Annotated in this window: 57 protein-coding genes and 1 pseudogene (2 of these 58 only partly in view); 25 read left to right on the top strand and 33 right to left on the bottom strand. The window is 61.9% G+C overall.

From position 1 onward, the window contains the following. The 5 genes from ACYCCG_RS03945 to ACYCCG_RS03925 form a co-directional block, all read right to left on the bottom strand. Positions 1–1,892, bottom strand: partial view of a GGDEF domain-containing protein gene (locus ACYCCG_RS03945; protein WP_459669486.1) — the 5' portion only. Its footprint begins 46 nt before the window's first position; only the first 1,892 of its 1,938 coding nucleotides appear in the window; its start codon is at positions 1,890–1,892; its stop codon lies off the left edge, out of view. 27 nt (positions 1,893–1,919) lie between these two features. Then, a complete protein-coding gene (locus ACYCCG_RS03940; RefSeq protein WP_103443600.1) occupies positions 1,920–2,774 on the bottom strand; it encodes an endonuclease/exonuclease/phosphatase family protein in 855 nt (284 codons plus the stop codon). 12 nt (positions 2,775–2,786) lie between these two features. After that, a complete protein-coding gene (gene dsbA, locus ACYCCG_RS03935; protein ID WP_020191156.1) occupies positions 2,787–3,419 on the bottom strand; it encodes a thiol:disulfide interchange protein DsbA in 633 nt (210 codons plus the stop codon). 151 nt (positions 3,420–3,570) lie between these two features. Continuing rightward, on the bottom strand, positions 3,571–4,188 hold the full coding sequence (locus ACYCCG_RS03930; protein ID WP_176683016.1) for a c-type cytochrome: 618 nt from the start codon (positions 4,186–4,188) through the stop codon (positions 3,571–3,573). 31 nt (positions 4,189–4,219) lie between these two features. Further along, the gene (locus ACYCCG_RS03925) at positions 4,220–4,522 is read right to left on the bottom strand and encodes a c-type cytochrome (protein ID WP_209968914.1); all 303 of its coding nucleotides are present in this window, start codon (positions 4,520–4,522) and stop codon (positions 4,220–4,222) included. Positions 4,523–4,723: 201 nt separating this feature from the next. Between ACYCCG_RS03925 and yihA the strand changes: the two genes are divergently transcribed. Then, positions 4,724–5,356, top strand: coding sequence for a ribosome biogenesis GTP-binding protein YihA/YsxC (gene yihA, locus ACYCCG_RS03920; protein WP_003252993.1), 633 nt, complete (start codon positions 4,724–4,726; stop codon positions 5,354–5,356). 545 nt (positions 5,357–5,901) lie between these two features. Here yihA and polA read toward each other — a convergent pair. Further along, complete coding sequence (gene polA / locus ACYCCG_RS03915; protein WP_176683015.1) at positions 5,902–8,649, bottom strand: DNA polymerase I; 2,748 nt, start codon at positions 8,647–8,649, stop codon at positions 5,902–5,904. 75 nt (positions 8,650–8,724) lie between these two features. On the opposite strand from polA, the gene ACYCCG_RS03910 reads away from it, so the two are divergent. Then, positions 8,725–9,012, top strand: coding sequence for a DUF2782 domain-containing protein (locus ACYCCG_RS03910; RefSeq protein WP_176683014.1), 288 nt, complete (start codon positions 8,725–8,727; stop codon positions 9,010–9,012). 69 nt (positions 9,013–9,081) lie between these two features. Further along, positions 9,082–10,032: a homoserine kinase gene (locus ACYCCG_RS03905; RefSeq protein ID WP_176683013.1), complete on the top strand. Its 951-nt coding sequence runs from the start codon at positions 9,082–9,084 to the stop codon at positions 10,030–10,032. A gap of 111 nt (positions 10,033–10,143) precedes the next feature. Here ACYCCG_RS03905 and ACYCCG_RS03900 read toward each other — a convergent pair whose 3' ends face one another. After that, on the bottom strand, positions 10,144–11,052 hold the full coding sequence (locus ACYCCG_RS03900) for a zinc ABC transporter substrate-binding protein (protein WP_209968923.1): 909 nt from the start codon (positions 11,050–11,052) through the stop codon (positions 10,144–10,146). A gap of 66 nt (positions 11,053–11,118) precedes the next feature. On the opposite strand from ACYCCG_RS03900, the gene zur reads away from it, so the two are divergent. The 4 genes from zur (at position 11,119) to ACYCCG_RS03880 (ending at position 13,983) form a co-directional block, all read left to right on the top strand. Then, a complete protein-coding gene (gene zur / locus ACYCCG_RS03895; protein WP_176683011.1) occupies positions 11,119–11,604 on the top strand; it encodes a zinc uptake transcriptional repressor Zur in 486 nt (161 codons plus the stop codon). Next, positions 11,601–12,374, top strand: coding sequence for a zinc ABC transporter ATP-binding protein ZnuC (gene znuC / locus ACYCCG_RS03890; protein WP_003253004.1), 774 nt, complete (start codon positions 11,601–11,603; stop codon positions 12,372–12,374). Before zur ends, znuC begins: the two co-directional genes overlap by 4 nt. Next, complete coding sequence (znuB, locus tag ACYCCG_RS03885; RefSeq protein ID WP_176683010.1) at positions 12,367–13,149, top strand: zinc ABC transporter permease subunit ZnuB; 783 nt, start codon at positions 12,367–12,369, stop codon at positions 13,147–13,149. The genes znuC and znuB overlap by 8 nt, the downstream gene beginning before the upstream one ends. Before the next feature lie 126 nt (positions 13,150–13,275). Continuing rightward, a complete protein-coding gene (locus ACYCCG_RS03880; RefSeq protein ID WP_209968930.1) occupies positions 13,276–13,983 on the top strand; it encodes a PA5502 family lipoprotein in 708 nt (235 codons plus the stop codon). A 60-nt stretch (positions 13,984–14,043) separates the two neighbouring features. Here the strand turns inward: ACYCCG_RS03880 and katE are convergent, their stop codons facing one another. Then, positions 14,044–16,179, bottom strand: coding sequence for a catalase HPII (gene katE / locus ACYCCG_RS03875; protein WP_459669481.1), 2,136 nt, complete (start codon positions 16,177–16,179; stop codon positions 14,044–14,046). 227 nt (positions 16,180–16,406) lie between these two features. On the opposite strand from katE, the gene ACYCCG_RS03870 reads away from it, so the two are divergent. From ACYCCG_RS03870 to ACYCCG_RS03860, 3 genes are all read left to right on the top strand, one after another. Then, positions 16,407–17,414 (top strand): methionine ABC transporter ATP-binding protein, encoded by a 1,008-nt coding sequence (locus ACYCCG_RS03870; RefSeq protein WP_209968937.1) that lies wholly within the window; start codon positions 16,407–16,409, stop codon positions 17,412–17,414. Next, complete coding sequence (locus tag ACYCCG_RS03865; protein WP_021784592.1) at positions 17,414–18,085, top strand: methionine ABC transporter permease; 672 nt, start codon at positions 17,414–17,416, stop codon at positions 18,083–18,085. The genes ACYCCG_RS03870 and ACYCCG_RS03865 overlap by 1 nt, the downstream gene beginning before the upstream one ends. Positions 18,086–18,149: 64 nt before the next feature. Then, positions 18,150–18,920, top strand: coding sequence for a MetQ/NlpA family ABC transporter substrate-binding protein (locus ACYCCG_RS03860; RefSeq protein ID WP_010951512.1), 771 nt, complete (start codon positions 18,150–18,152; stop codon positions 18,918–18,920). 93 nt (positions 18,921–19,013) lie between these two features. Here ACYCCG_RS03860 and ACYCCG_RS03855 read toward each other — a convergent pair whose 3' ends face one another. From ACYCCG_RS03855 to ACYCCG_RS03835, 5 genes are read right to left on the bottom strand one after another with little or no spacing between them, the layout of a single operon-like run. Continuing rightward, complete coding sequence (locus ACYCCG_RS03855) at positions 19,014–19,646, bottom strand: SCO family protein (protein WP_459669477.1); 633 nt, start codon at positions 19,644–19,646, stop codon at positions 19,014–19,016. Then, positions 19,643–20,536 carry a heme o synthase gene (gene cyoE, locus ACYCCG_RS03850; protein ID WP_459669476.1) on the bottom strand — a complete coding sequence of 298 codons (894 nt, stop codon included), beginning with the start codon at positions 20,534–20,536 and terminating at the stop codon, positions 19,643–19,645. Before cyoE ends, ACYCCG_RS03855 begins: the two co-directional genes overlap by 4 nt. After that, positions 20,521–21,600 (bottom strand): COX15/CtaA family protein, encoded by a 1,080-nt coding sequence (locus ACYCCG_RS03845; RefSeq protein ID WP_459669474.1) that lies wholly within the window; start codon positions 21,598–21,600, stop codon positions 20,521–20,523. The genes cyoE and ACYCCG_RS03845 overlap by 16 nt, the downstream gene beginning before the upstream one ends. A 9-nt stretch (positions 21,601–21,609) precedes the next feature. Beyond that, a complete protein-coding gene (locus ACYCCG_RS03840) occupies positions 21,610–22,191 on the bottom strand; it encodes a hypothetical protein (RefSeq protein WP_209968950.1) in 582 nt (193 codons plus the stop codon). Next, positions 22,160–22,897, bottom strand: a complete 738-nt coding sequence (locus ACYCCG_RS03835; protein ID WP_209969946.1) for an SURF1 family protein — start codon at positions 22,895–22,897, stop codon at positions 22,160–22,162. The genes ACYCCG_RS03840 and ACYCCG_RS03835 overlap by 32 nt, the downstream gene beginning before the upstream one ends. Before the next feature lie 51 nt (positions 22,898–22,948). On the opposite strand from ACYCCG_RS03835, the gene ACYCCG_RS03830 reads away from it, so the two are divergent. Then, positions 22,949–23,152, top strand: coding sequence for a twin transmembrane helix small protein (locus tag ACYCCG_RS03830; protein ID WP_176683003.1), 204 nt, complete (start codon positions 22,949–22,951; stop codon positions 23,150–23,152). A gap of 32 nt (positions 23,153–23,184) precedes the next feature. Here ACYCCG_RS03830 and ACYCCG_RS03825 read toward each other — a convergent pair whose 3' ends face one another. From ACYCCG_RS03825 to coxB, 4 genes are read right to left on the bottom strand one after another with little or no spacing between them, the layout of a single operon-like run. Then, positions 23,185–24,072: a cytochrome c oxidase subunit 3 gene (locus ACYCCG_RS03825; protein ID WP_176683002.1), complete on the bottom strand. Its 888-nt coding sequence runs from the start codon at positions 24,070–24,072 to the stop codon at positions 23,185–23,187. A 16-nt stretch (positions 24,073–24,088) separates the two neighbouring features. Beyond that, complete coding sequence (locus ACYCCG_RS03820; protein WP_176683001.1) at positions 24,089–24,655, bottom strand: cytochrome c oxidase assembly protein; 567 nt, start codon at positions 24,653–24,655, stop codon at positions 24,089–24,091. Between the two features lie 9 nt (positions 24,656–24,664). Next, complete coding sequence (gene ctaD / locus ACYCCG_RS03815) at positions 24,665–26,254, bottom strand: cytochrome c oxidase subunit I (RefSeq protein WP_014589242.1); 1,590 nt, start codon at positions 26,252–26,254, stop codon at positions 24,665–24,667. A gap of 43 nt (positions 26,255–26,297) precedes the next feature. Next, positions 26,298–27,425, bottom strand: a complete 1,128-nt coding sequence (coxB, locus tag ACYCCG_RS03810; protein WP_339442803.1) for a cytochrome c oxidase subunit II — start codon at positions 27,423–27,425, stop codon at positions 26,298–26,300. Positions 27,426–27,794: 369 nt separating this feature from the next. Between coxB and ACYCCG_RS03805 the strand changes: the two genes are divergently transcribed. After that, positions 27,795–28,436 carry a hypothetical protein gene (locus ACYCCG_RS03805; protein ID WP_176682999.1) on the top strand — a complete coding sequence of 214 codons (642 nt, stop codon included), beginning with the start codon at positions 27,795–27,797 and terminating at the stop codon, positions 28,434–28,436. A 281-nt stretch (positions 28,437–28,717) separates the two neighbouring features. Here ACYCCG_RS03805 and ACYCCG_RS03800 read toward each other — a convergent pair whose 3' ends face one another. From ACYCCG_RS03800 to prlC, 6 genes and pseudogenes are all read right to left on the bottom strand, one after another. Then, positions 28,718–30,250, bottom strand: coding sequence for a SulP family inorganic anion transporter (locus ACYCCG_RS03800; protein WP_209968956.1), 1,533 nt, complete (start codon positions 30,248–30,250; stop codon positions 28,718–28,720). 191 nt (positions 30,251–30,441) lie between these two features. Beyond that, positions 30,442–31,161 carry a carbonic anhydrase gene (locus ACYCCG_RS03795; protein WP_003253046.1) on the bottom strand — a complete coding sequence of 240 codons (720 nt, stop codon included), beginning with the start codon at positions 31,159–31,161 and terminating at the stop codon, positions 30,442–30,444. 302 nt (positions 31,162–31,463) lie between these two features. Further along, the gene (locus ACYCCG_RS03790) at positions 31,464–32,522 is read right to left on the bottom strand and encodes a PA0069 family radical SAM protein (RefSeq protein ID WP_176682997.1); all 1,059 of its coding nucleotides are present in this window, start codon (positions 32,520–32,522) and stop codon (positions 31,464–31,466) included. Between the two features lie 3 nt (positions 32,523–32,525). Further along, positions 32,526–34,586: pseudogene (locus tag ACYCCG_RS03785) on the bottom strand (M3 family metallopeptidase). A gap of 123 nt (positions 34,587–34,709) precedes the next feature. Then, the gene (locus ACYCCG_RS03780) at positions 34,710–34,991 is read right to left on the bottom strand and encodes a YheV family putative zinc ribbon protein (protein ID WP_252461743.1); all 282 of its coding nucleotides are present in this window, start codon (positions 34,989–34,991) and stop codon (positions 34,710–34,712) included. After that, complete coding sequence (prlC, locus tag ACYCCG_RS03775; protein ID WP_459669467.1) at positions 34,988–37,075, bottom strand: oligopeptidase A; 2,088 nt, start codon at positions 37,073–37,075, stop codon at positions 34,988–34,990. Before prlC ends, ACYCCG_RS03780 begins: the two co-directional genes overlap by 4 nt. A gap of 66 nt (positions 37,076–37,141) precedes the next feature. Here prlC and ACYCCG_RS03770 point away from each other — a divergent pair, with 66 nt between their 5' ends. Together ACYCCG_RS03770 and ACYCCG_RS03765 are read left to right on the top strand one after the other, a co-directional pair. After that, positions 37,142–37,690: a gamma carbonic anhydrase family protein gene (locus ACYCCG_RS03770; RefSeq protein WP_176682994.1), complete on the top strand. Its 549-nt coding sequence runs from the start codon at positions 37,142–37,144 to the stop codon at positions 37,688–37,690. 117 nt (positions 37,691–37,807) lie between these two features. Continuing rightward, on the top strand, positions 37,808–38,458 hold the full coding sequence (locus tag ACYCCG_RS03765; RefSeq protein WP_209968966.1) for an HAD family hydrolase: 651 nt from the start codon (positions 37,808–37,810) through the stop codon (positions 38,456–38,458). 109 nt (positions 38,459–38,567) lie between these two features. Here the strand turns inward: ACYCCG_RS03765 and ACYCCG_RS03760 are convergent, their stop codons facing one another. Beyond that, entirely contained in the window at positions 38,568–39,641 is a 1,074-nt protein-coding gene (locus ACYCCG_RS03760; RefSeq protein ID WP_209968970.1) for an aminopeptidase, read from the bottom strand. Between the two features lie 85 nt (positions 39,642–39,726). Between ACYCCG_RS03760 and ACYCCG_RS03755 the strand changes: the two genes are divergently transcribed. Both ACYCCG_RS03755 and ACYCCG_RS03750 read left to right on the top strand, forming a co-directional pair. After that, entirely contained in the window at positions 39,727–40,140 is a 414-nt protein-coding gene (locus ACYCCG_RS03755; protein WP_209968974.1) for a PA0061/PA0062 family lipoprotein, read from the top strand. 55 nt (positions 40,141–40,195) lie between these two features. Next, positions 40,196–40,609 carry a PA0061/PA0062 family lipoprotein gene (locus ACYCCG_RS03750; protein WP_176682990.1) on the top strand — a complete coding sequence of 138 codons (414 nt, stop codon included), beginning with the start codon at positions 40,196–40,198 and terminating at the stop codon, positions 40,607–40,609. A 35-nt stretch (positions 40,610–40,644) separates the two neighbouring features. Here ACYCCG_RS03750 and ACYCCG_RS03745 read toward each other — a convergent pair whose 3' ends face one another. Then, positions 40,645–40,878: a DUF1161 domain-containing protein gene (locus ACYCCG_RS03745; RefSeq protein ID WP_209968977.1), complete on the bottom strand. Its 234-nt coding sequence runs from the start codon at positions 40,876–40,878 to the stop codon at positions 40,645–40,647. A 75-nt stretch (positions 40,879–40,953) separates the two neighbouring features. Next, a complete protein-coding gene (locus ACYCCG_RS03740; protein WP_003253070.1) occupies positions 40,954–41,379 on the bottom strand; it encodes an OsmC family protein in 426 nt (141 codons plus the stop codon). A 152-nt stretch (positions 41,380–41,531) separates the two neighbouring features. On the opposite strand from ACYCCG_RS03740, the gene ACYCCG_RS03735 reads away from it, so the two are divergent. Beyond that, complete coding sequence (locus ACYCCG_RS03735; protein ID WP_176682987.1) at positions 41,532–42,536, top strand: LLM class flavin-dependent oxidoreductase; 1,005 nt, start codon at positions 41,532–41,534, stop codon at positions 42,534–42,536. A 101-nt stretch (positions 42,537–42,637) separates the two neighbouring features. Here the strand turns inward: ACYCCG_RS03735 and ACYCCG_RS03730 are convergent, their stop codons facing one another. Further along, complete coding sequence (locus ACYCCG_RS03730; RefSeq protein WP_020191565.1) at positions 42,638–42,859, bottom strand: DUF1161 domain-containing protein; 222 nt, start codon at positions 42,857–42,859, stop codon at positions 42,638–42,640. Between the two features lie 101 nt (positions 42,860–42,960). Beyond that, a complete protein-coding gene (locus tag ACYCCG_RS03725; RefSeq protein WP_012269893.1) occupies positions 42,961–43,176 on the bottom strand; it encodes a dodecin in 216 nt (71 codons plus the stop codon). A 150-nt stretch (positions 43,177–43,326) separates the two neighbouring features. Here ACYCCG_RS03725 and ACYCCG_RS03720 point away from each other — a divergent pair, with 150 nt between their 5' ends. Further along, positions 43,327–43,650 carry an ElaB/YgaM/YqjD family protein gene (locus ACYCCG_RS03720; RefSeq protein WP_459669463.1) on the top strand — a complete coding sequence of 108 codons (324 nt, stop codon included), beginning with the start codon at positions 43,327–43,329 and terminating at the stop codon, positions 43,648–43,650. Here the strand turns inward: ACYCCG_RS03720 and ACYCCG_RS03715 are convergent. After that, entirely contained in the window at positions 43,647–44,543 is an 897-nt protein-coding gene (locus ACYCCG_RS03715) for a LysR family transcriptional regulator (protein WP_176682986.1), read from the bottom strand. The genes ACYCCG_RS03720 and ACYCCG_RS03715 overlap by 4 nt on opposite strands. 110 nt (positions 44,544–44,653) lie before the next feature. On the opposite strand from ACYCCG_RS03715, the gene trpB reads away from it, so the two are divergent. After that, positions 44,654–45,871, top strand: a complete 1,218-nt coding sequence (trpB, locus tag ACYCCG_RS03710; protein WP_010951489.1) for a tryptophan synthase subunit beta — start codon at positions 44,654–44,656, stop codon at positions 45,869–45,871. After that, on the top strand, positions 45,868–46,677 hold the full coding sequence (gene trpA, locus ACYCCG_RS03705; RefSeq protein WP_176682985.1) for a tryptophan synthase subunit alpha: 810 nt from the start codon (positions 45,868–45,870) through the stop codon (positions 46,675–46,677). The genes trpB and trpA overlap by 4 nt, the downstream gene beginning before the upstream one ends. Before the next feature lie 120 nt (positions 46,678–46,797). Here trpA and ACYCCG_RS03700 read toward each other — a convergent pair whose 3' ends face one another. After that, positions 46,798–47,130 (bottom strand): DOPA 4,5-dioxygenase family protein, encoded by a 333-nt coding sequence (locus ACYCCG_RS03700; RefSeq protein ID WP_003253084.1) that lies wholly within the window; start codon positions 47,128–47,130, stop codon positions 46,798–46,800. 52 nt (positions 47,131–47,182) lie between these two features. Here ACYCCG_RS03700 and ACYCCG_RS03695 point away from each other — a divergent pair, with 52 nt between their 5' ends. Next, a complete protein-coding gene (locus tag ACYCCG_RS03695; protein WP_209968986.1) occupies positions 47,183–47,737 on the top strand; it encodes an NAD(P)H-binding protein in 555 nt (184 codons plus the stop codon). A gap of 21 nt (positions 47,738–47,758) precedes the next feature. On the opposite strand, the gene ACYCCG_RS03690 is transcribed toward ACYCCG_RS03695, so the two are convergent. Continuing rightward, a complete protein-coding gene (locus tag ACYCCG_RS03690) occupies positions 47,759–48,658 on the bottom strand; it encodes a choline sulfate utilization transcriptional regulator (protein ID WP_459669460.1) in 900 nt (299 codons plus the stop codon). A 108-nt stretch (positions 48,659–48,766) separates the two neighbouring features. Between ACYCCG_RS03690 and betC the strand changes: the two genes are divergently transcribed. From betC to ACYCCG_RS03675, 3 genes are all read left to right on the top strand, one after another. After that, positions 48,767–50,284 carry a choline-sulfatase gene (betC, locus tag ACYCCG_RS03685; protein WP_459669459.1) on the top strand — a complete coding sequence of 506 codons (1,518 nt, stop codon included), beginning with the start codon at positions 48,767–48,769 and terminating at the stop codon, positions 50,282–50,284. A 14-nt stretch (positions 50,285–50,298) separates the two neighbouring features. After that, positions 50,299–51,222, top strand: coding sequence for a choline ABC transporter substrate-binding protein (choX, locus tag ACYCCG_RS03680; protein ID WP_209968995.1), 924 nt, complete (start codon positions 50,299–50,301; stop codon positions 51,220–51,222). 144 nt (positions 51,223–51,366) lie between these two features. Beyond that, entirely contained in the window at positions 51,367–52,932 is a 1,566-nt protein-coding gene (locus tag ACYCCG_RS03675) for a SulP family inorganic anion transporter (protein WP_459669456.1), read from the top strand. 129 nt (positions 52,933–53,061) lie between these two features. Here the strand turns inward: ACYCCG_RS03675 and aroE are convergent, their stop codons facing one another. Continuing rightward, positions 53,062–53,886, bottom strand: coding sequence for a shikimate dehydrogenase (gene aroE / locus ACYCCG_RS03670; RefSeq protein ID WP_003253098.1), 825 nt, complete (start codon positions 53,884–53,886; stop codon positions 53,062–53,064). Between the two features lie 25 nt (positions 53,887–53,911). Then, positions 53,912–54,823, bottom strand: coding sequence for an oxygen-dependent coproporphyrinogen oxidase (gene hemF / locus ACYCCG_RS03665; protein WP_176682979.1), 912 nt, complete (start codon positions 54,821–54,823; stop codon positions 53,912–53,914). Between the two features lie 134 nt (positions 54,824–54,957). On the opposite strand from hemF, the gene ACYCCG_RS03660 reads away from it, so the two are divergent. Further along, positions 54,958–55,405 carry the beginning of an NADPH:quinone reductase gene (locus ACYCCG_RS03660; protein WP_459669453.1) on the top strand. 530 nt of this gene lie beyond the right edge of the window, so 448 of the gene's 978 nt are visible here — the first part of the coding sequence; it begins with the start codon at positions 54,958–54,960; the stop codon falls past the right edge of the window.

The following is a 55,405-nucleotide window of genomic DNA, read 5'->3' as shown; positions in this document are numbered from 1 at the left end:
AGCGCTGCATCGGCTCGCTTGAGCACCTGGTTACTGCGTTCGCCGGAACGGAATGCGCCCAGGCCGATGGAGGTGGTGATCACCACCCGCTCACCCTTGAAGTGGAATGGGCAGGCTTCGACTGTGGCGCGCAACACCTCGGCCATTTGCGCGGCGACTGCCGGCGTGGTCTGCGGCAGCAGCAGGACGAATTCCTCGCCGCCAAACCGGGCGATGAAATCACGACCCCGCAGGCGCTTGCGCAACTGGTCGGCAACGATCTTGAGGACCTTGTCCCCAGCCAGATGCCCATAGTTGTCGTTGATGCGCTTGAAATGGTCCAGGTCAAGAATCGCCATCGCCAGGTGGCCGCCGTTTTCTTGCCAGTCGAGCATTTCGCGTTCGACCCGCTCGCTCCAGGCCGCACGGTTGGGCAGGCCGGTGAGCGGGTCCAGCAGGGCTTTCTGGCGCTGCTCTTCCAAGTGCTCGCGATAGCCAAGCGCCTCATGCTCCATGCTCGCCACCCGCTCCGACAAGCCTTGCAGGCGACCGGCCAATTCCTGCTCGCGGCGATCACGCTCGTGCTTGTGCTCGTCCATGGTCACCAGCAAGCCTTCCAGGCGGTTTTCCAGAATGTGCTTGAGGCTGTCTACATCAGCGGCACCTTGCACGCTGCTCTGCAGGCCGTCGACGTGCTCACGCAATTGGCTATCCAGCTCCCGGGCAGCGGTGCTGTTGTCAGCATGGCCGGCGCTGGCCTCGTGCAGATGGCTCTGGAAACCTTCCAGGCGTTCGTTGAGCTGCTGCAGGTAGGTTTCGAATTCGTGCTGGCCGCTGTCGGTGATTGCCAGCATGAGTACTGCCAAGTCATCCAGCACCGGGATCAGCTCATACCAGTTCAATCCGCGGGCAACCCGCTCGCGCATTTCCCGCGCCTGGGCCTTGTGTCGCTCGGGCAGGCTGAGGTCATCGAGCAGACCGATCAGGGTCTGCTCGATGTGCGCGGCAACCTGGCTGTATGGCGGCTCCACTGCGTAGGGCAGTGCATAGGGGCCGTCTTCACCAAAGGTTTCTTCAAGAGTTTGTAAGGGTTCTGCCTCAGCCAACGGCTCGCTGGCGGCAACTGCAGCATCCACCACTGGGGCCTTATCCTGTGGCAAAGGGGCTGGCGGTATTTCGGCCGTTTCGATCAGCGCCGGGCCAAATGCCTCCAGCTCAAGCTCGGGCGCTTCGGCTACCTCGGCAGCCAGAGCAGCAGGGGCCGGCAGCGGTTGTAGCGCATCGACGTCATCGGGCCGCAAGGGCTCGGTACTGCCGGCTGTATGGGGCACAATCTCGGCAGCAGGCAACGCTACCGGCGCAAGCGCTGCTCCTGCCTGTGCATCTTCCTCGCGGCTTCCGAACAACCGCTGCAGAAAACCTGGTCGGGCTTCTTCACCCGGCTTGCCAAGGGCCGACAGCGCGCGCCCCTGCAGGCCGCTCAACTCGCTCAACAGCGGCGGTAGCTCGCGTGACTGGGCAACCCCACCGTCAAGCTTCTTCGCCAGCTTTTTCAATGACCGCGAGATATCGCTGGGTAGCGGGAGGCCTTGCAGTTGGCCAACCAGTGCGGTCAGCGCATCGCTGACCTGATTCATGCGGGTCTCGCGACGCTGTTCGGAGTCCAGTACCGCTTTCTCAAGGCGCGGAATCAAGCCGGCGAGGCCGGCGTCCATGTTGCGGCTGCGAATGACGTCGCGCATTTCTTTCATGCACTCGTCTACCACCTTGTCGCTGCCTTCAGCAGCCAGGGTGCTGCGCACCAGGCCGCGACGCAGCAGGTCAAGACGGGCATCCCAACGGCGTTCGAGCTTTTCTTGCTGCTCGATGCTTTTAAGGTATTTTTCTTTCCAGCGCTCAGCGTCTTCAGTCATGCCCAGGTCCGCAAACGGTGATGGCAATTAGCTCAAAACCGGCAGCGTATCCACAGTCAATGCATCAGGCAATCGAATCTCGACAGCAACGGGAAGGTGGTCCGAAATTGGCTGCGCCAGCACCTCTACACGCTCCAGCGTGAGGCTTGAGCTGAGCAGAATATGATCAAGACAACGCTGCGGTCGCCAGCTGGGGAAAGTGGCCTCGACTTGTGGGGCGACCAGGCCCAGGTCGCGCAGCGGCGAGTGCTCGAGCAGATCGGTGGCGTGGGTGTTCATGTCGCCCATTAGCACCTGGTGACGGTAACCGCCAATCAGCTCGCGGATATAACCCAACTGCAGGGCGCGTGTCTTGGCCCCCAATGCCAGGTGCATCATCACCACTATCAGTGCATCGTCGCCTTCGCCAAACCGCACCAGGATCGCACCACGCCCGGCCGGGCCAGGCAACGGATGGTCTTCGAGCAGTTGCGGCTTCAGGCGGCTGAGCACGCCGTTGCTGTGCTGGGCAAAACGCCCAAGGTTGCGGTTTAGCTGCTGGTACCAATAGGGGAAGGCCCCCAAGTGGGCCAGGTGTTCGACCTGGTTGACGTAGCCCGAGCGCAGGCTGCCACCATCGGCCTCCTGCAAGGCCACCAGATCAAAGTCGCCCAGCAGCCTGCCGATTTTCTGCAGGTTGCCGGCACGCCCGTTATGCGGCAGCAGGTGCTGCCAGCTACGCGTCAGGTAATGGCGGTAGCGCTCGGTGCTTATACCCACCTGGATGTTGAAACTGAGCAGCCGCAGACGGCCATCCTCAGGCAGGCCCGGGGCCTGCAGGTGATGTTCGTTGACCTGCGGCTCGTGCAGGCCAATGCCACGCGTAGCTCTGAAGCGGGGCATGGGTTATGCCGCCTACTTGGCGGCGCGCTCCTTGTCGATCAACTGGTCGGCGACATTCAGCACGCCTTCCGGTCCGCCGGCAGTACCCAGGTCGAAGCGGTACTTACCGTTGACGACCAGGCTCGGTACGCCAGTGATTTCATACTTCTTCGCCAGTTCCTTGGCCTGTTTGACCTGGCCCTTGATGGCGAACGAGTCGAAGGTGGCGAGGAACTTGTCCTTGTCCACGCCTTGAGTGGCGAGGAAGTCGGCCATGTCGTTCTTGTCGGTCAGGCGTTTGTGCTGGTTCTGAATGGCATCGAACACCGCAGCATGCACCTTGTGCTCGACGCCCATGGCTTCTAGGGTCAGGAACATCTGGCCGTGTGCATCCCACGGGCCACCGAACATGGCCGGTACGCGCTTGAAGTTGACGTCCTTGGGCAGCTTTTCAGCCCAAGGATTGATGGTCGGCTCGAAGTGGTAGCAGTGCGGGCAGCCGTACCAGAACAGCTCGACGACTTCGATCTTGCCGGGCACGGAAACCGGAACAGGGTTGCTCAGCTCGATGTATTCCTTGCCAGCAACAGGCTCGGCGGCCTGAACGGCAGTCATACCGAATACGCTGGCGGCGACCAGCGCAGCGCTGAGAATCAGTTTACGCATGCTTTACTCCTGAGCAGTCATGGGTCGCCACGACGCGACCTGTACTGAGACAGGCCGGGAAGGGCTCGAGTTCTGTAGTGTAACGGCTGCGGACGGAAAAAAGGGCAGCCCGGCCGCCCTTTCATCATTGGCCTACAACATTAACCGAAGGTTAATGCAGGCCCTGGATGTAGCTGGCCAACGCTTCGATGTCGTGGTTGCTCAGCTTGCCAGCGATGGTGCGCATGGTCATGGCATCGCCATCGTTGGTGCGGTTGCCTTCGCGGAAGTCAGTGAGCTGCTTGGCCACGTACTGCGAGTGCTGCCCGCTCAGGTGCGGGAAGCCGGCCAGGGCGATGCCCGCGCCGTTAGGCGAGTGACAGCCAGTGCAGGCTGGCATGCCCTTCTCCAGGTCGCCGCCGTTGAACAGCGCACGGCCGCGCTCGACCAGCTTGGGATCGGCGGCACCCACGCTGCCTTTCTGGCTGGAGAAGTAGGCGGCGATATCGGCCAGATCCTGGTCGCTGAATGCGGTCAGCATGCCGGTCATTTCCAGCACGGTACGCTTGCCCGACTTGATATCGTGCAGTTGTTTTTCGAGATAGCGCTGGCCTTGGCCAGCCAGTTTCGGGAAGTTCGGTGCCAGGCTGTTACCGTCGGGATTGTGGCAGGCGCCACAGACGGCGGTCTTGGCCTGGCCAGCGGCGGCATCGCCTTTGATAGGTTGCGCAGCAGTGGCCGCACCAGCGACACCCAAGGTCAACAGCAGACTCACGACTAGTTTGTTCATCAGCTAATCCAACACGGCTAAGGGTGAAATGTTATGTATCGGGACTGCCGCTCATCCAAAGGATGACCAAACGGTAGTCCTCGGCACTGCAGTCCATGCACAATCCACGCGGCGGCATAGCCTTGAAACCCTGGGTCACGTGCTTCACCAGTACATCCATGCCTTGCGCCAGCCTTGGCTCCCAAGCTGCCCGGTCACCCCGTCTGGGTGCCTGTGGCAACTGCCCGGTGTGACAGCCCGCACACGTGCGGTTGTACAACACCTCGGGATCCTGTGTAGCCTGTGCGCTGAAAAACGGCAGGAACATACCGACAGCAAGCAGCCATTTCGCCATGCGGAACGACCTTCAGGGTTGGGGGCCGCGCTGCGTTCTGTTGCGCGAGCTATTGTTCGACACCCCATGCCCGTTCTCCTTCGCTGGGAGAATGAGCACACAAAAACTGGGGCATTATATACTTCCGCCATCCAAACGGAAACGACACCGCTTGCCAGGCTTGGCTCTACAAAGTCAGGCAACACCCACATCGGATATCCCATGCAAGTCAAGAACCCCATCCTCGGCCTCTGCCAGAAAGCCAAATTCGCCCTCAGCGCAGCCAAGGTCGAACAATGCCCGGACGACCAGGGTTACGAGGTGGCTTTTGCCGGCCGTTCCAACGCCGGCAAATCCAGCGCCCTCAATACCCTGACTCATGCCAGCCTGGCGCGTACCTCGAAAACTCCCGGGCGCACCCAGCTGTTGAATTTCTTCAGTCTGGACGATGAACGGCGTTTGGTCGACCTGCCGGGCTATGGTTATGCAAAAGTCCCGATTCCGCTCAAGCAGCACTGGCAGAAACACTTGGAAGCCTACCTGGGCAGCCGTGAGTGCCTGCGTGGCGTGATCCTGATGATGGACGTGCGTCACCCGATGACCGACTTCGACAAGATGATGCTCGACTGGGCCAAGGCCAGCAGCATGCCGATGCACATCCTGCTGACCAAGGCCGACAAGCTGACCCACGGCGCGGGCAAGAACACACTGCTGAAAGTGCAGTCGGAAATCCGCAAGGGCTGGGGGGATGGCGTTACTATCCAGCTGTTCTCGGCACCCAAGCGCCTGGGCGTGGAAGACGCCTACCGAGTGCTGGCGGACTGGATGGAACTGGAAGACAAGCCGGTCATTTGATGCTTTGCGCCTGAACCGTAGGAGCGGGTTTACCCGCGAAAGGGCCGGGCCTGCTCTCCACCTGCCGTTCATCGTTGCCGCCACTACCGTATTCGCGGGTAAACCCGCTCCTACACCTGATCGGGGTTGGACACGCTTTGGTGAGTGGGCGCAGGCCCTTGTAGGAGCGGGTTTACCCGTGAATGCAGCGGTGAATTCGACATCGCATTCGCGGGTAAACCCGCTCCTACAAGGGCTCAGTACAAGCCATCCAGCAAATTCCGGGCAAAAAAAACCCCGGACTTCGTATGGGGAGGGGGAAGTTCGGGGTCCAAGTCCGGACCGCTAGGGCGGGGTCCAGATATCTGCCAACACTTAACACAACATAGGAGCATCGAAGGGCTTCACCAGCCATTCAGTTACTCTGAGTTCCGCTTCACCGGTTTAGTTCCGAAGCCCATAAAACTATTTGCGATAGTTTCATGAAACTTAAGCATCCACGGCACTGAGCAGTGCCAGGATCCGCGTCACTACGCCGCAGATCCTACACAGTTTTACCTGCTCAATCAGTGAGCTTCGTCCCAATTCGCACCAACGCCTGCTTCGACAAGCAGCGGCACATCCAGCTGGGCGGCCTGACTCATGTGCTGGCGAATTTCATCTCTCACCTGCTGCACCAGGTCCTCGCGTACCTCAAGCACCAGTTCGTCGTGCACCTGCAGGATCACCCGGGCATCCAGCCCGCTCTCGCTCAACCAGTTATCCACTTTGACCATGGCCCGCTTGATGATGTCGGCAGCAGTACCCTGCATCGGCGCGTTGATCGCCGTGCGCTCGGCGCCCTTGCGCAGGGCAGGGTTCTTGGCATTGATGTCAGGCAGGTACAGCCGGCGGCCAAACAGGGTTTCGACAAAGCCTTGTTCGGCCGCCTGGGCACGAGTGCGCTCCATATAGGCCAGCACGCCGGGGTAACGGGCAAAATAGCGGTCGATGTAGTCCTGCGACTGCTTGCGGTCGACGCCGATCTGCTTGGCCAGGCCAAAGGCACTCATGCCGTAGATCAGGCCGAAGTTGATAGCCTTGGCACTGCGGCGCTGGTCGGTAGTGACGTCTTCCAGGGCCACACCGAACACTTCGGCTGCCGTGGCGCGGTGCACGTCCAAGTCGTTGCGGAAGGCATGCAGCAAGCCTTCGTCCTTGGCCAGATGGGCCATGATGCGCAGCTCGATCTGTGAATAGTCTGCCGCCAGCAGCTTGTAACCCGGGCTGGCGACGAAGGCCTGGCGGATACGCCGGCCTTCAGCGGTGCGGATCGGGATGTTCTGCAGGTTCGGGTCGCTCGACGACAACCGGCCGGTGGCCGCCACGGCCTGCTGGTAGGAGGTATGGATACGCCCGGTGCGCGGGTTGATCTGCCCCGGTAACTTGTCGGTATAGGTGCTCTTGAGCTTGCTCAGGCTGCGGTACTGCATCAGCACCTCTGGCAGCGGATAACCTTGCTCGGCCAGTTCGTCGAGCACTGCTTCGGCGGTGGATGGCTGGCCCTTGGCAGTCTTGCTCAGCACCGGCATGCCCAGCTTGTCGTAAAGGATCGCGCCCAGCTGCTTGGGCGAGCCGAGGTTGAACGCCTCACCGGCGAGCTCGTAGGCACGCAGCTCAAGCTCAGCCATCTTAACGCCCAGCTCACCGCTCTGTACTTTCAACAGCTCGGCATCGACCAGTGCACCCTGGCGCTCGATCCTGGCCAGCACCGGCACCAGCGGCATCTCGATATCCATCAGCACCGGTTGCACGCTCGGCGTTTGTGCCAGGCGGGCCTGCAATGCGTGGTGCAGGCGCAGGGTGATATCGGCGTCTTCGGCGGCGTAGGGGCCGGCCTTGTCCAGGTTGATCTGGTTGAAGGTAAGCTGCTTGGCACCCTTACCGGCGATGTCCTCGAAGGCAATCGTGGTGTGGTCGAGGTACTTCTGCGCCAGGCTGTCCATGTCATGACGGGTGGCGGTGGAGTTCAGCACGTACGACTCGAGCATGGTGTCGTAGGCCACACCGCGCATCTCGATGGCGGGGGAGCCATTGGCGAGGATGTTGATGTCGTACTTGGCGTTCTGCCCGACCTTGGCCTTGGCCGGGTCCTCCAGCAGTGGTTTCAGCGCCAGCAGCACGGCCTCGCGGTCCAGCTGGACCGGCGCGCCTTCGTAATCGTGGGCCAGCGGCACATAGGCCGCTTCATGCGGCTCGACTGCGAAGGACAGGCCGACCAACTGCGCCTGCTGGGCGTCCAGGCCGGTGGTCTCGGTGTCGAAGGCAAACAGCGGTGCCTGGCGCAGCTTCTCCAGCCAGGCGTCGAAACGGGCCTGGTCGAGAATGGTTTCGTATTTGGGCTCGACCTTGGCCGCAGGCTCCACGGCCGGGGCAACATCGTCACCGGCCTTGGCCGCATCGCGCTGCACTTCGGCGACCCAGCTCTTGAACTCCATCTCGGTGTACAACGCCAGCAGCGCCTCGCGGTCAGGTTCACCGCACACCAGCGCCTCGACCTCCACATCCAGCGGCACGTCAACCTTGATGGTGGCCAGTTCGTAGGACAGGAATGCCGCGTCGCGGTGCTCCTCCAGCTTGGCCGGCAAGGTCTTGGCGCCGCGAATGGCCAGCGCTGGCACTTTGTCCAGGTTGGCGTAAAGGTCGCTGAGACCGCCGCCGATGCCGGTCAACAGCCCCACCGCCGTTTTTTCGCCCACGCCCGGCACGCCGGGGATGTTGTCGACCTTGTCACCCATCAGGGCCAGGAAGTCGATAATGTGTTCCGGGCCGACGCCGAATTTCTCGTGCACGCCAGCCACGTCCAGCACGCTTCCGGTCATGGTGTTGACCAAGGTAATGTGCCCGTCCACCAATTGCGCCATGTCCTTGTCGCCGGTCGAGATGATCACCGGGCGACCCAGGGCGGCGCTGCTGCGCGCCAGGGTGCCGATCACGTCGTCAGCCTCGACACCCTCCACGCACAGCAGCGGGTAGCCCAGTGCCTTGACGCTGGCGTGCAGCGGCTCGATCTGTACCCGCAGGTCGTCCGGCATACTGGGGCGGTTGGCCTTGTACTCGGCGAACATGGCATCGCGGAAGGTGCCGCCCTTGGCGTCGAACACCACGGCGAACAGGCTGTCGGGGTATTGCTTGCGCAAGCTCTTGAGCATGTTCAGCACACCCTTCACCGCACCGGTCGGCATGCCCTTGGACGTGGTCAGCGGTGGCAGCGCGTGGAAGGCGCGATAAAGGTAGGAGGAACCGTCCACCAGGACGAGGGGCGCTTGGCTCATGAGCAGAATCAACCTTTTCGACGGGTCCGGCGCTAGAATAGCCAGAATCATTGACGACAAAGGGACTAGGTTATCATGCGCACACTCAATCGCCTGTTACTGCTCGGCCTGTTGGCAACCACGCCTGTCGTCACCCTGGCAGCGGACGACGCCCCCTCGGCCGATCCCGAGGTGACCATTCGCACGGAAGGCGATAGAACCATCCAGGAATACCGGCAGAACGGCTTCCTGTATGCGATCAAGATCACGCCGAAAAACGGCAAGCCTTATTTTCTGGTACGCGCCGATGGCACTGATGCCAATTTCATTCGATCCGACCAGCCGGACATGCTGATTCCGTCCTGGAAGATCTTCGAGTGGTAAGCTGACGCGCACCGTTCACATCAACCCGGCACTTCCCGGCGGAAGTGCCCGTATGGGCAATTTTTCATCATGTCAGTCTTCACCCCCGTGACCCGGCCTGAGCTGGAAACCTTTCTGGCGCCGTACGAGCTGGGCCGTCTGCTCGACTTCCAGGGCATTGCCGCCGGTACCGAGAACAGCAATTTCTTCGTCAGCCTCGAACAGGGGGAGTTCGTCCTGACGCTGATCGAGCGTGGGCCCAGCGAGGACATGCCGTTCTTCATCGAGCTGCTCGACACCCTGCACGCCGCCGACATGCCGGTGCCCTATGCCATTCGTGACCGCGACGGCAACGGCCTGCGCGAGCTGTGCGGCAAGCCGGCATTGCTGCAGCCCAGGCTGTCGGGCAAGCACATCAAGGCCCCCAACAACCAGCACTGCGCCCAGGTCGGCGAGCTACTGGCACACATTCACCTGGCCACCCGCGAGCACATCATCGAGCGCCGCACCGACCGCGGTCTGGACTGGATGCTGGCCTCGGGTGCCGAGCTACTGCCACGCCTGACTGCAGAGCAAGCCGCATTGCTGCAGCCGGCGCTGGACGAAATCAGCGCACACAAGGCGCAGATTCTGGCCTTGCCGCGGGCCAACCTGCATGCCGACCTGTTCCGCGACAATGTGATGTTCGAAGGCACCCACCTGACCGGTGTGATCGACTTCTACAATGCCTGCTCCGGGCCGATGCTGTATGACATCGCCATCACCGTGAACGACTGGTGCCTGGATGAGCAGGGGGCAGTAGATGCACCACGCGCCCAGGCGCTGCTGGCAGCCTATGCGGCGCTGCGGCCGTTCACTGCAGCCGAAGCCGAGCTGTGGCCGGAAATGTTGCGGGTAGGCTGCGTGCGTTTCTGGCTGTCGCGCCTGATTGCGGCCGAGTCGTTTGCCGGAATGGATGTGATGATCCACGATCCGAGCGAGTTCGAAGTACGTCTGGCGCAACGCCAGCAGGTGGCTTTGCACCTGCCGTTCGCGCTGTAGACCGCGTCTGCTTCTTCGCGGGTGAACCCGCTCCTACAGGGATAGCGACAGCCTTGAGGGCTGTGCAGTACCTGTGGAAGCGGGTTCACCCGCGAAGGAGCCGGTACAGGCTTACAACTGTTCCAGGCAGCCTGCCAGGTCACCGCCCAGCTTCTCGAGCAAGCGCTCATACCCTTTGCCATCTACCGGATCGGTGCCACCCAAGGCATCCAGCTCGGCCAGGCGCACAGGCAACCCGGCAGTCAGGGTCTCGGCCAGGCGCGGCCGCAGTGGCGGCTCGCTGAACACACAGGTCTTGCCCACTTCCTGAAGACGCTGGCGCATGGCCGCCACATGTTGCGCCCCGGGCTGCACCTCGGATGCCACGCTGAACACGCCCGCGTGCTTCAAGCCATACTCAGCCTCAAAATAATCGAAGGCTTCGTGGAAGACGAAGTACGGCTTGCCGGCAATACCGGCCACCCGAGCCTTGATACGCTCATCCAACGCATCCAGGCGTTCATCGAAGGCCTTCAGGTTGCTCTGATAGCGAGCCGCATTGGCCGGATCGACCTTGGCCAGGTCAGCCGCCATTTTTGCTGCGATTACTCGCGCATTGACCGACGATAGCCACAAGTGTGCATCAAGACTGCCCGGGCGGTGGTCATGGTCGTGGTCGCTGTGGTCTTCTTCCTCATGGGAATGGCTATCCTCGCCAAAGTGGCGCAACTTCATGCCCGGCAGCGCCTGAACAGCCACTGTGGCCTTGCTGCGGCTTCCCAGCACACGCGGAAGGAAGTTCTCCATGTCCGGGCCGATCCAGTACAGCAGGTCGGCATCGCCAACCCGCCGCACGTCAGAGGGGCGCAGCGCATAATGGTGGGGTGAAGCTCCGGGCGGCAGCAGCACGTCAGGGCTGCCAAGACCATCCTGCACGGCAGCGGCAATCTGCTGCAGGGGCTTGATACTGGTGAGCACACGCACGTCGGCCTGCGCGGAGAATGCGATGAAAGCGACAAACAGAACCAGGAATCGGGACACGGTGAATACTCGAGTCGTCAGAAACAGGTAACATAATAACGTCTCTGTCCAGAACCGTCGCTGCCCATGTCCATCACACCGCTGGCCAACCGTCCTCACGACCACTCCCATTGCGTACACAGCGCACTGGCTGAAGCCGACGCCTTGTGCACCCGCCAGGGCCTGCGCCTGACCGCCCTGCGCCGCCGTGTGCTGGAGCTGGTGTGGCAAAGCCACAAGCCGCTGGGCGCCTACGACATCCTCGCGGTGCTCAGTGAGCAGGACGGCCGCCGCGCCGCGCCGCCCACGGTGTACCGCGCGCTGGACTTCCTTCTGGAAAACGGCCTGGTGCATCGCATCGCGTCGCTCAACGCCTTCATCGGCTGCAGCCACCCCGAGCACGTGCACCAAGGCCAGTTTCTGATCTGTCGGGCCTGCCATGTGGCCATCGAGCTTGAGCAGAGCAGCATCAGCGAGGCGATCATCAACAGCGCCAAAGGCGTGGGTTTCACGGTCGAGACCCAGACCGTGGAAGTGGTCGGCCTGTGCGGTAGCTGCCGGAGCACGGCATGAGCGACGCCCTGATTCGCCTGGAGCAGGTCGGCGTCACCTTTGGCGGCGAGGCGGTGCTCGACAGCATCGACCTGTCGGTCGCCCCAGGCCAGATCGTCACCCTGATTGGCCCTAACGGGGCGGGCAAGACTACCCTGGTGCGCGCCGTACTTGGCCTGCTCAAGCCACATCGTGGCAAGGTATGGCGCAAGCCCAAGCTGCGCATTGGCTACATGCCGCAGAAGATTCAGGTTGATGCCACGCTGCCGTTGTCGGTGCTGCGCTTCCTGCGCCTGGTGCCCGGTGTAGACCGCGCGGCAGCCTTGTCGGCGCTGCAGGAAGTGGGTGCCGAGCAAGTCATCGACAGCCCGATCCAGACTATTTCCGGCGGCGAAATGCAACGCGTGCTGCTGGCCCGCGCCCTGCTGCGCGAACCCCAGTTGCTGGTGCTCGACGAACCGGTACAAGGAGTAGACGTAGTCGGCCAGACCGAGCTTTACAACCTCATCACCCGCCTGCGTGACCGCCACGGCTGCGGCGTGCTGATGGTGTCCCACGACCTGCATCTGGTCATGAGCGCTACCGACCAGGTGGTGTGCCTGAACCGCCACGTGTGCTGCTCGGGCCACCCTGAGCAAGTCAGCGGTGATCCGGCATTCGTCGAGCTGTTCGGCAAGACAGCACCGAGCCTGGCCATCTACCACCATCATCACGACCACAGCCACGACCTGCATGGCTCGGTAGTCGCCCCTGGCACCCATGTTCACGGAGAGCACTGCAAGCATGGCTGACTTTCTTCTCTACGCCTTGCTTGCCGGCTTGTCCCTGGCACTGGTTGCAGGCCCACTGGGCTCCTTCGTGGTATGGCGGCGCATGGCCTATTTTGGCGACACCCTGTCTCATGCCGCGCTGCTCGGTGTGGCCCTGGGCTTTGCCCTGGACGTCAGCCCGGCACTGGCAGTAACCGTGGGCTGCCTGTTGCTGGCGATTCTGCTGGTGACATTGCAGCAACGCCAGCCGCTGGCCTCCGACACCCTCCTGGGCATCCTGGCCCCCAGCACCTTGTCGCTGGGCCTGGTGGTGCTGAGCTTCATGCACGATGTGCGCATCGACCTGATGGCTTACCTGTTCGGCGATCTGCTGGCCATCAGCCCCACCGACCTGGCCTGGATCCTCGGCGGCAGTGCACTGGTCCTGCTGCTGCTCGCTGCGCTGTGGCGGCCGCTGCTGGCGGTTACCGTGCACGAAGAACTGGCCATGGTCGAAGGCCTGCCCGTGGCCGGGCTGCGCATGGCGCTGATGCTGCTGATCGCAGTGGTGATTGCGGTAGCCATGAAAATCGTTGGCGTTTTGCTGATCACCTCACTGCTGATCATCCCTGCGGCTGCGGCACAGCGGCACGCCCGCTCACCAGAGCAGATGGCCTTGGGTGCCAGCCTGCTGGGCGTCTCTGCGGTCTGCGGCGGCCTGGCCATGTCCTGGTTCAAGGACACCCCCGCCGGGCCGTCGATCGTGGTCTGCGCCGCGGTGCTATTCTTGCTGAGCCTGGCCCTGCCAAAACGCTGAAAAGCAGGGCGTGTGCAGGCACGCCTTGCAACCTTTGGCCGGTAAAGGGTCTGTAAGGCCTATTTTCGAGCGTGCGCACCTGGGTGTAGACTTGCTCGCTTTTTGCGCAAATAGAGAGTCGCAGGAATGAAGCCGTTCGCCTCCCGTTATCTGCTTGTTGCCGCGTTTTCCCTGATCCTGGCTGCCTGCTCCAATGCGCCGGTCGACCAGGCCACCGCACCTGCCCAAGCAGATGCCTGGCAGCAGTTGCAACAGAACATCGCCAGCAACGAGCTGGCTACCGCCGAAGACCAGCTTGCAGCACTGCAGGCCCAGTCGCCGGATGATGCACGCCTGGAGCAATACCAGCGCCAACTGGCCGAAGCCTACCTGCAACGCAGCCAGATCGTCCTGCAGAAGGGCGATGTGAACGCGGCAGCTACTGCGCTGGCCCGTGCCCGGGCACTGATGCCGCAGGCGCCAGCAGTGACCGGCGGGGACGCCGTGACCCAGGCCCGCAAGGCCGAGCTGGAAAAGGCCGAGGCTGCGCTGAAGGCCGCCGAAGCCAAGCCCAAGGCACGCATCATCGACCCGACAGCGTCGAGCACCGTGGTGGCCTTGAAGACCACCGACAGCCGCGGGCTGCGCCGCCAACTGGACGACATTGCCGCGGATGTGGTGAATTACCAGTGTGAGGTGGTATTCCAGGTGCCGCGCACCGAGGATGCACCTTGGCTGAAGACCTTGCTGGAAAAACGCGTGCGCAAGATCGACGATGGGTTCGAGCTGAAGCAGAAGCATGAAATCCAGCGCTCGTTGCCGGCACAGGTGGTACTGGTCCCGCATCGGCAGTAAAAGCTTCGCGGGTAAATCCGCTCCTACAGCAGGAGCGGGTTTACCCGCGAAAAGGTCTTATCAGGCAGGAACAGCTTCAGCAGCCGCCTCCCGTTCCCACACCCGGTGACCTTCTACCGCTTTGACAAAGGCATCCACTGCCTTCTGCTCATCCCCAAGCAACAGCCCCTTGTCCTCCTTGAGCCCCAACGATTTCACCAATTCCTTGGTCAGCACCAGCGCCTTCAGGTGCTTGTAACCCTCCAGCAAGAAATGCTTGGCCAATCCGCTAACCGCCAGCGCATCCGTAGAAGCCTTGCCCGCAGGCACGACAATCCCGTCGAACATGATCGAAGGCATCCCCTCCATCGACGCCGCTACTGGCAATTGCTTGCCATCCGCCGCCTTCACCGGCGCCGAGGTAGGCCCCAGCAGCATTGGCCGGGCACTTTGCGCTTCCAGGGCCTTGACCAGTTTGTCCACGCTGCCAGCGTCCACGCCATCTGCCACCAGCACGGCAATCTTGCGCCCCTTGATACCCACTGAACCTGGGTGGTTCATCTGGCTCAACGCAGGCGATTGCGCCAGCTGGCTACCCTTCACCTGCACCGTACCCGCTTTCGGCGCAGGGAGGCCCAGGTTGGCCGCAACCGCCGCCGCCAGCTTCAAGTCGATGTTGGCAAGAATTTCATTCACTTCCCGGGCACGGATATGTTCACGCTCCACTTTGCCCAACTCGAAGCTGTAAGCCTTGATGATGTGCTGTTGCTCGGTCGGGCTCATGCTCTGGAAGAACAGCCGCGCCTGCGAGAAGTGATCGCCGAACGACTCACTGCGCTGGCGAATCTTGTGCGCATCGATACGCTCCTGATAGCTCTCGAAGCCGCCGTCTTGCGCCGCAGGCGGGGTTTCCTTCGGCCAGCCGCCGTCAATCGAGTTGGGCTCGTAGGAAGCCCGGCCCTTGTGCACGACGTGCTGGTGCAGCGCATCACGCTGGTTGTTGTGGTTCGGCGATACCGGCCGGTTGATCGGTATCTGGTGGAAGTTCGGCCCACCCAGGCGGCTGATCTGGGTATCGGTGTACGAGAACAGTCGGCCCTGCAGCAGCGGGTCGTTGGTAAAGTCGATACCCGGTACGATATGGCCGGGACAGAACGCAACCTGTTCGACTTCGGCAAAGAAATTGTCCGGGTTGCGGTTGAGCACCATCTTGCCCAGCGGCGTGACGGGTACCAGTTCCTCGGGGATGATCTTGGTCGGGTCCAACAGGTCGAAGTCGAATTTGTGTTCGTCAGCCTCAGGCACAATCTGCACGCCCAGTTCCCATTCCGGGTAGTCGCCGGTTTCGATGGCTTCCCATAGGTCACGGCGCTGGAAGTCGGTGTCCTTGCCCGCCAGTTTCTGGGCTTCGTCCCACAGCAGGGAATGCACGCCCTGACTTGGCTTCCAATGAAACTTGACGAAGCTGGCCACGCCCTCGGCATTGATCAGGCGGAAAGTATGCACGCCAAAGCCTTCCATCATTCGAAGGCTGCGCGGGATGGCGCGGTCAGACATTGCCCACATGACCATATGAGCCGACTCCGGCACCAGCGAGACGAAATCCCAGAAGGTGTCATGAGCTGAACCACCGGTAGGTATCTCGTTGTGTGGCTCTGGCTTGACCGCGTGGACAAAATCGGGGAACTTGATGGCATCCTGGATGAAAAACACAGGCATGTTGTTGCCAACCAAGTCGAAATTGCCTTCATCTGTATAGAACTTGACGGCAAAGCCACGCACATCTCGCACCGTATCGCCAGAACCGCGTGGGCCCTGAACCGTCGAGAAGCGGACAAAAACCGGGGTGATCTTTTCCGGATCTTGCAGGAAGCCGGCCTTGGTCAGCTCGGCGTGATTGCCATAGCTCTGGAAGAACCCGTGTGCCCCGGTACCGCGGGCGTGCACGATGCGCTCGGGGATTCGCTCATGGTCAAAGTGGGTGATCTTCTCGCGCATGATGAAGTCTTCAAGCAGCGACGGCCCGCGATCACCCGCCTTGAGGGAGTTCTGGTTGTCAGCAATGCGCACGCCTTGGTTGGTGCGCAGCGCATGCCCGGTCGCATCGCTGCGGTCGGCCTCCAGGCTCTGCAGCTTGGCATTGGTATTGGCCCGGTCGGGGGTCTGGGTGCCGGCGGCCTCGCTGTGCTTGGGCGCATCCGTTTTCTTGCTGGGCATGATCGGCTCTCCTCATCAGTCTTAAGGCGTGCCCGTTCAGGGCTTGTGCAAGTAGTGACTGGAGGGCGTTGCCGAGCGTTCAATCAGGATTACCGGTTGTCGCGATATGCCCGATGGATTGGTGCATGACGAAATAAATGCTAAGAACAGCTATGGGAAAAGGCTAAAATGCGCGACCCCAGCTAACCGCTGACCCAAATTTCAATGCGCCCCACAAGGTTCGCTACGTGATCGAGTTCCAACAGGTACATAAAACCTACCGCGTTGCCGGTAGGGAAATCCCCGCACTGAATCCGACCAGCCTGACCATCGAAGATGGCCAGGTGTTCGGCCTGATCGGCCATTCCGGCGCCGGCAAAAGCACCATGCTGCGCCTGATCAACCGCCTGGAGGAACCCTCCGGCGGCACGATCATCGTCGACGGCGAAGACGTCACCGCGTTCAACGCCAGCCAGTTGCGCGGCTTCCGCCAGCAGGTCGGGATGATTTTCCAGCACTTCAACCTGCTGGCCTCCAAGACCGTCGCCGACAACGTCGCCCTGCCGCTGGCCCTGGCCGGGGAGCTGTCGCGCAGCGAAATCGACAAGCGCGTCACCGAGCTACTGGCTCGCGTTGGCCTGTCGGAGCACGCCAAGAAGTACCCGGCACAGCTGTCCGGTGGCCAGAAGCAGCGCGTCGGTATCGCCCGCGCCCTGTCGACCAACCCGAAGATCCTGCTATGCGACGAGGCCACCAGTGCCCTCGACCCGCAAACCACGGCCTCAGTTCTGCAACTGCTGGCCGAGATCAACCGTGAACTGAAGCTGACCATCGTGCTGATCACCCACGAGATGGACGTGATCCGCCGTGTCTGCGACTGCGTGGCAGTGATGGACGCCGGTAAGATCGTCGAGCAAGGCTCGGTGGCCGAGGTGTTCCTGCACCCGCAGCACCCCACCACCAAGCGCTTCGTCCAGGAAGACGAGCAGGTCGACGAAGGCGAGCAGCGCGACGACTTTGCCCACGTTCCAGGCCGCATCGTACGCCTGACCTTCCAGGGCGACGCCACCTACGCGCCGCTGCTGGGCACCGTAGCCCGCGAAACCGGTGTCGACTACAGCATCCTCGCCGGGCGTATCGACCGCATCAAGGATGTCCCCTATGGCCAGCTCACTCTCGCCCTGATCGGCGGAGACATGGAAGCGGCGTTCGCCCGCTTCAAGGCAGCTGACGTACATATGGAGGTACTGCGTTGATGGACGCTCTGAGTTTCTTTGCCAATGTCGACTGGGCCGAAATCTGGCTGGCCACCGTCGATACCATGATCATGCTGTTCGGCTCGCTGTTCTTCACCGTGCTGCTGGGCCTGCCATTGGGCGTGCTGCTGTTCCTCTGCGGGCCAAAGCAGATGTTCGAACAGAAAGGTGTCTATGCGCTGCTGTCGCTGGTGGTCAACATCCTGCGCTCGCTGCCATTCATCATTTTGCTGATCGTGATGATCCCGTTCACCGTGCTGATCACCGGTACCTCGCTGGGCGTTGCAGGCGCCATCCCGCCGCTAGTGGTGGGTGCCACGCCGTTCTTTGCACGCCTGGTTGAAACCGCCCTGCGTGAAGTGGACCGCGGCATCATCGAGGCCACCCAGTCGATGGGCGCCACCACCCGCCAGATCATCACCAGTGCGCTGCTGCCGGAGGCCCGTCCGGGCATCTTCGCGGCCATTACCGTGACCGCCATCACCCTGGTTTCCTACACCGCCATGGCCGGTGTGGTGGGTGCCGGTGGCCTTGGCGACCTGGCTATCCGCTTCGGTTACCAGCGTTTCCAGACCGATGTGATGGTAGTGACCGTGGTACTGCTGCTGGTACTGGTTCAAGTCCTGCAGAGCGTGGGCGACAAACTGGTCGTGCATTTTTCCCGTAAGTAACCCCAATGGGGTCGGCCTGGCCGACCCGTTCGGGGGCCGTCGCGGCCCTCACAAGGAGTGATCAATGAAGAAGCTGCTTGCTGTCGCTGCCGCTGTCGCGGCCTTCTCGGCCCAGGCCGATACCCTCACCGTCGCCGCCACCCCGGTGCCGCACGCCGAGATCCTCAACTTCGTCAAACCACAACTGGCGAAAGAAGGCGTAGAGCTGAAGGTCAAGGAATTCACCGACTACATCCAGCCGAACGTGCAGGTGGCCGAAAAGCGCCTGGACGCCAACTTCTTCCAGCACCAGCCTTACCTGGATGAGTTCAACAAGGCCAAGGGCACCAGCCTGGTGAGCGTGGCCGGCGTGCACATCGAGCCACTGGGCGTGTATTCGACCAAGATCAAGAAGCTGGACGAGCTGTCCTCCGGTGCCACCGTGGTCATCCCCAACGACGCCACCAACGGCGGCCGCGCCTTGCTGCTGCTGGACAAGGCTGGTGTGATCAAGCTCAAGGACAACAAGAACATCCTGTCGACCGTGAAGGATGTTGCCGAAAACCCGAAAAACGTGAAGTTCCGTGAGCTGGAAGCCGCCACCATCCCGCGTGTGCTGACCCAGGTAGATGCAGCCCTGATCAACACCAACTACGCACTGGAAGCCAAGCTGAACCCGGAAAAAGACGCGCTGGCCATCGAGGGCAGCGACTCGCCTTACGTGAACATCCTGGTTGCCCGCCCGGACAACAAGGACTCGGACGACATGAAGAAACTGGCGGCTGCACTGCACTCGCCTGAGGTGAAGCAGTTCATTATCGAGAAGTACAAAGGCGCTGTGGTTCCGGCGTTCTGAGCCGAACTATCACGCTGGACTCTTCGCGGGTAAACCCGCCCCTACACACATCGTTGTAGGAGCGGGTTTACCCGCGAAGCGTTTGGGGCTGACTCAATCCCGCTTGACCAGCCCAGGCAGCTGCGCCCCCAGCTTCTGGTTGTTGAACGGCGCCCGAATGAACCCCCGCTGTCGCCCATCCGGCCCGACAATCGCCAGGTTACCGCTGTGATCCACGGTATACCCCGGCTTGCTGGTATCCGCCGGAATGAACGGAATGCTCAAGGCATTGGCCAGCTTCTGGGTATCCTCGATCGACCCCGCCACCCCGACAAAGTCCTTGTCGAAATAGCCCAGATACTGCTTCAGCTGGTTCGACGTGTCGCGGTTAGGGTCCACACTCACCAACACCACCTGCAGCCGGTCGACGGCATCCTTGGGCAGCTCGCTCTTCACCTGGCGCAGCTGGGCCAGGGTGGTCGGGCAGATATCCGGGCAGTAGGTGTAGCCAAAGAACAGCAGCGACCATTTGCCCTTGAGGTCATCCATCTGCACCGGCTGGCCGTCCTGGTTGGTCATGGTGACATCGGCCACGGCGCGGCTCTGAGGCAGCAGAATGATGCCCGCATCGATCAGCTCGGCAGGGTTGGGCTGGTCACGACCATTAAGCACTTTGTTGACGGTCAGGCCCATGATCAACGCGACCAGGGCAACGAGGATGAAGACGGTTTTCTGGGTTCGGGTCATAGGTTCAGCAACAGGTAGTGGTCAAGAAGCAACGCAATGAACAGCGCGAACAGGTAGCCGATAGAGTACTTGAAGGTGCCGATCGCCGCGTGCGGCCGGCTGCTACGGTACAACACCCAGGCCCATTGCAGGAAGCGCAGGCCCAAAGCCAGGGCACAGGCCAGGTACAGCGGGCCACTCATGTGGATGGCATACGGCAGCAGGCTCACTGCCAGCAAGATCAGGGTGTACAGCAGGATATGCAGCTTGGTGTAGTCCTCGCCGTGGGTCACCGGCAACATCGGGATATCGGCCTTGGCGTATTCTTCCTTGCGGTGGATGGCCAGCGCCCAGAAATGCGGCGGGGTCCAGGCGAAAATGATCAGCACAAGCAGCAAGGGTTCGGCACTGACATGGCCGCTTACCGCCACCCAGCCGAGCAACGGCGGAGCGGCACCGGCCAGGCCACCGATGACGATGTTCTGGGGCGTGGCGCGCTTGAGAAAGCCAGTGTAGAGCACCGCATAACCGAGTAATGAGGCCAGGGTCAGCCAGGCGGTGAGGGCGTTGGTGAACATCAGCAGCAGGACCATGCCCAACAGGGCCAGGGCCAAGGCGAACAACAGCGCCGGCAGAGGCTCGACTCGGCCTTGGGCCAAAGGCCGTTTGTGGGTGCGCGCCATCAGCGCATCGATGCGCCGATCCACCACATGATTGACCACCGCCGCGCCACCCGCGCACAGGCCAATGCCCAGGTTGCCAAACAACAGCACGCTCCAGCTGACGCCCGCCCGGGTGGCCAGGAACATGCCCGCCAGCGAGGTGATCAGCATCAGCACCACCACCTTGGGTTTGGTCAGCTCAAGGTAATCGCGCCAGCGAGCCCGTCGTACGCTTAGAAGCGTCGCCACGAGTCGTTCCTCATATGATGGGAAATGCCCACCCCGACCACTGGCCGCAGACGCCAGCCATGGCCGACACCCACTCGAACCTTGTCGACCACTCGAATGCGGTAGTTCACCAGCACCATGCTCAGCAGCAGCATCGCCCCGCCGGCATTGTGCGCAACAGCCACCGCCAGCGGCAGGTGGAACACCACGTTGCTGATGCCCAGGCCCACTTGCAGGGCCAGCGCCAGCAGCACCAGCCGCGCCAGGCCGGGGAGACCGCAGCGGTGCAGCTTCCAGCTGAGCATCAGCAGCACGCAGGTCACCAGCAGCGCGCCCAGCCTGTGGCTGATGTGGATGGCCGTGCGCGCATCACTGTCCAGCTGTCCGCCCAGGTAATTGGGGCCGACGTGCTGGGTCAGGTGGAAGCCGTTGCTGAAGTCCGCCGCCGGCCACCACTGGCCATGGCAAGTCGGCAAGTCGATGCAGGCCACGGCGGCGTAGTTGGCGCTGACCCAACCGCCCAGGGCGATCTGGCCGATTACCACCAGCAGCGCCAGCGCAGCGATCCGGCGCAGGCTCAGCGGCAGTTTAGGCAAGGGCGCAAAGGCCCGGGACAGACACAGAGACAACAGGAACAGCAAGCTCAACGTGGTAAAGCCACCCAGCAAGTGCGCCGTGACCACCTGCGGCCATAGCTTCAGGGTGACCGTCCACATACCGAAGGCTGCCTGGGCCAGCACCACACCCAGTAGCAGCATCGGCAGGCGATAAGGCTGCCCATCGCGGGCATGCCGGCGCATTGCCTGGAAAGCGAGCAGGGCGATCACCACGGCCAGGCTACCGGCAAAGTAGCGGTGGACCATCTCGGCCCAGCCCTTGGCAGCTTCCACCGGGTGCTCAGGAAAGTGCAGCTCGGCATGGGCCAACTGCGCTTCACTCTTGGGCACGCTGATAAACCCATAGCACCCGGGCCAGTCGGGGCAACCGAGGCCGGCGTGGGTCAGGCGGGTATAGGCACCGAGCAGGACGACCAGCAGTGCCAGCAGGGTGGCGAACACAGCAAGGCGAAATCCAGGTCTGGCCATGGCAGGCTCCTAGCCGATGTTGGACAGCTTGAGCAGGTGGCGCAGGTCATCCAGCACGTGCTTGCCGTTGACCTTGCCGTCGTAGCGCAGCACCAGGTTGCCGTGCGGGTCGACGATCCACAGCTGCGGGCCGGGCTCGGCAACCTTCTGCTGGTAACGTTGTGCATCCAGCGGGTAGCGCTGCAACTGCGGGTACTCGCGGCCGAGCAGTGCCTGGTAGTCGGCACTCAGCGGCTGGGCGGCGGCCAGCGCGTGGCTGGCGCGGCTGGCATCACGCCCCAGCCCGACCTGAACCTGCCGAGCCAGGTACACCAGGCGCTGACAGTCTTCGGTGCAAGCCTGGGGTGCGCTGACCAGCAACTGCCAGCGATCGTCCTGCCCCGCCACGCCGAGATCGGCACGGCTTTCCCCATTGCCAATCATGGCGCCATGGTAGCTGCGGCCTTCCGGCACCCAGAATTTGAGCTTGTACATGCTGGTAGCCAGAACCATCGGCCCAAGCACCACCAGCAGAATAAGCAACAGCTGCAAACGCCCACGGGCTCTGGGTTTGCTACGTTCAGGCGCGTCCAGTGGAGTGGCGGTGGCCATGGCGTTTCTCCTTGTTTTGGTGCCAGCCGAAGTAGAGGTAGAGCAGAACCAGAGCGGTCGCCAGGGCAAACCACTGCACAGCATAGCCCACGTGTTTTTCGGGGCTCATGGCGACAACCGGCCAGTCCAGGCGATAGCTCGCCGGGCCCGGTTCCAGGCGCAATTCCTGGGCGAAGCCTTCACGATCAAGCTGTTGCCATAGCAGCGCGGCATCGATAGCGGTCAACAGATGTGGCCATTGCCCGCCGATGGGGTCCGGGTGCAGCTGGAAGGTGCTGCCAGGCGCGACATACACAGAGGTATCCAGCGCCAAGGCCTGGGCAGGGGTTTCGAAGTGCACCGGCACCCGGCGGTCCATCCATGGCAGCCAGCCACGATTGATCAGCAACCACAGGCCGCTGGCTTGGTCGTGAAAGGGCTGCAGCAGCTCGACACCGGCTTTACCGTCGCGCATGCGGTTGTCCAGCAGCACGCTGTGCTCGGCGTCGAAGCGCCCATACAGGTGCACGCGGCGGAAGGCGTTGTCTTCTTGTGAGAGGAGCTGGGCGGCGGCGATCGGCGCTTCAATCCGCCGTTCTGCATAGGTGGCCAGCAGCACGCGCTTTTCCTCGGCACGGCCGAGTTGCCAGCAACCAAGCGCAATCAACCCCGGCAGCAGTGCAAGCACCACCAGCGTCGGTACCCAGCCTGGGCGAAACGGCCTCACAGGCGCCTCGCTATACTTATCCACATCACCGCATCCCCCCGGAGTAACGCCATGCTCAAGGCCGCGATTGTCCTGATGCTGTTGGCCACCATTGCCAGCCTGTTCAGTGGCCTGGTGTTTCTGGTCAAAGATGATGAAAACTCGACCCGTCTGCTAAAGGCCCTGACTGTACGGGTGACCCTGGCAGCCCTGACCATAGGCCTGGTCGCCTGGGGCTTGATCAGCGGTCAATTGGTCTCCCAAGCCCCTTTCTGAAGTTCTCACCCGCCCCTACAGGGTTTTCGTATTCACAACACATAGACAAAGATGAACAACCCCACCCACACCACATCGACGAAGTGCCAGTACCAACTGGCCGCCTCGAAGCCGAAGTGTTTTTCCGGGTTGAAATGCCCGCGCAGAATGCGCACGAACATCACAATCAGAATGATCGTGCCCAATGTCACGTGGGCACCGTGGAAGCCGGTCAGCATGAAAAACGTCGCACCGTAGATTCCTGAGCCCAGTGTCAGCCCCAGCTTGGTATAGGCCTCGTAGTACTCGAAGGCCTGCAGCGCGATAAAACTGATGCCCAGGACAATGGTCAGCGCCATCCAGAATTTCAGCGGGCCGCGGTGGTCACGGCGCAAGGCGTGGTGGGCAATGGTGATTGTCACACTGGAACTGACCAGCAGGATGGTGTTGATCAGCGGCAGGTGCCACGGGTCGATCACCTCCTTGGGGGGAGGGAACAGCTTGGGGTCGGGGGTGTGCAGCAGCGGCCAGGTGAATTCGAAGGTTGGCCACAGCATGTGCGCAACACCTTTGGCCCCTTCGCCACCCAGCCAAGGTCCCGCCAGTACGCGTACATAGAACAGCGCACCGAAGAAGGCCAGGAAGAACATCACTTCGGAGAAGATGAACCAGCTCATGCCCCAGCGGAACGAGCGGTCCAGCTGCGGGCTGTACAACCCGGCGCGGCTCTCCTTGACCACTGCCCCAAACCAGCCGAACAGCATGTAGGCCAGAAACAACGCACCCACGAAGAAAATCAGCGGCCCGTGCGAATCCGGGTGGCCCGCCTTCATGTCGTTGAACCAGGTGCCCAGGCCGAATACCGTGATGAACATGCCGATGGTGGCGATGATCGGCCATTTGCTCTGCGCCGGAACGTAGTAATGCTCATGACTTGCCATTGCTGTTCTCCTTCCCTTAACGGGCGCCCTGGACGTCCTGGGCCGCGACATGCGCGACCGGCGGGTGGCGAGCGGTGATGTCGAACAAGGTGTAGGCCAGCGTCAGGTGCTTCACGCTGGCCGGCAGGTCGCGGTCGACGATAAAGCGCACTGGCATCTCGATACGTTCGCCGGGCTGCAGCACCTGCTGGGTAAAGCAGAAGCACTCGGTCTTGTGGAAGTAGGCCGCGGCCTCGGCCGGGGTAATGCTGGGTATTGCCTGTGCACTCATCGGCCGGTCGGTCGGGTTGTGGGCAATGAAGATCATCTGATTCACCGCCCCCGGGTTGACCTCCAGTTGGTCGGCAGTGGAGTAGAAGTCCCAGACCATGTCGCTGGCATTGGTCGACATGAACTGCACCCGCACCGCACGGGTCGGGTCACTGACCTGGCTACCTTCGTATTGGCCGCCGGTCTTGCCGTTGATACCGAAGGCTCTGCACATCACGTCGTAGATCGGCACCAGCGCGAAGCCGAACGCGAACATCACCACCGTCAGCATCAACAGGCGCGTTACCAGGCGTTTCACCGACAGGCCGTTCATGGCGGGTTCCTATTTCACTTCCGGGGGTGTCTGGAAGGTGTGGTAGGGCGCAGGCGAAGGTATCGACCACTCAAGGCCCTCGGCGCCATCCCAGGGTTTTGCCGGTGCCGGCGCGCCCCCGCGGATGCACTTGATGACAATGAACAGGAAGAAGATCTGCGTGGCGCCGAACATGAACGCGCCGATCGACGACACCATGTTGAAATCGGCGAACTGCAGGTTGTAGTCGGGGATGCGCCGCGGCATGCCGGCCAAACCTACGAAGTGCATGGGGAAGAAGGCCATGTTCATGCCGACGAACGACAGCCAGAAGTGCAGTTTGCCGAGAGTTTCGTCGTACATGTGGCCAGTCCATTTCGGCAGCCAGTAGTAGGCCGAGGCGAAGATGCCGAAGATTGCACCGGGTACCAGTACGTAATGGAAATGCGCCACCACGAAGTAAGTGTCGTGGTACTGGAAGTCCGCCGGGGCGATCGCCAGCATCAGCCCGGAGAAACCACCGATGGTGAACAGGATGACAAAGGCGATGGCGAACAGCATCGGCGTTTCGAAGGTGAGCGAACCTTCCCACATGGTGCTGACCCAGTTGAATACCTTCACCCCGGTGGGCACCGCAATCAGCATGGTGGCGTACATGAAGAACAACTCGCCGACCACCGGGATACCGACCACGAACATATGGTGGGCCCAGACGATGAATGACAGGAAGGCAATGGCGCCGGTGGCATACACCATCGAGGTATAACCGAACAGCGGCTTGCGCGAGAACGCCGGGATGATCGAGCTGACGGCGCCGAAGGCCGGCAGGATCATGATGTACACCTCAGGGTGACCGAAGAACCAGAACACATGCTGAAACAGCACCGGGTCACCGCCACCTGCGGCACTGAAAAAGCTGGTACCGAAGTGGATGTCCATCAGCATCATGGTTACCACGCCGGCCAGCACCGGCATCACCGCAATCAGCAGGAACGCGGTAATCAACCAGGTCCAGACGAACAGCGGCATTTTCATCAGCGTCATGCCGGGGGCACGCAGGTTGAGGATGGTGGCAATCACGTTGATCGCCCCCATGATCGAACTGATACCCATCAGGTGGATGGCGAAGATGAAGAAGGTGACGCTGGCTGGCGCATAGGTGGTGGAAAGCGGTGCGTAGAAGGTCCAGCCAAAGTTTGGCCCTCCGCCCGGGCTGAACAGGGTCGATACCAGCAGCAGGAAGGCCGCCGGCAGCAGCCAGAAGCTGAAGTTGTTCATCCGTGGCAGTGCCATGTCGGGCGCGCCGACCATCAGCGGAATCATCCAGTTGGCCAGGCCGACGAAGGCCGGCATCACCGCGCCGAACACCATGATCAGGCCATGCATGGTAGTCATCTGGTTGAAGAATTCCGGCTCCACGATCTGCAAGCCAGGCTGGAACAGCTCGGCGCGGATCACCATCGCGAACGAGCCACCCAGCAGGAACATGATGAAACTGAACCACAGGTACATCGTGCCGATGTCTTTATGGTTGGTGGTCAGCACCCAGCGCATCAGGCCCTTGGCCGGGCCGTGCGCATGGTCGTGGCCGTGGGCGTGGTCGTCGATCACTGCACTCATGTCCTGTCTCCTGCAATCCATTGATTGCCGCGAGTAACCCGGTTCACTTGGCTTCTGCCTGCTTCAGCGCCAGCACGTCCTTCGGCGTGACCATGTCGCCTTTGTTGTTGCCCCAGGCATTGCGTTCGTAGGTGACCACAGCAGCGATGTCGACTTCCGACAGCTGCTTGCCGAAAGCGGCCATGGCCGTGCCGGGCTTGCCATGGAAGACAATGCTCAGGTGGTCTTCCTTCGGCCCGGTGGCAATCTTCGAGCCCTTTAGCGCCGGGAACATTGGTGGCAGGCCCTGGCCTTCGGCCTGGTGACAGGCCACGCAGGCGGTGTGGTAGACCTTGTCGCCACGCTCCACCAGCTCTTCCAGGGTCCATTCCTTGCTGGTCAGCTCCTTGAGCTTGGCGGCTTCAGCCTTGCGCTCGCCCAGCCAGGTGTCGTAGTCGGCCTTGGACTTGACCTCGACCACCACCGGCATGAAGCCGTGGTCCTTGCCGCACAGTTCGGTGCACTGGCCGCGGTAGATGCCTGGCTTTTCGATACGGGTCCAGGCTTCGTTGACAAAGCCTGGGATGGCGTCGCGTTTGACCGCGAAGGCCGGCACCCACCAGGAGTGGATGACATCGGCGGCGGTCACCAGGAAACGCACCTTGGCCCCCACCGGCAGCACCAGCGGCTGGTCGACTTCCAGCAGGTAATGCTCATCCTTGGGCGCCTTGTTGTGAATCTGGTCGGTGGGAGTGGCCAGGTTGCTGAAGAACTCCACGTCCTGGCCCAGGTATTTGTAGTGCCATTTCCACTGGTAGCCGGTGACCTGGACGTCGATGTCCGACTCGCTGGCGTCATAGATGTCGATCAAGGTCTTGGTAGCCGGAATGGCCATCACCACCAGAATCAGGAAGGGCACCACCGTCCAGAGAATTTCCACCCACGTGTGCTCATGGAAATGCGCGGCCTGCTGGCCAGTGGAGCGGCGGTGGATGACCATGGACCAGAACATCGCGCCAAACACCACGATGCCGATGATCACGCAGATCCAGAAGATGGTCATGTGCAGGTCGAAGACGGCGTTGGAGACCTCCGTCGCCCCTGGGTGCATGTTCACGGTCCAGGCGGCGTTCGCCTGGCCATAAACCGACCACAACAGGAGGCCCATCCAGACATGTGGATGTCGCATCATTGCGGGTTCCCCTTCTAATTCTTGTTGTCCCGGAGGCGTGGCCTGCGGCAAGAGGGAACGGCGGTCAAGACTGCATGGCTTCGACGACCGAGCCCCTGCTAAAAGCAGTCGGGCCTCATCAACGAATCACGTTCAACGGGAGTATAGACAGCGACCAATGGCACGCAATGAAGCCTGTGAAATGAACTTCATGAAATGGCTGAATGGCCTGAAAACCGCGTGCTTGATAGGGCATGGCGTAATAATGGCATAGCTATATACCTGATAACGCACACGTTTGCGTGACTTATAACAAATACGTCTTAGGTATTCTGTATACCGAGCTAATTTAGTGTCTTCCGTTTGAAACGTAATGTCCCTGGAGTTGTCATGAACATCGCTGCTGTACGCGAGCAGGTAAGCCAAGCCCATCAACATGAAGGCCAGACCGGCCAATTGAAACAGCGTCTCGAGCTGCAACTGCCCCACCTGCACCCCTCGATCCGACTGCCTGAGCAGGACGCCCAGGGTACTTTGGCGCGCTTCGTCAGCGCCTACATCGACCAGGTTCCGGAATTGCTGGAGGCCGCCCACGAGGTCGCCCGCGAAGCCGGGATCGAATCGCAGATCAAACCTGTACTGAAAATTGCCGAAGCCTACTTCCTGCAGCCGCCCAGCTTGATGCAAGGGCATGTAGGCCTGGACTGCCTTCTGGATGAAGCCTACCTGGCGCACCGCCTGGTGGAAGAGGTGAATGACTTGTACATTCGCCACTTCCAGCAGCCGTTGATCCCGGTCGATACCACTGTCGCCAACCTGATTGCCCACCAGTTGATTGGCGAAAGCTTTGCCAACCAACTGGATGAAGTGGTGCACCACTCGGTCGACGAAATGCTCAATGACGAGAGCTTTGCGGTTGAATCGGTGGAGGCCTATCGAGAGAAGCTGAGCAGCCCGGCAACTGGCGCAGCGTGGAAGCGCTGGCCGTGCCTGTCGCGCCAACTGGGTGTCGAGCTGGGTCAGCCGGCCTGATATACCTGTCACGGCGTAGGTGCATCGGTGGTTCGGCGCAGGCCGTCGTAGGAGCGGGTTTACCCGCGAAAGGGCCGGCCCTGCTGGCCAATCTCCACCCACCGATCACCGTTGCCGCCACTACCGTATTCGCGGGTAAACCCGCCCCTACACACGCATCGGTGGTTCGCCACAGGCCGTCGTAGGAGCGGGTTCACCCGCGAAAGGGCCGACCCTGCTGGCCAATTTCCACCCACCGCTCACCGTTGCCGCCGCTACCGTATTCGCGGGTAAACCCGCTCCTACGCCCCAACCCCCGCCGTAGTCCGCAACCGCCCCTCGATCCGCCGCTTAAGGCGCCGCTGCTCGATCAACAAGCGCGAACCATTGGCAGAATTGCTGCGGCTCCAGTCCTCCAGCAATTCAAGGCACGAGTGGTCGATATAACTCAGGTTCCCCAGTGGCACATGCAGCGTGGTGCCCGCCGGTACGGTATCCAGCACCTGGGTCAGCGCCGGCACCTTCAGGAAGGTCGCCGCGCCACTGAGGCGCAGTTCCATATGCCCATCCTTGGCCAGGCTCACCAGGTTTATCTTCAACCGCGCCGCCTTGAACGCCAGCTTCAGCAAGGTCAGGGCAAAGCCCAGCAGTACACCGGTCAGCAGGTCGGTAAAGATGATCGCCAGCGCAGTCGCCGCATAGGTGAACATCGGCATGCGCCCATAACGGCCCAGCCCGCGAAACGCCTTGAAGTCGACCAGTTTGACCCCGGTAAACACCAGCACCCCCGCCAGGCTCGCCACCGGGATTTGCTGCAGCACGCTGCTCAGCGCTACCACGAAGGCCAGCAACCACAAGCCATGGAAGATTGCCGAGGCCCGGGTTTGCGCCCCCGCCTGGACGTTGGCCGAGCTGCGCACGATCACCCCGGTCATCGGCAAAGCACCCAGCACCCCGCAAAGCATGTTGCCAATGCCTTGGGCTGAAAGCTCGCGGTCAAAATCCGAGCGCTGACCACTGTGCATGCGATCGACCGCTGCAGCCGACAGCAGGGTTTCGGCACTGGCGATGAAAGCGAGGGCAAAGGCAGCGACCAGCAGAGCAGGGTCAGCCAGTTGCATCAGGTCACCCGGGCGAATCCAGTCAATGGCCTCGGTCAGGTCTGCCGGCACTTGCACGCGGTTCACCGGCAGGACCAGCCACATGCTGATGGCGGTCATGCTTGCGACGCCGAGCAGGGCACCCGGCACGAAGCGCAGCCGCTGCGGCCGAAGGCGCTCCCAGCCCCACATGATGGCGATGGTCCCCAAGCCTAGCGCACCGGCCATCCAGCCTGAGCCAACGCTTTCCTGTGGCAGGGCTGCCGCCACGGTTGCCGGGAACGCCAGCAGGTTCTGCAGACCTGACGGTTGCGGCGCGGTGTCGAACATCACATGCACCTGAGACAGCACGATCAACACGCCAATCCCCGCCAGCATGCCGTACACCACCGCCGGCGCAGTGACGCGGAACCAGCAGCCCAGACGCAGACGCCCGGCCAGTAACTGCAGCAGGCCGGCCAACAGCAGGATCGGCCCAAGCATGGCCATACCATGTTGGCGCACCAGCTCGAACACCAATACCGCCAGACCAGCGGCCGGACCGCTCACCTGCAGCGGCGAGCCGGCAAGGAAACCCACGACAATGCCGCCGATAATTCCGGTAATCAGGCCTTTCGCCGGAGGCATGCCCGAGGCGATCGCAATGCCCATGCACAACGGCAGGGCCACCAGGAAGACCACCACCGACGCCAGCAACTCACGCGGCAGGGCCGCTTTCAACTGTGTAATGTTCACCGTGTTTCTCCTTTCTCTAAACACACGGCCATTCCCCTGGCCGTGGGCACATTTGCCCCTGAAGAGCGCGCAAGCGCAGGCCGCCAGCGGGCTTGCCGGCAGGGCAGTCAGGGAATTCAAGGCAGCCGAAGGCCGCGCCACACCCCACAGGGTGCAGCCGGCTATCAAGGTTCTAGCGGCGGACGGGTCGCTTAGTAGCGGCCTCTCGGAGTGGCGCAGGGCACGGGTTCACCCGCGGCCAAGGGCAGGAAGCTGTCGCTGGCAGCGTCATAGGCTTCGATCTTGCTGGTCTCGATGTCGTACACCCAACCATGAATGAACAGCTCACCGGCCGCCAGGCGCGAAGCCACCGAAGGATGGGTGCGCAAGTGATGCAACTGGGCGATGACGTTTTCTTTGGTCAGCACTTGCATCGTCTCGTGTTCGCTGCCGCAGGAGCAGTTGTTCTCGACCACGGTGCGGGCCACTTCAGCGTGGCGCAACCAGGCGCCAACGGTAGGCATCTTGGTCAGCGACTGCGGGTTGAGTACCGCACGCATGGCGCCACAGTCGGAGTGGCCACAGATGATGATGTGGTGCACTTTAAGCGCCATCACGGCGTACTCGATGGCGCTGGAAACACCCCCGTTCATCTGGCCATAAGGCGGTACCACATTACCCACGTTACGGGTTACGAACAGGTCGCCTGGCGAGCTCTGGGTGATCAGCTCGGGAACGATGCGCGAATCGGCACAGGTGATGAACATGGCGCGTGGTGTTTGCGCGGTGGCGAGCTTCTTGAACAGCTCTTGCTGATCCGGGAAAACATCATGGTGAAAGCGCAGGAAGCCGTCGACGATGTGCTTAAGGGCAGCATCGGCGCTTTCCGCGGGGACCTGCGGTACGACCTTGGATGGGTCCTTGACGGGCATGATTCATCCTCTTGACGGTGTGTAGGTAAATCCATTTTACCGGTGAAAGATTCAGGCTATGCAGGGTTTTAGATGACACGCACGGGCCATAGATCACAGCCGGTGTGGACTTATTACCTACGCTAGCGGGGAAAACTTAACTGAAACTTAATTAGAAGGCTCTAGAACGGGCGTTCCAGAGAAAAAGGCGGGAGTTGGATAATAGCAAAAAAACATCAGCTGCCAATATGTATTAGCACAATTATTGGTTGTTATTAGTTGCGTTGTGAGCAATGCACAGCCCCTGTGGGGGCGGGTTCATGTCAGAACAGCGCCATCTGCCCACCCGGCGGGCAAAACGCCGAACAATCCAGCGCCTGCGCCTCGCGCCCTTCGAAGTCCAGCCGCTTCATTGCCTTGGCAAAGCGCTGCGCCAGCAACTCGGCAAACACCCCTTCACCACGCATGCGCACGCCAAACCGGCTGTCGTACAGCTCGCCGCCGCGGCTCTGGCGGATCAGGCTCAGAACATGCGCCGCCCGCTGCGGGTAATGGTCCTGCAACCATTGCTCGAACAACGGCGCCACCTCGCGCGGCAAGCGCAGCATCATGTAGGCCGCACTCTGTGCGCCAGCCTCCCTGGCCGCCTCCAGCAGGCGCTCCAGCTCACTGTCGTTGATCATCGGAATCATCGGCGAACACAAAACGCCCACCGGTACGCCCGCTTCACGCAATACCCGGATGGCCCTCAACCTTGCACCGGGTGAAGCCGCTCGGGGTTCGAGCACCCGTTTGAGACCATCGTCCAGCGTGGTCAGGCTGATCATCACCCGTGCCAGGCGCTGGCGGGCCATCTCGGCCAGCAGGTCGAGGTCGCGCAGCACCAGTGAACCCTTGGTGACAATGGTCACCGGGTGACGGAAACGCAGTAACACTTCAAGCAAGCGCCGGGTCAATAACTGTTCCCGCTCGATCGGCTGGTAGGGGTCGGTGTTGGAGCCGAGATTGATCGGCGCGCACACGTAGCCCGGTTTGCTCAATTGCTGTGCCAGCACCTCGGCGGCGTTGGTCTTGGCAATCAGTTTGGTCTCGAAATCCAGGCCGGGAGAAAGGTCCCAGTAGGCGTGTGAGGGGCGGGCATAGCAGTAGATGCAGCCATGCTCACAGCCACGGTAAGGGTTGATGGAGCGATCGAAGGGCAGGTCGGGCGAGGTGTTGCGGCTGATCACCGACTTGGCCGTCTCGGTCCGCACCTCGGTGCCCTGGGTTTGCGGCACTTCCTGGTACCAGCCGTCATCTTCTGCCACCGAATGACCAGGGGCAAAGCGGTTGTGTGGGTTGTGTGCCGTGCCACGGCCCTTTTGCGGTGCTGGAGGAATCATGGCTCACCCGAATACTGTATCCATATACAGTACAACGCATCCCAGGATCTTTCCAGCACCTCTGGTCTGGCTAATTCAGGCCATGCCAATTGAGGTACGCTGCCTGGCTCGATTGCCGCCCTAGAAATGCCTCGATGCCTTCACGTAACGGGCGGGATGCCCCTGGGACGAACAGTGCTTCCTGCAGTGCCCGGCCCGTGGCTTCGTTCAACAGGCCCTCGGCTTCGAAGCGGGTGAACACATCGAAGGCATGCACATCCGACCACAGGTAGGCGTAGTAACCAGCATCGTAGCCGTTTACAAGGTGGTCGAAGGCATGCGCCGGATGTTCGAAATCAGCGAGCGGCCAGTAACCACAACGCTCGCGGGCATCACCCAGTCGCTGTTCCAAGGACCTGCCATCGTTTGGTGTGCCATGCAGGTCCATGTCGAACAACGCCAGGCACAGATCACTCGCGATCTCCTCCACGCCCTGCTGTCGTAACTGCTGCAGGCAGCCATCGGCTTGCTTGCGGGATAGTTGGCGGCCGTCCTGCGTGCGCGCCGAGATCGCCACCAGATAGTCTGCATCCCAGACCCAACGCTCGAACAGCTTGCCGAACAACTCCACACCATCGGTGCCCAACTCGGTCACGTTGGACATGACGTGGTTCGTCGTACGCACCAGCAGGTGGTGCAGGGCATGGCCGAATTCATGGAAAAGCTTGCGCAGTGACAAATGGTCGAGCAACGGCTGAAAACCTGACAGCGCTTGCGGTACATCACTGAACACCACCACCGAGGCTGCCTGGTAGATACCCTCTGCATCGACCCGGCGATTCCTTACGTAGGTGGTGAACACCGCGTCTGGCTGCTTGCCTGCGTGTTGCACGGCATCCAGATACAGAAAGCCAATGAAAGCGCTGTCCTGCCACACCTCGAATGGCTGCACGCTGTCATCCCAAGCAGGCAGCGCTTTGGGCTGCAGCACTGCACCAAACAACTTCCGCGCCAATTGCTGTAACGCTCTGACAACGGTATTCAGCGGGAAGTAATCGCGCAGCGCTTCGGCAGGACACTCACTGCGCGAAGCACGCCGCAGGTACTCGAAATCCCAGGGTTGAGGTTTGCCCAGGCCCTGCTCGGTAGCCCCGCGCTCCACCTGCGAACGCCACCGCAACATGGCGGGTCGCACATGATCGGCCAGATCGTGAAGAAAGCCGCATACCTGGGCTACCGAGCCCGCACTCTTCACCTGCAGACTCTGCTCCAGATGGCCGGAATAACCGAGCAGGAGAGCCTTCGCCTCAAGCAACTGCGCCAGTTGCTGCAGATACGTGCCGTTGTCCTGTTGCGGATCATGGCTGATGCCGCGGGCGTGGAAAGCCCGGTACACACGCTCACGGAGCTGGCGGTTGGCAGCATGTTTGAGCACCTCTCGAGTAGTCAGCGTGTCACAGGCAATCAGCCACCCCTGCTTACCTGCTTGTTGCGCTCCTGCAGCCAATTCGTCGCGTACGCGCTGCGGGAGGCCGCTCAGCTCGGCTTATCGGTGACAGTGAGCCCAGGCCGGTTGATGTTGCCGCGGAACGCCTCGCGTACAGTGCCAATCTGCTCCTGAAGGTTTGCCAGACGCGCTTTGCCTGTGGAGTCGAGTAACGCACCGCCAGCGGCGAACTTGTCCAGGTGCCAACGCAAGGTGGCGCGCTTCCCGGTATCCAGTTGTTTGCCGATGTCACTGCCGGCCAAGCGTTCATAAAGCTCATGCAAGCCAGTGTTGGCGAATTTCTGCTCGAAGCGTGCCGTCACTCTGCCGTAGAAATCGATGATGGCGTTGGCCCAGGCCGTATCCCGGCCGACCAGTGGTGAGGCGGCATACAACACTGCCAGCAGTCGGCTATCCAGCCCATCCACCGCCAGCACCATGTCATCCCAGGTGGGCATGGTTCGTTGATCAAGGATGATGCGTTCGACACCGTTCTCGTGTGCCAGCAGCACGTGAGCGAATGCCGCCTGCATGTTTTCGATGGTGATGGAGGAGTAATCGACGGGGATATGGCTATTTTGCAGAAGAGGGTTGGCCATGACGCACACCTTGCTGGTAGAAATGAGCAAGAGAGCTTGCATGGCCAACGTGCGCCAGGTGGCCTGACTATCTAACACCTGTCCATGCCTGCCCGGGCATTGCGCCCGGGTGGCATGAGCGTATTACTCAGCCGGCTTTTTCAGCTTCGGATTTGGGAAGAACTGCACGGTCTGCACCTTGGCCGGCGCGGCTTTCGGCGCCAGGTGGTTGACCCGGGTGCCCAGTTCCTTCGGCACCGACAAGCCCTGCTCGTTGAGGGTGTCGGTAAAGCCGCAAGCCACACACTCACGGTGCGGTACACCGTCTTCGTTCCACATCATCAGCTTGTCGGGCTCGCTGCACGCCGGGCACACGGCACCGGCAATGAAGCGCTTCTTGGTCTTGTTCACAACTACCTCACTCATGCTACAGCGTCCTCGGTGAGACCACTGTGGCGCAGCAATGCATCGATGGAAGGCTCACGGCCACGGAAGTCGACGAACAGCTCCATCGGCTCGCGCGAACCCCCACGGGCCAGGATCGCCTCGCGGAAGGCGCGGCCGGTCTCGGCGTTCAGCACGCCTTCTTCCTCGAAGCGCGAGAAGGCGTCAGCCGACAGCACTTCGGCCCACTTGTAGCTGTAGTAGCCCGCCGCGTAACCACCCGCGAAAATGTGCGCAAAGCTGTTGGGGAAGCGGTTGTAAGCCGGCGGGCGCATGACCGACACCTCGTCACGCACACCTTCGAGCACCTGCAATACGCTGCGGCCGTCGCCATGGCTGGCGTGCAGCTCGAAATCGAACAGCGAGAACTCCAACTGGCGCACCATCATCATGCCCGACTGGAAGTTTTTCGCGGCCAGCATTTTGTCCAGCAGGTCCTGGGGCAGGGCGGCGCCGGTTTCGTAGTGACCCGAAATCAGTGCCAGGCCTTCCGGCTCCCAGCACCAGTTTTCCATGAACTGGCTTGGCAGCTCGACCGCATCCCAGGCCACGCCGTTGATGCCGGACACGCCGGCATGCTCGATGCGGGTCAGCATGTGGTGCAGGCCGTGACCGAATTCGTGGAACAGGGTGGTGACTTCATCGTGGGTCAGCAACGCGGGCTTGCCGGGCGCGGCCGGGGTGAAGTTGCACACCAGGTTGGCCACCGGGCTCTGCAGCTGGCCGCCGGCGGTGCGGCGACGGTCACGGGCCCCGTCCATCCAGGCGCCGCCACGCTTGTTGGCGCGGGCGTACAGGTCGAAGAAGAAACGGCCAACGTGCTGACCGTTTTCCTTGATCTCGAACAGACGTACGTCCGGGTGCCAGCTGTCGAAGCCATTGAGCTCGGCGATTTCGATGCCGTACAGGCGTTGCACGATGCTGAACAGGCCGTCCAGCACCTTGTCGATCGGGAAGTAGGCGCGCAGGGCTTCCTGCGACACGCTGTAGCGCTGCTCGCGCAGCTTCTCGCCAAAGTAGCCGGCGTCCCAGCTGGCCAGCTCGGGGCAGCCTTGTTCGGCAGCGTAGGCCTTGAGCTGTTGCAGGTCCTGGGCGGCGAACGGCTTGGAACGCTTGGCAAGGTCACGCAGGAAACTCAGCACCTGGTCGCTGGACTCGGCCATCTTGGTGGCCAGGCTCAGCTCGGCGTAGTTCTTGTAGCCCAGCAGTTCGGCGAGTTCCTGGCGCAGGTCGAGGATTTCGCGCATCACCGGGCCGTTGTCGAACTGCCCGGCATTCGGGCCCTGGTCGGAGGCGCGGGTGCAGTAGGCGGCGTAGAGCTCTTCGCGCAGGGCGCGGTCGCTGGCGTAGGTCATCACCGCGTAGTAGCTGGGGAACTCGAGGGTGATCAGCCAGCCTTCCAGGCCCTTGGCCTGGGCTGCAGCGGCCATCTGCGCCTTGGCCGAATCGGTCAGGCCGGCCAGCGCAGCTTCGTCGGTAACATGCTTGGTCCATGCCTGGGTGGCGTCAAGCAGCTGATTGGAGAAACGGCTGCCCAGCTCGCTGAGCTTGCTCTGCACTTCGGCGTAGCGCTGCTGCTTGTCCGCCGGCAGGTCGATACCCGACAGGCGGAAGTCACGCAAGGCGTGCTCGAGGATAGTCTTTTGCGCCACGTCGAAGCCGGCAGCCTCCGGGCTGTCGATCAGCGCCTGGTAAGCTTCGAACAGCGCGCGGTTCTGGCCCAGTTCGGTAGAGTAGGCACTCAACGCCGGCAGGCACGACTCGTAGGCCTCGCGCAACTCGGCACTGTTGCACACCGCGTTAAGGTGGCTGACCGGGCTCCAGGCGGCGCCCAGGCGGTCGTTCAGTTCGTCCATGGCCAGCACCAGGCCGGCCCATGTAGGGTTCTTGCCCTGCTTTTCAAGGATCTCGGCAATGGCTTTACGGTTGTCGGCCAAGATCGCTTCGATCGCCGGCAACACGTGTTCGGCACGAATTTGCGAGAAGGGCGGCAGATCGTGGGATTGCAGAAGCGGGTTGTTCGCAGTCACGGTTTGGATACCTTGGCAGAAGAAACACTGCCCCATCTTAATTACAATCGACGCCGACCGCAGCAGGCAGCCTGCCTATCGGCACAGATGAGAGACGCTATCATGGCCATTCGCAGCTTCCAGCAACACACTCCGAAAGTTGGGCCCAGGGCCTTCGTCGACCGTTCGGCGGTGGTGCTGGGCGACGTGGAGATCGGTGCAGACAGTTCGATATGGCCGCTGACCGTGGTGCGCGGCGACATGCACCGCATCCGCATTGGCGCGCGCACCAGCGTGCAGGACGGCAGCGTGCTGCACATTACCCACGCAGGGCCTTTCAACCCGGATGGTTTCCCGCTGATCATCGGTGACGAAGTGACCATCGGGCACAAGGTGATGCTGCATGGCTGCACCTTGGGCAACCGCATCCTGGTGGGCATGGGCAGCACCATCATGGACGGTGCCATCGTCGAGGACGAAGTGATCATCGGCGCTGGCAGCCTGGTGCCGCCAGGCAAACGCCTGGTCAGTGGCTACCTGTACATGGGCAGCCCGGTGAAACAGGCCCGGCTGCTGAACGACAAGGAGCGCGCATTTTTCTCCTACAGCGCCGGCAACTACGTGAAGCTCAAGGACCAGCACCTGGCCGAAGGCTACGATCAACCTGAATGACCGCATTCGCGGGCACGCCCGCTCCCACAGGTTGAGTGGCGCCTTCAAGGCCTGCGCTTTACCTGTGCGGGCATGTCCGCGAAGAAGGCCACGCAGCACTCAAGTGGAACCCTGTACATGCACCAGCAAAACATCCTCTTCGACCTCGACGGCACCCTGACCGACCCACGCCTGGGCATCACCCGCTCGATCCAGTATGCCCTGGCCAAGCTGGGTATCGACGAACCGGACCTGGCCCGCCTCGAACATTTCATCGGCCCACCCCTGCTACAGGCCTTCATGCAGTTCTACCGCTTCGACGAAGCCAAGGCCTGGGATGCGGTGAACTTCTACCGGGAGCGCTTCCGCGTGACCGGGCTTTACGAAAACCTGGTGTTCGCCGGCGTGCCCGAATTGCTCGAAGCCCTGAACAGGCAGGGCCGCACGTTGTACATTGCCACCTCCAAACCGTGGGAGTTCGCCCGCGAAATAGCCCGGCACTTTGCCTTCGATCATCACTTCAAGGTGATCTACGGCAGTGAACTGGACGGCACGCGCACCAACAAGGTCGAGCTGATTCGCCATTTACTGGATGAAGAAGGGCTGGACCCTGCACAGACGCTGATGATCGGTGACCGCAAGCATGACCTGATCGGCGCGCGCAGCAACGGGCTGCAGGCAGTGGCGGTGGGATACGGGTTTGGTAGCCGGGAAGAGCTGATGGCGGAAGAACCCGCTTTCCACTTCGCCACGGTAGCCGATTTGCATCAGGCTTTTAGCAAGGCTTGAGGGCCAGCAGAGCTGCTTTGCAGCCGGCCCTCCCACATCGATCGGCGTAAGCAGGGCCTTTGTGGGAGCGGCCTTGTGTCGCGATGGGCCGCAAAGCGGCCCCAAAATCTCAAAGGCTAACCATCAGACGCTGCAGTGCCGCTTTCCTTTCTTCAATCGGCAACCGCCCCAAATGCTCGACCCGCGCGTAAAACCGAACCCAATCCCCACCCACCTCACGAAATAGCGCCGCAAACGCCGGCACCCACTGGTCATATAGCCCGAACGGCAACAACTTGGCATTGTTCATCGGCCCATACATCCAGGCGTCATAGCGTTTGTCACCGCCCCACTGGCCATCACGCACCTGCCGGTATTCACGCCTCAAACGCTCAAACTCGGCCTGCTTGGCCCGGCGCTTGTGCGCATCATCCAACGGCCCCGCATAAATTGCCTGCAATCGCTCACGGCTGGCCAACACCAGGCGGATAAACTGGTCGCGCTGCTTTCCCTGATCCCCGCCAACCGCCGCCAGCCCACGCGCCGCGCGCCATTGCCGCGTCCCCTCCTGCTCGACGAACGAGGCAAACGATTCATTGAACTCGGTATCGTCCTGCACATAGAAGCGCTGGTGGGCCAGTTCATGAAAGATCAACGTAGCCAGGCGCTCATCGCCCCAGCCCACCATCGACGACAAAATCGGGTCATCGAACCAACCCAGGGTCGAATAGGCTTCCACACCGCCTACGTACACATCCAGGCCATCCTGGCGCATCAACGCCGCCGCGCCTCGCGCCGCGCCTTGCCGGTAGTAGCCGCGGTACGCCACGCACCCGGCAATCGGAAAGCAGTGCGTTACCGGTTGCAACGACAACTCGGGCGCGGCGAACACATTCCACACCACGTAAGGGCGGCCAAGGTCGGCGTATACCCGGTAGCTGCGGTTGTCCGGCAGTTTCAATTGCTGGCTGGCAAACACCCGCGCCTGTTCGGCCTGTTGCAGGTGCGCGCGCAAGGGTGCAGGGGTAGCAGGGTCGGCCAATACCTGCTCTACAGGCTGCCGCGCCCGCAGCAACTGCCACTGGCCCTGCGCCAATTGCCCATAGTAGGCGACATTGCTGCAACCGTTCAGCAGAAGCGCCGCAAGCAGCGGAACCAAACGGGTGAAGTTGCGGTCGAGTGCCCCAAGGCCTGAGCGCTGCATAAGAAAAAGTCGAAGCATCCGGGACTGTCTGACTCGCTCAAGGCCATTTCGCTCCAAGACTATCTCGCCAAGGGGGAGTTTCGCCATGCGTGCATTGTTGGTCGCCGGCTCACTGGTGTTGATCGCTGCCTGTTCAACATTGCCAGCCCCAGACCCGAACCAGGCCTGGATCGACCTCACGCGCTACGACAACACCTCGCTGGACGCCGTGCAGGTAGATAAACGTGACTGGGCTGACAGCCGCTATTTCGAGGTTCAACCCGGCAGCCATGAACTGACCGTGCGCTATCAGTTTCCGGTTAACCCCAGCAATATCGGCCCCGTCGATAAGCCGCTGTGGCGCGATTGCCAGATCAAGCTGACCTTCAAGGACTTCAGCGCCGGGCAGCGTTATCAGTTGCAGGCCGGCAGCATTGGCTTCCGCCCTTGGATCAAACTCTACGACCACCAGCAAAAACTGCTGGGTCAAGGGCTGCCGGCGGGTTGCCAACGCACCTGAACCGCACAAACGGCGCTATGCTTGTTACTTGTAAATCGCAAGTGGGAGTTTCGCCATGCGCCAGCCCATGATGCTGATCGCCCTCAGTACACTGGGGGCTTGCGCCAGCCCCTTGCCGCCCGTCGACCCGAAACAGGCGTGGGTCGACCTGTACACCATGACCCCCGGCCGGGTGATCATGGCCGACCGCCTCGATGGCAAGCGCCTGGAGGATGGCCGTTACTTCCAGGTGACGCCGGGCAAGCACGAACTGGTGGTGCGCTTCGATTATGAAATCTACTCGGGCGGCATCATGTCACAACCCAGGGACCGAACCTGCTACCTGACCGTGCGCTTTGACAACTTCAAGGCCGGCGAGCGCTATCGCCTGGAGGCGCGAGCGCCAGTGATGGAGCCGCAGGTACTGCTGTATGACGCCAACCGCAAGGTGGTGGTGAACGAGCCTAGCGAAGTGTTCTGCATACCGTGAATTCGGGGCTGCTTTGCAGCCCCGAGCCCTGATGCTTATCGATCGTTCTTCTGATAGATGATCTTCTTCGTCCCACCATCGCAGGTCCCGACGACCATGTTCTGGTCCTCGACCTCGCTGTTGGGCACGATCTCCAGCGTGTAGGACGTAACCCCTTGGGCCTGGATCTTGGCCTCGATCTCGGCTTTCAGCTCCTCGCATGGCTTGACGGCCGCCAGCGCAGACGTGGCGAAAAGGGTAGCCAACACAGCGGTAGCTACGCGAATCATGGAACGGCTCCTGAAAAGGGCAGTGGCGCTGCCGACGCTCTTTAGACTACAGCAAACCACTACCGTTGCACCGTTTCACCCCACCAACGCTGCATCCAGGCTGATCTTCGCATTCAAAACCTTGGACACCGGGCAGCCTTCCTTCGCCTTGTTGGCAATCTCCAGGAATTGAGCCTCGCTGGCCCCGGGTACCTTGGCCCTGAGCACCAGGTGCACGGCAGTAATGGCAAAACCGTCCGCTTGCTTGTCGAGCGTCACCTCTGCAGCCGTGTCGATCCGCTCTGCGGTAAGCCCCGCCTCGCCGAGCATCATTGATAGCGCCATCGAGAAACAACCGGCATGCGCCGCGCCGATCAGCTCCTCCGGGTTGGTACCGGGTGTGCCCTCGAAACGTGTATTGAAGCCATAAGGGTTCTGCTTGAGTGCGCCGCTTTCGGTAGAAAGCAGACCTTTTCCATCCTTCAGGCCACCTTGCCAGATCGCCGATGCTGTCTTTTTCATGATGCCTCCTGGTCACTGGGTTGCTTACCTACGGTTCAGAGGCCTGCCGACTGCCGCAAGTTCAGAGCAATATGCTTGCAGGCATTGAATCCAACGAATGCGCCCATACAGAATCAAAAAGGCCTCTGGCCAATCACTTTTGCGGAGGCTCCATGACGCAGCTGCGTGACCTGAAGATTTCCACCCTGGACCTGGTGCCCGTACGCGCCGACGCTGGCCCCGCGCAATCGCTGCGCAACTCGCTGGACCTGGCGCAGCATGTCGAGCGCTTTGGCTATAACCGTTTTTGGGTGGCCGAACACCACAACATGGACGGCATCGCCAGTTCGGCGACTTCGGTGCTGATCGGCTACCTGGCCGGTGGGACCTCACGTATTCGCGTGGGCTCTGGCGGGGTAATGCTGCCCAACCATGCGCCGCTGGTAATTGCCGAGCAGTTCGGCACCTTGGCCAGCCTGTATCCGGGGCGGATCGACCTTGGCCTGGGCCGTGCGCCGGGTTCGGACCAAATGACCGCCTATGCCCTGCGACGCGAGCGCGCTGGCAGCCCGGATGACTTCCCGGACGATGTCGAGGAGCTTTCGCGCTACCTCGGGCCACGCACCGATGATCAAAAAGTGATCGCCGTACCCGGGCACGACACCGACGTGCCAATGTGGTTGCTGGGATCCAGCCTGTTCAGTGCCCAGCTGGCTGGCATGCGCGGCATGCCGTACGCCTTCGCCTCGCATTTCGCACCACGCTACATGCACGAGGCGATTCGCGTATATCGCAACCATTTCAGGCCCTCGACGACGCTGGATAAGCCGTATGTGATGCTGGGCATTCCCATGGTGGTGGCGCAGACCGACGAGAAGGCCGAATACCTGGCCACCTCGGTCTATCAGCGCATCCTGGCGCTGATTCGCGGACAGAGCCTGATGCAGAAGCCACCCGTGGAAAGCATGGATGGGCTGTGGTTGCCCCATGAGCGAGAGACGGTGGGCAGCTTCCTGGGGTTGGCCATGATCGGCAGCCCGCAGAAGGTAAAGGCCAAGGTAGAAGTGCTGCTGGAACAGACGGGTGCGGATGAGCTGATCTTTACCTGTGACCTGTATGAGCATGCGGACCGCATTCGGTCATATGAGCTGATGGCGCAGGCCCTCAAGACCGAGTGATCCTCGTCGCGGGCTCGCCCGTTTCCACCGTTTGACTGGAGCCTTCAAGGCCTGCGCTGTTGGACTGTGGGAGCGGGCAAGCCCGCGAATGAGCGGGCCCATCAGCCGCGGCGGTACACAATCTCCTTGGTACCGGCCTCACAGCTACCAATGACCTTGCCCGCCGGCTCGCCTTTCTTGACGATCTCCAGCTTGTAGCCAGTGACGCCCTTGGCATCCAGCTTGGCCGCAATTTCCGCCTTCAGCTCCTCGCACGGTTTGCCCGCTGCCAGCGCACCACCGGCCAGGGTCATCAGGCCCAGCGCCAGAATCAGTTTGTTCATCACTCGCTTTCCTTGTGCAGATGAAATCAGAAGGGGACCCCACCAAGGCGCCCCGTTCCTGAATACCTCATCACGCCGAGATCATGCAGCCCGACGCTATATCAGCTATTGGCGATACGGAAGCCGACCTTCAGCGTGACCTGGAAGTGCGCCGCCTTGTTGTCACGGATATGGCCACGGGTATCGACCACTTCGAACCATTCCAGGTGCTTGATGCTTTTGCCGGCTTCAGCCAGAGCATTGTTGATGGCGTCTTCGATACTGGTGGGCGAAGACCCTACCAGTTCGATTTTCTTGTAGGTGTGATGATCGGTCATGAGTGCTCTCCATGGGTGACAGTGAGTTTCAGCCTAGCAGCGCAGGCCTGGTTTACCTGCGAGCGGTCACTATCAGCGAAAGTTCGATCGCACTTTCTCGCAGGCCAAGGGTCGCAATCCTTAGAGCCCATACTGCAAAGGAGAGTCAACATGCACCGTAACTCGCTGCGTAAAACGTCCCTGGAAAGCATGGAAGCGGAGATCGAGAGCCTTCTGAAAAGCTTGGAAAACCTCAAGCATGATGCGTCGGAAGAGTCCCAGAAGTCGGTGAAGGCAATCCGCAGCAACGCTGAAAGCGCACTGCGTCATTCGCGCAGCCTACTGAGCGATGCGTTCGAGGAAGTGAAGCAGCGCACCCGCCAGACCGGCATAGCCACCCGGGACTACGCCCAGGAACACCCCTACACCACCGCCGGTGTGGCCATTGGTGCGCTGGGCCTGCTGGCGGCGTACCTGATGTGCAAGCGAAACTAAGCGCCCTGCCGCGCAAGTTCTGCCCGTAACCACTGCGCCAACTGCTCGGCGCGCCCGTCTGCGGCGCGCCGTGGCACCCACAATGCCAGCGCCGCCTGGGTAGGTGAAAAGCCCCACGGCGCACTCAAGCGGCCCGCCCGCAGGTCATCGGCGACCAGTGGCTGCGGTGCAATTGCCACGCCCAATCCGGCCACGGCAGCTTCCAGCAGGTAATACAGGTGCTCGAAAGCCTGGCCATAGTGAATGGCCGCCGGGTCCAGGCCCTGTTGCAGCGCCCAGGTCGGCCAGGCTTGCGGGCGTGAAGTGGTGTGCAGCAAGGCTTCGCCCAGCAGCGCCTTGGCGGGCGCCCCCTGCAAGCGCTGGAAGCCTGCGAAATGCGGGCTGAGCACCGGTCCGATGCATTCCTCGGCCAGCACATGCACCTGCATGTCCGCCGGCCACGGTGGCTCGGCATACACCAGCAACGCATCCAGCCCAGGCCGTCGCGGGTCAAGGTCGCCCTCACCCGCCGACAGGTGCAAGCGCAGCTCAGGCAAATCCGCCTGCAACCGCCCCAGCCGCGGGATGAACCAGCGCGCCAGCAAGCTGCCCGAGCAGCCCAGTACGAACGGCGCCTCACTCACATCACGGCTGAGCTCGGAACACACGCTGCGCAGCCGGTCGAAGGCTTCACCGCTGGCATCGCGCAGACGAACACCCGCATCTGTGAGTTTGATGCCGCGCCCGTCCTTGACGAACAGGGCGACGCCCAGATGCTCCTCAAGCACCTTGATCTGCCGGCTGACAGCGCCGTGGGTGACGTGCAGCGCTTCCGCTGCCTGGCTGACACTGTTCAGCCTGGCTGTTGCCTCGAAGGCACGCAGGGCATTGAGGGGAGGGAGGTCGTGGGCCATTTTACCTGTGAGTTTTTCTGACAAGTTTGCGCAATCTTATCGGTTTTCAGCCGAGCTTGCCGTGGTTAGAGTAAAGCCCATCACTCATTCACTACGCCTTGGAGCGCCCCATGACCCAGTCCCAATACCGCCCCGGCCCCGACGCCAATGGCCTGTTCGGCTCGTTTGGCGGCCGCTATGTGGCCGAAACCCTGATGCCACTGGTGCTGGACCTGGCCCGCGAATACGAAGCGGCCAAGGCAGACCCCAAGTTCCTTGAAGAGCTGGCGTACTTCCAGCGCGACTACATCGGCCGCCCCAATCCGCTGTACTTCGCCGAGCGCCTGACCGAGCATTGCGGCGGGGCGAAGATTTTCTTCAAGCGTGAAGAGCTCAACCATACCGGTGCGCACAAGGTGAACAACTGCATCGGCCAGGTGCTGCTGGCCAAGCGTATGGGCAAAAAGCGCCTGATCGCCGAAACCGGCGCCGGCATGCACGGTGTCGCCACCGCCACCGTCGCCGCGCGCTTCGGCCTGCCTTGCGTGATCTACATGGGTGCCACCGACATCGAGCGCCAGCAGGCGAACGTGTTCCGCATGAAGCTGCTGGGCGCAGAGATCGTACCGGTTACCGCCGGCACCGGCACCCTGAAAGACGCCATGAACGAAGCCCTGCGTGACTGGGTTACCAACGTCGAAGACACCTTCTACCTGATCGGCACCGTGGCTGGCCCACACCCATACCCCGCCATGGTGCGCGACTTCCAGTCGATCATCGGCAAAGAGACCCGTGCCCAGTTGCAAGAGAAGGAAGGCCGCCTGCCTGATAGCCTGGTTGCCTGCGTCGGCGGTGGCTCCAATGCCATGGGCCTGTTCCATGAATTCCTCGAAGAGCCGAGCGTGCAGATCATCGGCGTTGAAGCCGGTGGCCACGGCGTACACACCGACAAGCACGCCGCCAGCCTGAACGGCGGCGTACCGGGCGTGTTGCACGGCAACCGCACCTACCTGCTGCAGGACCAAGACGGCCAGATTACCGATGCCCACTCGATTTCCGCAGGCCTGGACTACCCGGGCATCGGCCCGGAGCACGCCTATCTGCATGAGGTGAAGCGCGTCGAGTACGTCAGCATCACCGACGACGAAGCATTGGATGCGTTCCACGCAACCTGCCGTCTGGAAGGCATCATCCCAGCCCTGGAAAGCTCCCACGCCTTGGCCGAAGCGATCAAGCGCGCGCCGAAGCTGCCCAAGGACCACCTGATGGTCGTGTGCCTGTCGGGCCGCGGCGACAAAGACATGCAAACCGTCATGAACCACATGGCCGCCCAGGAGAAACAGGCATGAGCCGTCTTGAACAACGCTTCGCCGAGCTGAAGGCCGAAGGCCGCTCGGCACTGGTCACCTTCGTCACAGCTGGCGACCCGGGCTACGACGCCTCGCTGCAGATCCTCAAGGGCCTGCCGGCTGCTGGCGCCGACGTGATCGAGCTGGGCATGCCGTTCACCGACCCGATGGCCGATGGCGTGGCCATCCAACTGGCCACCCTGCGCGCCCTTGAAGCTGGCCAGACCTTGGCCAAGACCCTGCAGATGGTTCGCGAATTCCGTGTGGATAACCAGACCACGCCAATCGTGCTGATGGGCTACTACAACCCGATCCACCGCTTTGGCGTGGACAAGTTCGTGGCTGAAGCCAACGCAGCGGGCGTCGATGGCCTGATCATCGTCGACCTTCCGCCAGAGCACGACGCCGAACTGGCTACCCCGGCCCAGGCCGCAGGCATCGACTTCATCCGCCTGACCACCCCGACCACCGACGACGCGCGCCTGCCGCGCGTGCTGGAGCGCAGCTCCGGGTTCGTCTACTACGTGTCGGTGGCCGGCGTGACCGGTGCCGGTTCGGCGACCACCGAGCATGTGACCGAAGCCATTGCCCGCCTGCGTCGGCATACCGATCTGCCGATCAGCGTTGGCTTCGGCATTCGCACGCCGGAACAGGCTGCGAACATTGCCCGCCTGGCGGATGGTGTGGTGGTGGGCTCGGCACTGGTCGACAAGATCGCCCAGGCCAAGAGCGCCGATCAGGCGGTGACCGATGTATTGAGCCTGTGCTCGGCATTGGCTGAAGGGGTGCGTGGCGCACGCCGTTAAACTGCGTCGTCTGCTTCGCGGGTAAACCCGCTCCTACGGGGCCAGCGCCACCCTCTGGCTCTGCGATATCGTTGTAGGAGCGGGTTCACCCGCGAATAGGCCGGCACAGGCTACCCCCGCCTAGCCCCCAAAAATCGACAGATTCAGTGGCCGCACGGCCCCCATCCAGATCGCATGATCCCGGTGATCCGCCAGTTCATCCCCGGTTTCCGGATGCATGAATACCACCAGGCCCTTGCGGTACAGCGCCAACCAGGGCAAAACCACCCCCACCACTTCCGGCCCGAACGCCAGTTGGCAACTCCAGTCCGGATGCGGCCCAACCGGTTTCTGGTGCATGCGCCCCATGGTCACGGGAAACAGCCGCGCCGCCTCCTCGCACAGTTCCCGGGCCTGCTCCATAGTGGCTGCGTCGTAATAAACGTGGGCGTGGTAACCCTTGATCCTCTGCACGATAACTCCTGATTGCGGTCCAACCATCACCACCTGCAACGGGAGTGATGCAGTGAAAAACGCCGAAACCCCAGTGTTCAAACTGGTCCTGTTCGGGCCTGAAAGCAGCCTGGGCAATGCCCTGATGGTCGAGCTGCTGTCGCGCCAGCACGAAGTCATCGCCGTGGTGGATGACCTCAACCGCCACACCGCCCGCCCCGGCCTGCACTTCAAGATAGGCGGGCTGAACAGTGCCGACCAGGCGGAGCAGGGCGCGGCAGGCGGCTCAGCGGTAATCGCCCTTCTATCGACGCTGGCGCCAGGTGACCTGCCAGGGCAAGCACGCCTGAGCGAGGCGCTGGTGACGGGGCTTGAGCGTACGACTATACGCCGGCTGTTGCTGGTGGGCGATTTCGCTGTGCTGGATGAGCCGAACAAGTACAGCCCAGCAGAGCGGGGGAACGTGGATCAGGTAGTTGATGGGTTGCAGCGCAGCGCGCTGCGCTGGACCTTGATCAATACGCCGCAGGCGCTGCCGGACGCGGCGTGGGCGCGCGTGGCGGCGGGGATCGTGGATATGCTGGAACTGGACCTGCACCGGGGCGAGCATCTGAACTTCGTGGTCTAGATGACCGCGCAGCCTCGGGGCTCAGCGGTTGCGCTCCTGCTCCAACCAATCCACGAACCGCTCGATCAACGCTCCACGCCGCTTGCGCGGTGGCAACACCGCGTAATAGCCGCGTTGCGAACGCAAGCTCCCCTCCAACGGCCGACACAGCAACCCTTGCTCCACCAAGCCATCCACCAGGTGCCCCCAGCCAATCGCCACCCCTTGCCCGGCAATCGCTGCCTGAATCAGCAACGTATAGTTATCAAACCGCAACTGCCCCGCTGGCGGTGGGCTGGTCACACCAAACCCACGAAATACCCCCGCCCAGTCAAACCAGCGGCTGGCCTGCTCGCCCTTCAAATGCAACAGCGGCAATCGTTGCAAAGCCACAGCTGACAAGGCTTTGCCATGAGTCAGGCGGGGGCTGCACACCGGGAAGACTTCCTCATCGAATAGCCACCGGCTTTCTCCTTGATGAAAGCGTCCATCGCCAAACAGCACCGCCACATCGATGTCCGGGCGCAACATGCCCTGGCTGCGCTCACCCGTCACCAGGCTCACATCCACCTGTGGATAAGCCTCATGAAAGCGTTGCAGCCTTGGCATCAACCAGAACGCCGCAAAGGCAAAGTCGGTGGCCACCTGCAGCACTTCGTGCTGGCCACGCCCGCTGGCCTGGGCAATACCGTCATCCATGGCCTGCAGCCCCTGATGCACCTGTTCGAACAGCACCTGGCCAGCCTCGGTCAGCTCGATGCCCCGGTAAATGCGGTCAAACAGGCGCGTGCCCAACTGTGCCTCCAGGCGCTTCACCTGCTGGCTCACTGCCGGCTGCGTGGTACCCAACTCCAGCGCCGCAGCGGTAAAGCCACGCAGGCGCGCAGCAGCCTCGAATACACGCAAGGTATCCAGCGACAACCCGGCAAGGTGGTCAAACATAAGCGTAGCTAATCCCAGTCATTGCCCGCCATGGGCTTTACCCATGTTATCCACAGTCGCATCTTGGTAGGCAAGCGGTTCGCATAACCCTCAACGATGGAAGCCCCCATGACGCGTCCGAATATCCTGTTCATCATGGCCGACCAGATGGCCGCGCCCTTGCTGCCGATCTACGGCCCTTCGCCCATCCAGATGCCGCACCTCGGCCGCCTGGCCGAGCAAGCCGTGGTGTTCGACTCGGCCTACTGCAACAGCCCACTGTGCGCGCCATCACGCTTCACCCTGGTCAGCGGTCAGTTGCCCAGCCGTATTGGCGCCTACGATAACGCGGCCGACTTCCCTGCCGATGTGCCGACCTACGCCCATTACCTGCGTCGCCTGGGCTACCGCACTGCGCTGTCAGGCAAGATGCACTTCTGCGGCCCCGACCAGTTGCACGGCTATGAAGAACGCCTGACCAGCGACATCTACCCGGCCGACTACGGTTGGACGGTGAACTGGGACGAACCCGATGTGCGTCCAAGCTGGTACCACAACATGTCCTCGGTGCTGCAGGCGGGTCCGTGCGTGCGCACCAATCAGCTGGATTTCGACGAGGAGGTGGTGTTCAAGGCGCGCCAGTACCTGTACGACCATGTGCGCGAAAACGATGGCCGGCCATTTTGCCTGACCGTTTCGATGACGCACCCGCACGACCCCTACACCATTCCCAAACGCTACTGGGACCGCTACGAAGGTGTGGATATCCCCATGCCCCGTGCCGAGTTCAGCCAGGCAGCACTCGACCCGCATTCACAGCGCTTGCTGAAGGTCTACGACCTGTGGGACAAGCCATTGCCTGTGGACAAGGTCCGCGACGCCCGCCGCGCCTACTTCGGCGCGTGCAGCTATATCGATGACAACATTGGCCAACTGCTGCAGACCCTGGAGGAATGCAACCTGGCCGATGACACACTGATCGTGTTTTCCGGCGACCACGGCGACATGCTTGGCGAACGTGGCCTCTGGTACAAAATGCACTGGTTCGAAATGTCGGCGCGGGTGCCGCTGCTGATCCATGCGCCGAAGCACTTCGCAGCGGGCCGGGTCACTGCCTCGGTGTCGACCTGCGACCTGTTGCCAACCTTGGTCGAACTGGCTGGCGGCGCTGTGGATAAAGACCTGCATCTGGATGGCCGCTCACTGCTGGGCCACCTGCAAGGGCAGGGCGGTCACGACGAGGTGATCGGCGAGTACATGGCCGAAGGCACCGTCGGCCCGCTGATGATGATCCGCCGCGGGCACTACAAGTTCGTGTACAGCGAAGACGACCCATGTCTACTCTATGACCTGAGCCGCGACCCGCACGAGCGGGAAAACCTCGCCGGCAGCCCGGACCACCAGACGCTGCTACAGGCATTTGTCGATGAAGCGCAACTGCGCTGGGACATCCCCAGCCTGCGCCAGCAGGTACTGGCCAGCCAGCGCCGCCGCCGGCTGGTGGCCGAAGCGCTGGCCATCGGCAAGCTGAAAAGCTGGGACCACCAACCACTGGTGGATGCCAGCCAACAGTACATGCGCAACCACATCGATCTCGATGACCTCGAACGCAAGGCACGTTATCCACAGCCCGCCCCCCTGGATTGAGAAGAGAGGCCGCCATGCACAAGTTCTCCGCCGCCGTGTTCGCCCTGGCCCTGAGCGCCACCACGGCCCACGCCGCAGACAGCGATACGCAATGCAGTACCGTGAAAATGGCCGACCCCGGCTGGAGTGATATTGCCTCAACCAATGCCGTGGCACGCCTGTTACTGGAAAGCCTGGGTTACCAGGTGAAGATCGACAGCCTGGCCGTACCGATCATCTACGGCGGCCTCAAGGACGGCCAGGTCGACGCCTTCCTCGGCAACTGGATGCCCGCACATCAAGGTTTCCATGACAAGTTCATCGCCAACGGCGATGTGCAGCAGCTGTCGCGCAACCTGGAGGGAACCGAGTTCACCCTCGCAGTGCCCGACTATGTGTGGAATGCCGGGGTGAAGGACTTCGCTGACCTGCAAAAACACGCCGGGCAGTTCGACAAAAAGCTGTACGGAATCGGCTCCGGCGCCCCGGCCAACCTGTCGCTCAAGAAAATCATCGACAAGAATGAATTCAACCTCGGCCAGTGGAAGCTGGTGGAGTCCAGCGAGCAGGCGATGCTGGCCCAGGTCGACCGGGCGGTGAAGAAGCAGCAATTCATCACCTTCCTTGGCTGGACCCCGCACCCGATGAACGTGAAGCTGAAAATGCACTACCTGACCGGTGGTGAAAAGTGGTTCGGCAGCAAAGGCGAGGTATACACGCTGACCCGCAAGGGTTATCCACAAGCCTGCCCGAATGCCGCGAAGCTGCTAGGTAACCTTAAGTTCACACTGGACATGGAAAACAGCATCATGGCCGAGGTGGTGGACAAGAAGATCAGTTTCGATGAAGCGGCCAAGGCCTGGGTGAAAGCGCATCCTGAACGATTGGATGGGTGGTTGGCCGGGGTCACCACCAAGGCCGATGGGGATGCCCTGGAGGCCGTCAAAGCCAAACTGTAATCTCACAAAGCAACACACCAACCCTGTGGGAGCGGGCGCGCCCGCGAACACCGGCAAAGCCGGTGCCAAGCAACGCGTTGGCTTTTTCGCGGGCATGCCCGCTCCCACAGGGCTTGGCGACCCCTTAAGGATTGTGGATAACCCATGCATCGCCTCTCTTTACTGCTGCCCTTCCTCACCTGGCTTCCCCGCCAATCGGGCCGCAGCCTGCGCCAGGACCTGCTGGTAGGCCTGAGCGGCGCCATCCTCGCCCTGCCGCAATCCATCGCCTACGCCCTGATCGCCGGCCTGCCCGCCGAATACGGGCTCTATGCTGCCGTTGTGCCGGTACTGATTGCCTGCCTGTGGGGCTCTTCCTGGTACCTGATCTGCGGCCCGACCGCGGCCATTTCCATCGTGCTCTACACCAGCATCAGCCCGCTGGCCGTGGCCGGTAGCGCTGACTACATCACGCTGGTGTTGCTGCTGACCTTTCTTGGCGGCCTTTTCCAGCTGCTGCTCGGGCTGTTGCGCTTCGGCGCGCTGGTCAATTTCGTCTCCCATTCCGTGGTGCTCGGTTTCACGCTGGGTGCCGCCATCGTCATTGCCTTGGGCCAGCTACCCAACCTGCTGGGCATGGCCCTGCCCAGCCAGGCCACCGCGCTGATGACCGTACAGGACCTGGCCAGCCACGCAGGCGAGGTCGACCTGCCTTCCTTGCTGCTGGGCCTGGCCACCGTCGTGATCGGTGTGGCCTTCAAACTCTGGCGCCCACGCTGGCCGAGCCTGTTGATAAGCCTGATCCTGGTCAGCTTGCTGGCCTGGCTGATGCCGGGCTTCTTTGGCCATGTGCCGCGGGTGGCAGCGTTCACCGGGCAACTCCCGCCTTTCAGCCCGCTGCCTTTGCTGGACGTGGAGCTCATGTTGCGTCTGCTGCCCAGCGCCGTGGCGGTAGGCATGCTGGGGTTGGTCACCAGTCTGTCGATTGCCCGTTCGTTGTCGGCACGTTCAGAACAACTGATCGACCCGGACCAGGAAATACGCGCACAGGGCCTGTCGAACATTGCCGGTGCATTTTTCTCTGGTTACCTGTCTGCCGGTTCCTTCACCCGCTCGGGCCTGAGCTATGAGGCGGGCGCCCGCTCGCCCATGGCCGGGGTGTTTTCGGCGCTGTGGGTGGCGTTGTTCGCGGTGACCGGCGCCGGCCTGATCGCGCACCTGCCGATACCGGCCATGGCCGGCAGCATTTTGCTGATCTGCTGGGGGTTGGTGGACCACCGAGGGATCCGTGCATTGTTCCGGGTCAGCCGCTCTGAGTTTCTGGTGATGGCGCTGACGGCTGCAGCGACATTGCTGCTGGAGCTGCAGACGGCCATCTATGCCGGCGTGCTGGCTTCGCTGTTCTTCTATTTGAAGCGCACCTCACGACCACGGATCCAACAAAGCCGTGAAGGGGACGCGGATGTATTGCGGGTAGGTGGGTCGATTTTCTTTGGTGCGGCGCATTACCTGCAGGTGCGCTTGCAGCGCTGCCAGGGGCCGCATGTAGTGATCGATGCCCGGCAGGTGAATTTCATCGATTACTCGGGTGTGGATATGTTGCACCGCGAGGCGCGGCGGTTGCGGCGATTGGGGGGGAGTTTGACCTTGCACCGGGCCAGGCCGCAGGTGATCGAGGAGTTGCAGAAGCTGGAAGGGGTGGAGTTGTGCCCGATCCGGTTTGAGGAATGAGGTTGGGATTCTGGGGCTGCTTTGCAGCCCATCGCGACGCAAGGCCGCTCCCACAGCGGATCGGCGTACGACGTACTTTGTGGGAACGGCCTTGCGTCGCGATAGGGCCGCAAAGCGGCCCCGGCCATCTCAGCCCCGAGCGAGTTGCCGGCGCAGTTCAGCCAACACCGGCGCCGTATCCGGCCTCACGCCACGCCAGATAAAGAAGGCTTCAGCCGCCTGCTCGGCCAGCATCCCCAACCCATCCAGCACCTTGGCAGCCCCCAGCTTGGTCGCCCACTGGCAAAACGGCGTCGGCTCCTTGCCATACATCATGTCGTAGCAAACCGTACGACCCGCCTCGACCAGGCTGTCGGCAATCGGTGGTAATTCCCCGGCCAGGCTCGCCGAGGTGGCGTTGATGATCACATCCACAGGTTCCTGCAACCAGGCAAACCCGCTGGCCACCACCGGCCCCAGTTCATCGAACTCGCGCGCCAGCTGCTCGGCCTTTTCCACAGTACGGTTGGCAATCACCAGCGACTGCGGCTTGTGCGCCAGAATAGGCTCCAGCACGCCGCGCACGGCGCCACCGGCACCGAGGATGAGAATGCGCTTGCCCGCCAGCTCGACCCCGGCATTCACCGTCAGGTCGCGCACCAGGCCAGCGCCGTCGGTGTTGTCGCCCTGCAGGGTGCCATCAGCCAGCTTGCTCAGCGTGTTCACTGCGCCTGCGCGCCGGGCACGCGGGGTCAGGCTGTCGCACAGGCGGTAAGCCTCTTCCTTGAACGGCACGGTGACGTTGCCGCCACTGCCTTGCTTGAAGAAGCCGCGCGCGCAGTCGCTGAATTCGTCCAGCGGCGCCAGCAGCGTGGCATATTCCAGGTCCTGACCGGTCTGCTCGGCGAACAGGCGGTGGATCAGCGGCGACTTGCTGTGGCCGATGGGGTTACCAAAAACGACGTACTGGTCCATGACGGCTCCTTGTTTATCCACAGGCTTACTGGCCGAGCCAGTCGCGGTCCTGCAGGAAATACTCTGTCAGGCGCGCCTCTTCACTACCAGGCGCGGCCTTCCAGTCATAGCCCCAACGCACCTGCGGTGGCAGCGACATGAGGATGGATTCGGTGCGGCCACCGGATTGCAGGCCGAACAGGGTGCCACGGTCGTAGACCAGGTTGAACTCCACGTAGCGGCCGCGGCGGTATTCCTGGAACTCGCGCTGCTGCGGGGTGTAGGGCGTGTTCTTGCGGCGCTGGACGATCGGCAGGTAGGCGTCGACGAAGGCATCGCCAATGGCGCGGATGAAGGCGAAGCAAGTGTCGAAGTCCCACTCGTTCAGGTCATCGAAGAACAAGCCGCCAATACCCCGTGGCTCGCCACGGTGCTTGAGGTGGAAGTAGCGATCGCACCAGGCTTTATAGCGTGGGTACACGTCGGCGCCAAACGGCGCGCAAGCCTGCTCGGCCACTCGGTGCCAATGAATGCAGTCTTCTTCGTTGCCATAGTATGGCGTCAGGTCAAAGCCGCCGCCGAACCACCATACGGCCTCTTCACCTTCCTTTTCGGCGATGAAGAAGCGAACGTTGGCGTGGGAAGTGGGCACATGCGGGTTGTGCGGGTGTATCACCAGCGACACGCCCAAGGCTTCGAAACCACGGCCTGCCAGTTCGGGGCGGTGGGCACTGGCCGACGGCGGCAGGCCGGCACCAAACACATGGGAGAAGTTGACCCCACCTTTTTCGATCACTTTGCCCTCACCGATAACCCGCGTGCGGCCCCCGCCACCGGCTTCGCGCACCCAGGCGTCCTCGACGAAGCGGGCACCGCCGTCTTCTGTTTCGAGGGCAGAGCAGATGCGGTCTTGCAGGTCGAGCAGGTAGGCTTTCACGGCCTCGGTGCGGCTAGTCATCGGGTCACCAGGAACGGGCAGGGAAGAATTCGCCGCGTAGCATACCACCGCCAGCGCGCGCGCCGCAGTTGACGACGACCAAGCAAAGGCGTCCGATAGAAGGCCTTTCCCGATCCCGACTACAGGAGTGCGAGATGGCCAAGCGTATCCAGTTCAGCCAGCATGGCGGCCCGGAAGTGCTGCAGTTTGTGGAGTTCGAACCCACCCCGCCCGGGCCACAACAGGTGCGTGTGCGTAACCATGCGATCGGCCTGAACTTCATCGACACCTACTTCCGAAGCGGGCTGTATGCGCCGCCGTCCCTGCCTTCTGGCCTGGGTACCGAAGCGGCAGGTGTGGTAGAGGCCGTGGGCGAAGGCGTGTCCCGGCTGAAGGTAGGAGACCGTGTGGCACATGCCGGCGGCCCGCTGGGCGCCTACAGCGAGGTGCATACGCTACCGGAAGCCAACCTGGTCAAGCTGCCGGACACCATCAGCTTCGAGCAGGCGGCGGCGGTGATGCTCAAGGGTTTGACCGTACAGTACCTGCTGAAGCAGACCTATGAGGTGAAGGCGGGTGATGTGATCCTGTTCCATGCCGCAG

The sequence above is a fragment of the Pseudomonas sp. VEM90 genome (assembly GCF_054611535.1).
The sequence above is the reverse complement of the archived record's forward strand: the minus strand, read 5'-3'. Positions and strand labels throughout refer to the sequence as shown.

Coding starts and splice junctions, on each gene's coding strand:
- ACYCCG_RS03940 (WP_103443600.1), bottom strand. CDS start 2,774: ATGCCCCGCTTCAGAGCTACGCGTGGCATTGGCCTGCACGAGCCGCAG.
- dsbA (WP_020191156.1), bottom strand. CDS start 3,419: ATGCGTAAACTGATTCTCAGCGCTGCGCTGGTCGCCGCCAGCGTATTC.
- ACYCCG_RS03930 (WP_176683016.1), bottom strand. CDS start 4,188: ATGAACAAACTAGTCGTGAGTCTGCTGTTGACCTTGGGTGTCGCTGGT.
- ACYCCG_RS03925 (WP_209968914.1), bottom strand. CDS start 4,522: ATGGCGAAATGGCTGCTTGCTGTCGGTATGTTCCTGCCGTTTTTCAGC.
- yihA (WP_003252993.1), top strand. CDS start 4,724: ATGCAAGTCAAGAACCCCATCCTCGGCCTCTGCCAGAAAGCCAAATTC.
- polA (WP_176683015.1), bottom strand. CDS start 8,649: ATGAGCCAAGCGCCCCTCGTCCTGGTGGACGGTTCCTCCTACCTTTAT.
- ACYCCG_RS03910 (WP_176683014.1), top strand. CDS start 8,725: ATGCGCACACTCAATCGCCTGTTACTGCTCGGCCTGTTGGCAACCACG.
- ACYCCG_RS03905 (WP_176683013.1), top strand. CDS start 9,082: ATGTCAGTCTTCACCCCCGTGACCCGGCCTGAGCTGGAAACCTTTCTG.
- zur (WP_176683011.1), top strand. CDS start 11,119: ATGTCCATCACACCGCTGGCCAACCGTCCTCACGACCACTCCCATTGC.
- znuC (WP_003253004.1), top strand. CDS start 11,601: ATGAGCGACGCCCTGATTCGCCTGGAGCAGGTCGGCGTCACCTTTGGC.
- znuB (WP_176683010.1), top strand. CDS start 12,367: ATGGCTGACTTTCTTCTCTACGCCTTGCTTGCCGGCTTGTCCCTGGCA.
- ACYCCG_RS03880 (WP_209968930.1), top strand. CDS start 13,276: ATGAAGCCGTTCGCCTCCCGTTATCTGCTTGTTGCCGCGTTTTCCCTG.
- katE (WP_459669481.1), bottom strand. CDS start 16,179: ATGCCCAGCAAGAAAACGGATGCGCCCAAGCACAGCGAGGCCGCCGGC.
- ACYCCG_RS03865 (WP_021784592.1), top strand. CDS start 17,414: ATGGACGCTCTGAGTTTCTTTGCCAATGTCGACTGGGCCGAAATCTGG.
- ACYCCG_RS03860 (WP_010951512.1), top strand. CDS start 18,150: ATGAAGAAGCTGCTTGCTGTCGCTGCCGCTGTCGCGGCCTTCTCGGCC.
- ACYCCG_RS03855 (WP_459669477.1), bottom strand. CDS start 19,646: ATGACCCGAACCCAGAAAACCGTCTTCATCCTCGTTGCCCTGGTCGCG.
- ACYCCG_RS03845 (WP_459669474.1), bottom strand. CDS start 21,600: ATGGCCAGACCTGGATTTCGCCTTGCTGTGTTCGCCACCCTGCTGGCA.
- ACYCCG_RS03840 (WP_209968950.1), bottom strand. CDS start 22,191: ATGGCCACCGCCACTCCACTGGACGCGCCTGAACGTAGCAAACCCAGA.
- ACYCCG_RS03830 (WP_176683003.1), top strand. CDS start 22,949: ATGCTCAAGGCCGCGATTGTCCTGATGCTGTTGGCCACCATTGCCAGC.
- ACYCCG_RS03825 (WP_176683002.1), bottom strand. CDS start 24,072: ATGGCAAGTCATGAGCATTACTACGTTCCGGCGCAGAGCAAATGGCCG.
- ACYCCG_RS03820 (WP_176683001.1), bottom strand. CDS start 24,655: ATGAACGGCCTGTCGGTGAAACGCCTGGTAACGCGCCTGTTGATGCTG.
- ctaD (WP_014589242.1), bottom strand. CDS start 26,254: ATGAGTGCAGTGATCGACGACCACGCCCACGGCCACGACCATGCGCAC.
- coxB (WP_339442803.1), bottom strand. CDS start 27,425: ATGATGCGACATCCACATGTCTGGATGGGCCTCCTGTTGTGGTCGGTT.
- ACYCCG_RS03805 (WP_176682999.1), top strand. CDS start 27,795: ATGAACATCGCTGCTGTACGCGAGCAGGTAAGCCAAGCCCATCAACAT.
- ACYCCG_RS03795 (WP_003253046.1), bottom strand. CDS start 31,161: ATGCCCGTCAAGGACCCATCCAAGGTCGTACCGCAGGTCCCCGCGGAA.
- ACYCCG_RS03790 (WP_176682997.1), bottom strand. CDS start 32,522: ATGATTCCTCCAGCACCGCAAAAGGGCCGTGGCACGGCACACAACCCA.
- ACYCCG_RS03780 (WP_252461743.1), bottom strand. CDS start 34,991: ATGAGTGAGGTAGTTGTGAACAAGACCAAGAAGCGCTTCATTGCCGGT.
- prlC (WP_459669467.1), bottom strand. CDS start 37,075: ATGGGGCAGTGTTTCTTCTGCCAAGGTATCCAAACCGTGACTGCGAAC.
- ACYCCG_RS03770 (WP_176682994.1), top strand. CDS start 37,142: ATGGCCATTCGCAGCTTCCAGCAACACACTCCGAAAGTTGGGCCCAGG.
- ACYCCG_RS03765 (WP_209968966.1), top strand. CDS start 37,808: ATGCACCAGCAAAACATCCTCTTCGACCTCGACGGCACCCTGACCGAC.
- ACYCCG_RS03760 (WP_209968970.1), bottom strand. CDS start 39,641: ATGCAGCGCTCAGGCCTTGGGGCACTCGACCGCAACTTCACCCGTTTG.
- ACYCCG_RS03755 (WP_209968974.1), top strand. CDS start 39,727: ATGCGTGCATTGTTGGTCGCCGGCTCACTGGTGTTGATCGCTGCCTGT.
- ACYCCG_RS03750 (WP_176682990.1), top strand. CDS start 40,196: ATGCGCCAGCCCATGATGCTGATCGCCCTCAGTACACTGGGGGCTTGC.
- ACYCCG_RS03745 (WP_209968977.1), bottom strand. CDS start 40,878: ATGATTCGCGTAGCTACCGCTGTGTTGGCTACCCTTTTCGCCACGTCT.
- ACYCCG_RS03740 (WP_003253070.1), bottom strand. CDS start 41,379: ATGAAAAAGACAGCATCGGCGATCTGGCAAGGTGGCCTGAAGGATGGA.
- ACYCCG_RS03735 (WP_176682987.1), top strand. CDS start 41,532: ATGACGCAGCTGCGTGACCTGAAGATTTCCACCCTGGACCTGGTGCCC.
- ACYCCG_RS03730 (WP_020191565.1), bottom strand. CDS start 42,859: ATGAACAAACTGATTCTGGCGCTGGGCCTGATGACCCTGGCCGGTGGT.
- ACYCCG_RS03725 (WP_012269893.1), bottom strand. CDS start 43,176: ATGACCGATCATCACACCTACAAGAAAATCGAACTGGTAGGGTCTTCG.
- ACYCCG_RS03720 (WP_459669463.1), top strand. CDS start 43,327: ATGCACCGTAACTCGCTGCGTAAAACGTCCCTGGAAAGCATGGAAGCG.
- ACYCCG_RS03715 (WP_176682986.1), bottom strand. CDS start 44,543: ATGGCCCACGACCTCCCTCCCCTCAATGCCCTGCGTGCCTTCGAGGCA.
- trpB (WP_010951489.1), top strand. CDS start 44,654: ATGACCCAGTCCCAATACCGCCCCGGCCCCGACGCCAATGGCCTGTTC.
- trpA (WP_176682985.1), top strand. CDS start 45,868: ATGAGCCGTCTTGAACAACGCTTCGCCGAGCTGAAGGCCGAAGGCCGC.
- ACYCCG_RS03690 (WP_459669460.1), bottom strand. CDS start 48,658: ATGTTTGACCACCTTGCCGGGTTGTCGCTGGATACCTTGCGTGTATTC.
- betC (WP_459669459.1), top strand. CDS start 48,767: ATGACGCGTCCGAATATCCTGTTCATCATGGCCGACCAGATGGCCGCG.
- choX (WP_209968995.1), top strand. CDS start 50,299: ATGCACAAGTTCTCCGCCGCCGTGTTCGCCCTGGCCCTGAGCGCCACC.
- ACYCCG_RS03675 (WP_459669456.1), top strand. CDS start 51,367: ATGCATCGCCTCTCTTTACTGCTGCCCTTCCTCACCTGGCTTCCCCGC.
- aroE (WP_003253098.1), bottom strand. CDS start 53,886: ATGGACCAGTACGTCGTTTTTGGTAACCCCATCGGCCACAGCAAGTCG.
- hemF (WP_176682979.1), bottom strand. CDS start 54,823: ATGACTAGCCGCACCGAGGCCGTGAAAGCCTACCTGCTCGACCTGCAA.